A 56,168-nucleotide genomic window follows, 5' to 3' on the forward strand; every position below is an offset into this window, starting at 1 on the left:
CCTGGATGACGGCCCGGCGGTCGATCCTGTTCTGGACGCGGAGGCGACGGTCACGGTGGACGAGAGTCTCCCGTCGACGGCTCCGGCGATCAACACGGGTGCGATCGTCAAGGGTGACGATCCCGACCTCGCTGGCGGACTTGCGCTGGGCCAAGCCAATTCGGGCGTGGCGGTTGTCGATGCCAATGCGGTGTTCGGTGCTGACGGTCCGGCTGCGGGCGGTGACATCACCTATGCGCTGAGCATTCTGAACGTCAGCTCCGGCCTGACGCTGACCGATGGCACTCCCATCAATCTGCAGATCGTGGGCGGGGTCATCGTTGGTGTGGTCAACGGCGGCACGTTCAACGGCCAAGCCGCATTTGCGATCGCGATTAATTCCACGACCGGCGTAGTCACGGTCGAGCAATATCTTTCGCTCGACCATCCGGTAAACCCCGACCCGAATGATCCGCTCAGCTTCGACAGTAACATCATAGGCGTAACAGTCACCGCGACTGACGGCGATGGCGATCCCGTGACTTCGGGTGCAGTAGATATCGGCGGGCAGATCACCTTCCTCGATGATGGCCCCTTAGCTAATAATGACGTCGATTCGATCGTCGGCGGCAACGGCCCAGCAACGGGCAACGTTCTCACTGGCACTGAAGTGGCGGTGTCCGAAGACACCAATGGCACCGACGGCGTTGCAGATGCTCCGGGAGCCGATGGCGGTCGGATCACCTTCATCGATCACAGTGATGCCGATCCAGGCAAGGCAGTTCCAAATGCCGGGTTTGTTACCATCGACGGCGACTATGGTGTCCTGACGATTTATTCGAACGGCGACTATAGCTACTTGCGCAATGACGGTACCCCCGGGGGAGTCAGCGATGTCTTCACTTACGCGCTGACCGACGGCGACGGCGATAACACGACGGCAACGCTGACCATCAGCATTGAAGACAATTTCCCGACTCTTCCGGATCCGAACCTGATCCGACTGGACGACGACGTCATCCCGGGGGCCAACGGCAATCCGGACGGGCCAGGCGACGACGATCCCGACACGGTTCCAGGCAACGTCGTCAACGGTCAGTTGAATGGCTCCGGCGGGGACGCTCCGCTGACCTACAACTTCACCGGAATCAATACGCTGCCCACAGGGTTCAGTGTTGGCGCCGCAAGTGACGCGGATACCCTAATCATTGTCCAGGACCAGAATGGCAGTCCCGTCACGGTCATGACGATCCAGCTCGATCAGAGCGACGGCTCGTTCACCGTTACCCAGAATGCGCCGATGTGGCATCCTGCCGACAACGGCGGTCCAGACGACAACATTGAAAATAACTTTGTCTTTTCGATCGGTGTCGAGGTCGAAGATGACGACGGCGATACCGAGCCGGCGACGATAACTATCAACGTCGATGATGATACGCCAACGATCAACGTTTCCGAGGGTAGCGATGCCGCTATCATCCTTACGACGGACGATGCCCAAACAATAGGCGGCGCAAGCGATACCGCTCAGTCGACCGCCAATTTCGGCGGCGTATTCGGGCTGGTTCAGTCAGCGGGTGCTGATGGCACTGCTGCAGCGGCAACGCTCGCATTCACGCTCGACGTTACCGGCTACACCGGTGGCCCTGCCGGCGTGGACTCGGGCCTCAACCAGGGAAGCAACAACATCTATCTCTACGAGATCAGCGGCAAGGTAGTTGGCTCCACGTCTGCGACGCTCGCCGCAGTTGACGCGACGAACACGGTGTTTGACGTTGCCGTGGACGGCAGCGGTGTGGTGACGCTAACCCAGTACAGCCAGATCGACCATGTGGGCGGCGACCCCACTCCGACCGGAGGACCTCCGTTCGCTGACCATATCGTCAGTATGGCAGACGCCCTGATTACTCTTACCGCGTCAGCATCTCTGACTGATAGAGACGGCGACAATGTTACTGACAGCGAGTCGATCGATATCGGCGCCAACCTGCGGTTCACGGACGATGGTCCTGATGTAGCGGCTGTGCTCACCGGTACGCAGATCCGGATCGATGAGACGGACGGCGTCGTCGCGGTTGGCGGGGAAGTCGACCCTGTCGGCGGGAACCTCGGCACGGTTACGATGACCTTGGCGAGCCTGGTCAATGTGACCAATCCGCACGTCAGTGCCGATACGCCACAGACCAATGTCTACTCGCTGGCGCTCAGTTCGGAAGGCATCGCTTCGGGCCTCTTGGTGTCGAGCAACAATGCGCCGATCTTCCTTTACGAGAATGGCGGCGTGATCACCGGTTCGACCTCGGCCACCGAGGGCGGCATCGACGCCGGCAACACGGCGTTCACGGTCAGCATCAACCCCACCACTGGCGCAGTGACCCTGACTCAGTTCCTGGCAGTCGAGCACTCGAACACCGCGTCGAATGACGAGGATTCGACCGGGCTGAATGCCGGCGTGCTGAACCTTCGCGTCACGACCACCGATTTCGACGGCGATACCGACTTCGCCCAAGTCGATCTTGGCAGCGTCGTCCGCTTTGAGGATGATGGGCCGAGCGTAACTGCTGTCCAGTTGACTGGTACGGTCGACGAGGACGGCGTGGTTGAGGGCATCGCCGACGGCGGTCCGGGCGACGGTATCGCCGGCGGTCCGGCGGGCGCAGGCTCGTTCGCCGATTTCCCTGGCCAGCCGACGGTGGCATCGGGCAGCGTCGTGACGCTGTTCAACTCGGGTTCCGACACACCGATCAGCTACAGCATGGTCAACAGCACCGCAGGACTGCTTGCACAGAATCTGAGCTCGGGCGGCGTGCCGCTGAGCTACGGGATCGTGGGCAATACGCTGACCGCTTCGGCGCCAGGCGGCAATACGATCTTCACCTTCGTCATCAACCCGGATGGAAGCTACACGTTCACGCTGTTCGACCAGCTTGACCATCCGACGCTGAACGGCCTGCCGGGCGACAACCTGGAGAATGACCTGGGGATCGACCTCAGCTCGTTGATCCGGGCGACGGATGCGGACGGCGACAGCGTGACTGCCAGTCCCAACGCGCTGGTCATCACGGTCGATGACGACACGCCGGTTGCAGTCGACGACACGCCGACGCTGGTCGTCGATCTCGATCCGCTCGGTGTCGACGATATCGTTGGAGAATGGACCGACACGCAAATGCAAGGCGGCGCCTCGCCGACTACATTCGACAAGGACGGCGACGGCGCGACTGACGAGATCCGCTGGGGCACGCCGGCGAATCCGGGTGGCCAGCAGTCGGGCTATGGTTATGTCGACAACCCGGCCTTGGAAAGCCAGACGGTCCTCACCAACCAGCCGTTCACGATTGGGACTTTCACCCACTACAACAACCCGATCAACGGCGCCGAGCTGTTGCAGACGACGCTGACCGTCGACTTTGTCGTGAACATCGACGGCGTGGATTATCCGGTCGGTCCGATCGAGATCCAGTTCGACCATGATGAGACGCCCAACAACGGCACTCCGGAGCAGAACCGCGACATCATCGACATCACGCCGCAGACCGTCATAGTCGACATCAACGGCGTCGACTATGAGTTAAAGGTGCTCGGCCTGATCGATGAACTCGGCAATTTGGTCACCCAGGTCCGTACATTCGAGGGCCAGGCCAACAGCTATGCGCTGGTGGTGCAGTTCGTGAACACCGAGGCGTTCGACATTTCCGGCAATGTGCTGACCAACGATGACTCGGGCGCTGATGAACCGATCGAGGTGAGGGCCGCGACCGGATTCGGCGGATCGTCCGATAATACTCCGGACGGCGGCGGCAATCTGCAGGTCAACGGCCAATATGGCACTTTGGTAATCAACGAGAACGGCAGCTACACCTACACGCTGACGGCCGACCCGAGCGATGTGCCAAACGGTTATGTGGAGCATTTCACCTACACGATCGAAGATGCCGACGGCGACGGGACGACCGCCGACCTCGACATCACACTCGACATCGATCAGGCACCACTGGTTACCGATGCCGTAGCGCTTTCGGATGACGACGGATTGCCGAACGCCAATACCGCCGTCGGAGTTGGCGATCTCAATGCCAACGCCGGCGAAGATGCCCCTGCTAATCCGAGCGAGGCGATCTTCCATGGTCAGTTCGTCGCCAGCGGCGGCGACGGCGCTCTCAGCTACTCGCTGGCCAACATGCATGGCCTATCGGGAACGGTTGGCACCGAAATCGTCAACTACAGCTGGAACGCCGGCACCAACACGCTGACGGGAACCGGCCCACGGGGCGCGCTGTTCAGCATTCAGGTCGATCCGGTGACGGGTGACTTCACTCTTACGCAGATTGACAACGTCCTGCACGCGGTGGTCGCCAACGAGAATGACGCGACCACGACCATCGCATTCCAGGTCGCCGACAGCGATGGCGATGCAGTCTTTGGCGACCTCGTCATCACCTTCGACGACGATGTGCCGGTTGCGATCCAGCCGGATTCGGCCAGCATCACCAACGAAGCCTTGGCGACGGTTACAGAGGATCTGGACGACGACGGCGAGGTTATCACCGACTTCGGCGCCGACGGCCCCGGACTGGTACAGTTTGCCAACATCGTTAATGGCGAAAATTCCGGCCTGACGTCCGGCGACGACGTCGTCACCTATTGGCTGTCGAACAACGGCCAGACCCTCCAAGGCCGGACAAACAGCACCAACGGCATCGACGGTCAGCTGATCTTCACGGTCCAGATCAACCAGGCCACGGGTGACTATACGGTCACTATGACCGGAACGCTCGACAATGGGCAGGGCGTCTCGTTCGACGACCTCACCAGCTCGGCCGCCGGCAACGTCAACTTCCGCGGCGTTGGTGAAGATGATCCGAGTACGCCGGTCGACCTGCTGCTGTCTGCCTCAGCTTCAGGTGGCGCTGCGACATCGGTCAACACCGACTCCGACTCGATCGGGGCGGCCAACCAGTCGATGGATAATGGCGAGACCATTCGTATTGATTTAATCAGCAATCTGACGACTGGCGCGGCGACGCCGACCGGGTTCGGCTACTCCGGGCATGTCGATACGAACAGCTATCTCCAGACCATTCCGCAGGTACAGGGAAGTCAGGGGCAGACGGTTGCCTTCAGGGTATGGGCGCTGGATACCGCCGACACCCAGGCGAACGAGCCGGATCGCAATCCAGCGGGTGGCTTTGCCAATTCCAGCTCTGTCACGATCCTGGAAGTGACGGTTGACGGCTTCGACACCGGCCAGACTCCCGTGACCATCGACATATCGGGGGTAGCAGTCGGGGTTTGGACAGCAGTCGCATACGGCGTGTTCGTACAGAAGCAGGCGGACGGGTCGGTTGTTTTCACCGGCATCCAGCAAGGCGATCAATATGGCATCGCAACGGGGCCGAACGACTTCAACGCGGTCGCCGTCAATGCATTGCCGGAAGGCACAGGTCCGAACGCTGCGAATGACTCGTCTGAAGACAGCTTCGACCTGGGCATATTTGCGATCGGGTCGGTTGATACGGGCGAACCGATAAACGTAACCTACGACCTGACGATCACGGACGCCGACGGCGACACCGTCTCCATGCCCGCTGCAATCGACATCACGTTCGAACCAGCCGTCGCGCCACTGACTCTGATGTCGATGGAACGTAGCGCTCCTGGAGACGGCGACCAGTCGAACCTGTCGTTCACCGCGAACGACAATTCGAAGTGGAACGGCGGCAACGGCAACAGCTTCGGCAACATCGGCAATACCGGCATCACCTCGGCCATGGTCGCGGCATCGGGCCTGTCGCTGATGTCGACGGCTTCGCTCAACAGCTTCTTCGATCCGTCGCTCAGCACTCTGGCGCAAGACAGCTTCCAGCAATCCAGCATCCAGATGGTGGGCCGGGAAAGTGCGATGGATGGGGACTTGTTTGCATCCACCTCGATCGTCGGACTGTCGGGATCAACCGTCCAGTCGACCCAGTTGGCGGGAAGCATGCATGGCTCCAACCAGCTGGCCGACGTCAGCCAGGTTCTCGACAATCACATGCTCGGGGACTTCGCCGCTGCAATCCGGCCGGCGAGCTTCGGTGACCAGGGCGGCGACTTCGCTCATGTGCCAATAGCGGCGGCTCCTGCACCGGTGGTCGCCATGGCTTCGGCGGAGATGCTCCAGCTCGCGAACCTCGTTGGCAACGCCCAGCAGGGCGGTTCGGTCGAGAAGGTGCTCGCCGACGCACTCGGACATGGCTCTGCTCCGACAGTCGACCATCTGCTTGAGGCGATCGGCGGCCACGGAAACGGCTCGGTTCCGGACATAGTCCAACTGGCAAGTCTCGACACGGGCGGCGTTCCGGGTTGGGACATGGGCGGGCACGGGGCTTTCGCCTCGGCAACCGACATGATGTTCAAGATGGATGCCTTGGTGCTCCATCATGATGCGGTGCAGCCTGTCGTTAACGGCTGAACTCAGTGACGCGACCCTCCCTGGTGGACGGGGAGGGTTTCCGCGCGATGACCAGAAGGGGGAAGACATGAATAGGAAGCACTGGACGATGATCGTTCCCGGGGCGGTGCTGCTTTGCGCCTCGCCGGCTTTCGCGATCGATTTAAGGGAAGCGGTTCAATCCGCACTGAATACCAACCCGGAAATTCGGCAGGCGGTTCATAATAAGATCGCTACTCGCGAAGAGCGCAAGCAGGCGCAGGGCAAGTGGCTGCCGACCATTTCGGTCGAAGGCTCCGCTGGCCTCCGCAAGCTTCGCAATCCGACCCGTCGCGCCCTCGGCATCGCCGACGAGCGGCTAGAACCGATCGAAGGCCAGGTCATCGTCGACCAGCTGCTGTTCGACTTCGGCGAGCGGACCGCGGAAATTCGCCGTCAGGCCTCGCGTACCGACGCCGCTGCTGCCCGCATCGAGGAACGCAGCGAATTCGTCGCGCTAAACGTCAGTCGTGCTTACATCGATTATCTACTGCAGCAGCGGCTTGTGGCGATTGCGTCCGACAATGCGACATTCCACGAGCGTCTCGCCGGTGACCTTCGCGAAGGCGTCGCGCGCGGCTCCATCTCGGTTGCGGATCAACAGCAGGCCGAAGAGCGCCTGCAGTCGGCCCGTGCCCGCGTCACGGAAGCGCAGGAAGACCTCGATACTGCCGCCATCCAGTTTCAAACACTGACTGGCGTGCCGATCGATTCCGTCAATATGCCGCCGGACCTGTCGGGCGCTATGCCGGGCTCGCTCACGGACGCCGAAATTATGGCGCGTGAAAATAATCCGCGTGTTCAGGAAGCCATTCATGACCTCGCTACTCAGCGCGAAGTCATCAAGACTGCCCAGTCGCAGCTCGGCCCGCGGTTCAATGCCGAAGCCAGCGCCCGCTACGGCGACGACATCGACGGCTTCCAGGGTCGCACTAGCGACCTGTCCGCCCGCGTCGTCATGCGTTGGAAGATCTTCGACGGCCTGGCGAACACCGCCAATGTCCGCGAACAGAAGGCCCGGGCCGATGAGGCCCATGCCCGCCTGTTCGAAATGCAGCGCCGTGCCGAAGAGGATACGCGCGCCGCATGGAGCCGCCTGACCAACCAGACGCGCCTGGCGAACGAACTCGAGACGCAAAGCCGTGTCGCGGACGATCTGCTAATCTCCTATCGCGAGCAGTTCAATGTCGGTCGGCGTTCGCTGCTCGACGTGCTTGATGCGCAGAACACGCGCCAGAATGTGCAGGCCCAAGCAGAGACCGCGCGTCTCGCTAAGATCTACGCACAATATCGCGTACTGGCAGCCAGCAATCGCCTGATCGAGGCGCTTGGCGTTTCGATGCCGAGCGAGGGCTGGAGCAACGACAGCGGTCGCTTCAACGTCAACCAGGTTCCGGCGACCGATCGTCAGGAAAACAGCATGCCGTACCCGGTCATGGGGCCGCCCAACTCGGCGCCCGCGCCGATGGCAGCTCCTGCTCCGGAACCCGCGCCCGAGCCGGCACCTGCGCCGGTCGAAGGCCAGTAAGACCGAATGAAGGGGACAGGCGTTGAGTATCATGCAAGGGCTGGATTCCGCGCCATCGCGTGAAATTGACCCTGTCCTCGATTGCCTGACGTTCCTCGCGCGCCGCTCGGACAGACCGTCTTCCCCGGTCTTGCTGCGCGCGGGGCTCGCACTATCGGCCACGGGCACGCTCCCCTTCCACCAGATCGAGCCGGCGCTCGAACAGGTTGGAATGCGGTGCGAGCCCGTGGCACGCCGCCGCATTCGCGGCTGGCGCCTTCAGCAACTGCCAGCCATCCTCGAACTTTCCGACGATCGCGCTGTCGTGCTGTTGGAAATGAGGGGCGGCGACGCGCTGATCTACACGCCCGGCACCGCCGAGCCGATGTGGGTTCCGGTCGAAGACGTTGAACCTTCTTACATTGGTCGGGCGATCGCCGTCGAAGCCGACCCTACCCGCGAACGCGCCAACGAGCGCCCGTGGGACAAGGCCCGCCGCACCCACTGGTTTTGGTCGGAAGTGTGGAAGGTCCGGAAGGAATTCTGGCCGGTTCTGCTGGCCGCGCTCATCGTCAACCTGCTGGCACTCGCGGTGCCGCTATTCACGATGAACGTCTATGACCGGGTCATTCCCAACAAGGCCGTTCCGACCTTGTGGGTGCTTGCGATTGGCGTAGCCTTAGCGCTCGCATTTGATTTCATCCTGCGCCTTGCCCGTTCGCAGCTGGTAGACGAGATCGGCCGCCGGCTGGATGCAAAATATTCCCAGAAGTTGTTCGAGAAGGTGATGAACCTGCCGATGGCCGAGCGCCAAGGCAGCACCGGCGCGTTTGCCAAGCGGGTCAGTGAATACGAAGGTGTTCGGGACTTCTTCGCCTCTACCTCCGTCGTCCTGCTTGTCGACATCGGCTTCATGGTCGTCTTCCTGGTTCTGATCGCGGTCCTGGCGGGGCCATTGGTGTTCGTGCCGATCGTCGGCATCGCTGCCATGCTCGTTGTAGGCCTCAGCCTTCAGCGGCGGATGGCAAGTACCGCAATCGATGCTCAGGCCGACAGCTCGCTGCAGCATTCGGTGCTGGTGGAATCAATCTCGGGCATCGAGACGTTGAAAGCGGCCCGCGCGGAAGGACAGATGCTCGGGCGCTGGCGTCGTTATGCCTCGATGTCGGCGGGAACGCAGGAAAAGATGCGCCGCCTGACATCGGTAGCGGTCAACCTCGCTTCGATCAGCCAACAGGCGATCAGCGTCGGCTTGGTCGTTGGCGGCTTCTACCTGTTCAACAACGGCGACATCACAATGGGCGCGATCATCGCCATCGTCATGCTTGCCGGCCGTGCCATGTCGCCAATCGGTCAATTCGCGTTCCTCATCACTCGCGCGCGCCAGTCGATGACAACACTGGATTCGCTGCAGCGAATGATGGAGGCGCCCGACGAGCGGCAAGTCGCTGCGAAAAGTATCGTCCCCGAAATCCGTGCGGGCCACATCGAGTTGCGCAGCGCCGACTTCCGCTATCCTGGAGCGAGCGTCGACAGCCTTTCAGGCATTAATCTGTCTATCAAGCCGGGCGAGCGTATCGCGATCATCGGTCGTGTCGCTTCGGGCAAGTCGACGCTTGGCCGACTGCTGTGCGGGCTTTATGCCCCGACCGGCGGCGAGATGCTGGTCGATGGCCTCGACAGCCGTCAGTACCACCCGCACCAACTGCGCGACAGTTTCCGCTTCGTCGGACAAGATGCGGAGCTTTTCTCGGGAAGCGTTCGCGACAACCTAGTCCTCGGGGCCGCCAAGGCTGACGACCAGCAATTGATCGACGCAGTGGCCCGGTCGGGTGCCGATATCTTCCTGTCGCGCGATGCCGCCGGGTTCGATCGGCCGGTAGGCGAGCGCGGTTCGCTGCTGTCCGGCGGCCAGCGCTCTCTGCTCGTCCTTGCCCGTGCGCTGGTATCGCCGTCCAAGCTGCTGTTCCTCGACGAGCCGACCGGCGCGATGGACACGCAGACAGAACTTTATTTCATCGAGAAGCTGAAGACAGCGCTTGCCAAAGACCAGTCGCTCGTCGTGTCGACGCATCGTCATAACATGCTGTCGGTCTGCGATCGGCTGATCGTAATCGATGCCGGAAAGATTCTTGCCGACGGGCCGCGCGACGAAGTTATGAGCCGGCTGGCCGGCATCGCGAAGCAGGAGGCGAACCAATGATGGCCTCGGCAATCCGCTGGTTGCCCGGACGGCGTCACGCGGCCTTTGCGGTCGTCGCGATGCTGGGCGGCATTGTTGGCGGGACGACGCTGCGCGTCCATTCGACGCAGGCATCTGCGCCGAAGGTGCTGATCGCGCCGGCCGACGCCGCTGCGCTGATCGACGCAACCTCAGGTGAACATCTGGTCGAGGCGCGCGCTGTCGGAGACGAAGCCAAGCTGATTAACGCTTCGATGCCGTTCAGCGCGCTACCGGTAACCGCGGCGCGGCCATTCGACCTTTCAAACAGCGATCCCCTGGACCAGCGTCGTGCGCTGCTCTGCCTGACACAGGCCATTTATTACGAGGCCGGCTTCGAGCCTGCGGAAGGCCGCCGCGCTGTCGCTCAGGTCGTCTTGAACCGGATGCGCCATCCCGCATTCCCGAAGTCCGTCTGCGGAGTTGTGTATCAGGGCGCCCGCGCTCCGGTGTGCCAGTTCAGCTTCGTCTGTGACGGATCACTCTATCGCCCGCCGGCGCTCGGCGCGTGGAAGGCCGCGCAAAAGATCGCGGCAGCGGCGCTCGACGGCTCCGTCGAGCGGTCGGTAGGGGCCGCCACGCACTACCATGCTGATTATGTCGCGCCCTACTGGGCGCCTCGCCTCGCCAAGATCGCGCAGATCGGAGCACACATATTCTATCGCTGGCCGGGCGCATGGGGTTCGACCGCGGCCTTCACTGGCCGCTACATTGGTGAGCCCGCCGACCCCCTGGCGCTTCGTCCGCCGCTCCGCCAAGCTGTGCTGACGGACGGCACAATCGCTCCGGTCGAGGATTCCGCGGTTGCCGGTCCACCGATCGCACGGGCGCCAAACGACGTTGGCGGGCTTTTGGACACCAGCAAAGGCTGGACGCTCAATATTCCAATGCCGTCGGAGACCGCCTCCGCGACAAAGGCGATCGCCGATAAGCAAAAGGCCGCTCCGGTCAAAACGGCGGAAGCGCCGGCCCTTGTCGGCAGCCAACTGGCGGCACGTTGAGAAACGGATAGCAGACGATGGCGACTCTTCCCTTCATGCCCTCCACGCCTAAGCGGCAGCGCGAGCCACTCGCCGGCGCGCGCCTTATCATCGTATCGGTCGCGGTTGGCTTCGCGGTTTTCGTGCTGTGGGCCATGCTCGCCCAGGTGGACGAGGTAACGGCCGGGCAGGGCAAGGTCATCCCTTCCAGCAAGGTGCAGATCATCCAGTCGGCCGAACCCGCCACCATTGCCGAGTTGCTTGTCCGATCTGGTCAGCGTGTCCAGCGGGGCCAGCTGCTCGCGCGGCTCGACAATCCGGAAAGCCGGTCACTCCAGGCAGAGACCGACGCCCTCCAGGCGCGGTCGCAGCGCCTTGCTGCCGAGGGCACGGGCGCCAGCGGATCGCTTGCCGGCGATGAAGCGCAGTTGAGCGCCGTTCGTCGGGAGGCATTGGGTAGCCGGGTCGCCGCTCTGCGCGCCTCGGCCGAGCAGCGCCGCCGTGAGGTGGCGGAAGCCAATGCGACCATCTCTAGTCTCTCAAACAGCCTAGCGCTCGCTCAGAAACAGGTGTCGATGCTCGAGCCGCTCGCGGCCAAGAACATCGTTCCGCAGACCGAACTGATCACCGCGCGCCGTGAAGTGGTCGACATTCAGGGGCGCATCGCCGCGGCCCGTGAGCAGGCAGGAAGGGCAAGCGCCGCCGTCAGCGAAGCGCTCAGCCAGGCCAGCGAAGCCCAATTCACGTTCCGCCAGGATGCGCTCAACGAACGCAGCCAGATCAGCCAGAAGCTCGCCGCCAACGAACAGTCCCTTCGCGGCCGCAACAGCCTGGGGCGGATGGAAGTTCGCTCGCCCGTCAACGGTGTCGTTAATGATGTCCAGGTAACCACGATCGGCGGCTTCGTTCAGCCGGGTGAGAAGATCATGGAAGTCGTGCCAATGGGCGACAAGCTGCTCGTCGAAACGCGCGTCAAACCAAGCGACATCGCCTTCATCAAGGTTGGCGACAGGGCCTTGGTCAAAGTGACCGCCTATGACTTCTCAACCTATGGCGGACTCGACGGTCGCGTTGTCCAAGTGTCAGCGGACAGCATCTACGATGAAGTCGAGCGGCAGGCATATTTCAACGTGATCGTCGAAACCGACCGCGCATATCTCTTCGCGGCCGGCCGCCGCTTGCCGATCGCGCCCGGCATGATGACCGATACGCAGATCATCACTGGCCGGAAGAGCGTCCTGACCTATTTGCTAAAGCCGGTATTGAAAGCCCGCAGCGACGCGCTCCGGGAGCGCTGATCAAAGGCTGACCATCACGGGGATGAGGCTGGCGGTTTCGAGGACTACGTCGGGCAACTCATCTTCACCCGACGCAGGTTCGAACCGTGCGCTGGGTAGGACCACCGTCGCTTCCACTGCGTTGCTTGCGTAAGTGACTGGTGGCACGTCGCGTCGATAGCCGTGTGTGTAAGTCCGGCCGGCGGTAAAAGTGATAACCGGCCGGTAATCACTAAGATCACTGCTGTCGACGATCCGGTCAGTGCCATTGTCGAGCACAAGGAATCGGCCCTGAGCGCGAACGACCAAGACGGCGTGGTCGGCACGGCGGGTCAAGTCTTTCAGAACGACCAGGTAAAGGTCGCGGTCGGAGACGCCCGCCGCCCGAAGCATGGCGCGTTTGGCAATGGCGTAATCCTCGCAGTCGCCGCGGCCGCGGGTAAACGTTTCTGATGCTGCCTGCCACTTGTCGGGGGTCCCAAACTGTACGCGATCGTCGATGAACCGTACGCGGCGATTCACATAGCTATTCACCGCTTCCAGCTTGGCGAAAATAGCCTCGTCACGGAGCGACGCGGCGAAGGTGCCGGCATTGCCGCCGACACCGGCTCCCGACACTTGGTGCCAGCGCTGGTCCAGCGGGCTCCGTCCGATCGAAAGCGCCACGCTATTGAAGACATCGGGCTGGTCGCTCGACACCGGATTGATGGCCCGTGTGATCACGGCGGGCCGGTAAGGCGCGCTTTGGGTGGCGGGCGTAACGGGCTGATAGATTGTGGCCGACTGACTCGACTGCTGTGCGCGGATGGCGGCCAACGCACTTGGCGCCCCGCCCAGGATTGCATCGCTCTTCGACATGCCGCGATAGGATGCCGGAACGACCTGCGCTTGCGCCGGAATTGCCATTAGCCCCAGTGCAATCACCGGGATCAGGTGGCGGGCAAGAAGTGCAGCCTTGGTTCGCATTGCCCTGCTTGTCGCAGGACAAGGAAAAAACTGGCTTAAATCACAAGGTTAACACGCAGATAACTTTATACCCTCGTTTCAGTCTCCGAAAGGAAGCGATCAATTGCGCTATTGAATCGTTCAGGCTGTTCGAGGTTGGCCAAGTGACCGGATCCTTCCAACCATTCCAGCCGGGAGTTGTGGATGATTTCATGAAGTTCGGTCGACAGAGCGGGCGGGGTTATGCCGTCCTCAATCCCGCACAGAATCAGGGTCGGGACATCGATCGCTGCGGCCCGGCTGCACTGGTCGGCCAGCCAGACGGCTGCGGCACCGAGACGATAAGCGTCCGGGTCGATCGCGGCCATCGTTTCGATTACCTCGCGCCGCAACGCATTGCTGGCTTCGGAACCAAGCAGCATGCCCGTCCGGGCCTCCGCCAAAGCCCGCATCGTCATGGCCTTGCTCGCCGCGACCGAGCGATCGTGGATCACCTGTCCGTTGGGATGGACGGCGAAGCTGTCGGCGATGATGAGCGACGTGCAGCGCCCAGGCGCCGCGTGGTACATCGCAATGGCTACAACGCCTCCGAGAGAGAGGCCGCAGACATGCGCCTGCCCAACGCCCAATTCGTCCATCGCCGCGAGGATTGCTTCTGCAAACTCATCGCGGCCCGCTTCAGGCGCAAAGTCGCTTTCTCCATAGCCCGGATAATCGAAGGCGATCGCCCGCCGCTCTCGGCCGAAGTGGTCGAGCTGCGGTTGCCACACGCTTTTATCCGAACCGACACCGTGCAGGAAAATGATCGGCGCTGAGTCGCCTCTGCCCGCCTCGACATAGCCGATATTGCCGTAGCTTGTGAGAACCCGCCCCATCACTGCATCATGGCTGCACGGCGCTGCTTTGCAAGCGCTCGCGCGCCCTATAGCCTGTGCGACATGACCAGCATGACTGTTAACGGCGAGGCCGTTCGCTATCGCCTCGATCCCCAAACCCCGCTGCTGTTCGCGCTGCGCGATGCATCGAATCTGACCGGAACGAAGCACGGTTGCTACAGTGGGGATTGCGGAACGTGTACGGTGATCGTCGATGGCCGGGCAACGCTTTCGTGCCAAATCACAATCGCTGAAGCAGAAGGCGCCGACGTTACAACGATCGAAGGACTGTCCGCCGACCGGGCTCACCCGCTTCAGCAGGCGTGGGCCATGGAGCAGGTTAGCCAGTGCGGGCGCTGCGACCCAGGCTTCATCATGACGCTAGCCGCGCTGATGCGCGCCACCCCCAGTCCGACGACCGAGCAGCTTGCGACGCTTCCAAACATCTGCCGATGCGGCGCTACGCTGCGCATACTCAAGGCCGTTCGTCGGGCCGCGGAGGTTGCCGCGCCGCTGTCCTCGCAGGCGCCCGCTCGCTCGCAACACGGTCCGTCACGGTTCAGCAACGGCTCATCCTCAGAGTCGCAGATTCAGCCCAACGACTCATGAAGTCGATCTGGAATGCTGGAGTGAGTGATGCGTAAGTTTTTGATCCCCCTGTTGATGGCAAGCACCATGCTTCCCGTTGCGGCGCAGGCGCGCGACGGGAGCATGCTTGACGCAATGCGCGAGCGAGCTGCTCGTGCAAGCGAAGAGCGGACTTCATCTGACGATCGGCCGCAGCGGACTGAACGGTCACAACGTTCGGAAAGGGCAGACCGTCCGGCGCGCGCTGAGCGGCCGGATCGCTTGATTGAGCGTGCCGAACGCTCACAGCGCCAACTGCGCCTGAATCAACAGGCCCAGCCTGTCCAGACCGTGGAGCAGGTCCGCCGCGAGCGCCGGACCGACGGCGGCATGGTTGACGGCTTCCGCCGCATCGCGCGCGACGCCGAAACCCGGCAAGTCGAAGCGCAGCGCGAGCGCAGCCGCGACGGCTTCGATGGTCTTCGTGACCGCATCGTCCGCGACGGCAATCGCGTGAACCGTGACCGCTGGTCGGGCGACTGGCGGCGCGATCATCGCTACGACTGGCGCAGCTATCGCGACCGCAATCGCTCGCTGTTTCGCATCGGTCGGTACTACGATCCCTACGGCTGGAACTATCGGCGCTTTTCAATCGGCTTCAGCCTTTACCCGAGCTATTACGGCTCAAGTTACTGGCTGGACGATCCGTGGATGTACCGGTTGCCGCCGGCCTACGGTCCGTATCGCTGGGTGCGCTATTATGACGATGCCCTGCTGGTGAACATCTACACCGGGCAAGTCGTGGACGTGCTCTATAGTTTCTTCTGGTAGACAAGTCCTAACCGTTGGTCGAAGGGGCGTTGCGGGAGGACCGCAGCGCCCCTTTTGCCGTGTGCACGGGGACGTGCAGTCCGCACGTCGTTCAAGGGGTTTGCAATGAAAATGAAGCTCGTCCTGGCCCTGTCGGCCGCCGCCGTCGCACTCTCCGCCTGCGCAACGACGCCGGCTCCAGTCGTGCCGCCGGTGCCCGTCGCCGCGGTCGCGCCCTCTGCTCCCGCAGAAAGCCCCCATGACCGCCTGTTCCGCCTGTTCAAGGAAAGTGATGAGGCGCAACTGAAGCGCAATCCCCTGTTCGCGATTTTCCGCGGGGACATGCGCTACGCTGACCAGTTCGGCGATTACATCAGCGAGGAGTATTTCGCGAAGGAGAAGGCGGCCGGTGAAGCCGACTTGGCGGCGCTGCACGCTATCGATCGCGCCTCACTCGATCCGACGGATCAGTTGGCATATGACGTCTTCGAATTTTCGACGCGCGATACGCTGAAGGGTTACGATTCCTCGATCCTTTCGCTGACTAAAGTTCGACCGATCAATCACTTCTCGGGCTTTCACACCTTCTATCCAACGTTCTCGAGCGGAGCTGGCGGTGCGCCGTTCAAGACAGTAGCCGACTATGAGCATGCGCTGAAGCGTCACGAAGGCTATGCGAAGCTAATCGACGCGGCCATCGTCCGATTCAAGGAAGGCGAAGCGGCGGGGGTCTTCGAGACCAAGCTGACTATTCGCAACGTCATCGAGCAGCTCGACACACAGCTGAAGCAGCCGGTTGAGGAGTCGCCATTCTACGGACCAGTCAAGAAATTCCCGGACGATATGAGCGCCGCCGACAAGACGCGGTTGGAGGCAGCCTACCGCGCCGAGATTACTAACCGGCTGTATCCCGCGATGAAGCAACTGCGCGACTATCTGTCGTCGAGCTATCTGCCCAAGGCGCGCGAGGGCGTCGGCTTGATGTATATGAAGGGCGGTGATCGGCTCTATCGCTACATGGTCCAATCGACCACTACGCTGCCGCTGACGCCCGAGGAAATCCACCAAACAGGCCTCAATGAAGTGGAGCGGATTACCCGCGAAATGGAAAAGGTTCGGCAGGAAGTCCAGTTCAAGGGAACGCTCCCGAAGTTCTTCGACTATCTGCGTACCGATCCCAAGTTCAAAAAGCCGACGCGCGAGGCCTTAACGCAGGGCTATTACGACATCGGCAAGGCGGTCGATGCCAAACTTCCGGAATATTTCTCAACTATTCCGAAGGCGCCGCTTGAAATTCGCCCGTACGAGCCGTTCCGCGAAAAATTCGAAGCCGGCGGTAGCTATCAGCAAGGTACGCCTGACGGTTCGCGGCCGGGTATCTTCTATTTCAATGCCTACGACCTGCCGTCACGCACGATTGTCGGTATGACCACGCTCTACCTTCACGAAGGGGCGCCGGGTCACCATTTCCAGATCAGCCTTGCACAGGAAAACGAGGCGCTTCCGGCCTTCATGCGGTTTGGCGGTAACACGGCTTATGTTGAAGGCTGGGCACTCTACGCCGAGACACTTGGCTACGACATGGGTTTTTACAAAGATCCGATCCAGCGCTTCGGCACGCTGTCGGACGAGATGCTGCGCGCAATGCGGCTGGTCGTGGATACGGGCATCCACAGCAAAGGCTGGACCCGAGACCAGTCGATTCAGTACATGATGTCCCACAGCGACATCAGCAAAACTGACGCAACCTCCGAGGTCGAGCGCTACATTGCGATCCCCAGCCAAGCGCTGGCGTACAAGACTGGAGCGATGACCATCCAACGCCTGCGCCGGAAGGCCGAAATCGAACTTGGCACTAAGTTCGACATCAAGGATTTCCATGCCCAAGTGCTGATGACCGGATCTCTGCCGCTTGCGATCTTGGAACAGAAGATCGATCGCTGGATCGCGTCGAAGAAATAAGCAACAACGCGGCGCGGGCGGTCAGCCGTTCGCGTCGCGCTCGTCCAGCCGGATCATCGGCCGGTTTTTCAGTTCTTTTTTGACGAAGCTCGTCTCGTAGCGGCGAACGACTGGGCAGGCCGCCAGCTCTTCATCCGCGAAGACATTATATTCTGCCATGTCGCGGCAGGCGGCGAGAATGAGCATGTCATCGGCTCCGCTCACTTCGAGGCAAAGCTGAACCTCATCGAGCGACTGGAGTCGCGCGCGGAAGCGATTGAACGCATCCGCCTGCGCATGTTCGTGAAGCTGCACGCGGATGATGGCGCGAAGCCGCCGGTCGGCGAATTTTGATGCAGCAAGCGCGATCGTCTGCGAAATGGCGCCTGTTTCGCGCAGCCGCCGCAAGCGCCGTGCAATTGCCGACGGCGACAGGGGAATCACCTCCGCAAGTTGCTCGGCCGTGCGGTCGGCGTCCTCCTGCATGGCATTCAGGAGTTTGATGTCGAAATTGTCGAACATTGGCCGAACCTTGCCAAAATTTGGCGCTGACGCCAGCAACTTTGCACCCGCCCGCCTTGATGCCGGATGTATAACTTCACCCCATCAAGGACGATCGACATGTTTACGAACGCACCGCAACTGATCTCGGCGCTCGTGCTCCTCATGGCCGCGCAACTGTCCGATGTCGCCTGGCCGCGTTTGACGGAATTCGCCAACGCGGAAGCCAAGTGCACGTCGAGCGCTCATCGCCATATGGTTGTTCGCAAGGTCAATGCGGCCGAACGCAAGGATGTCGCGCGCCCCGCACGGGGTGGCGATGTCCAGATCCTATCGTTCGGCCCCTGACCGGTCCCATCCTTCCGTCACTGCACTGGATCCCTGACTTGCTTCGAAACCTCCTTCTGGCTGCCGCGGCCGCGCCCGTTCTCGCCATTGCAACCTTGGCGGTTGCGCAAACTGCTCCTCAAGCGCCGCCCGCGCGCCAACTCCCAGCCGGGGCCAGCCTGAAGCTGGAGCAAGGCGAAGGGCGCGACGTCGCCGAGAAGCTGGCGACCGAACTGACTGCCAATTTCGTCTATGCCGATCAGGGCAGGGCTTACGCGACCATGCTTCGCGCCAATGCGGCATCAGGTCGGTACGACCAGGGAACGCGCCAAGAGCTCGCCGACCGGATGACCGAGGATCTCCAGGCAATCCAGAAGGACGGGCACCTGCATGTCGCGGTCGCCGAGGAGGAGGTGCGCGGGCAAGGCGGCGGTGGCCCCGGCATCCCCAAGCATTGGCCGCCACTGATCCAGTCGGCGAAGGAGATCGCACCCGGGATCGCCTACATTCGCTTCACGGCCTTCATGTCTACGGACGAGGAAATCGCCGCCGTGCGCAAATTCATGAGCGAGCACCAAGACGCGAAGACCTTCATTTTCGACCTACGCAATCATCACGGCGGCCGGCTGGGCGAGATGGACGTCATCTTCCCTTATCTGTTTGCCACTAAGACACCGCTGGTGACGATGGAGATGCGCCGGTCAATTTTCGATGCGAACGGGTCGCCTTTCGGTGACGCCCCGACGCTGGAGATCGTCAAAGATGCCTCTTACATGCGCGCTACCCACTACGCCCTGCCGGGCGAAGCGACCCCGGCGCGCGATGCAAAGGTTTATCTGCTGACCTCGAACCGCACGGGGTCAGCCGGAGAGCATTTTTCGCTGGCGTTCAAGTCGACAGGCCGCGCGATGCTGATTGGTGAAGCGACGGCGGGCGCCAATCATTTTGGCGGCATGACAGAGGTAGGCAAGAATTTCGCTGCCTTTATCCCCGTCGGCCGGACATTCGACATCAAGACCGGCAAGGATTGGGAAGGTGACGGCGTTGCCCCCGACATCGCGGTCGATCCGACGCAAGCGCTGGTCGTCGCCCTGGAAAAGGCGGGCCTCTCGCACGAGGAAGCCGTGCGGCTGAACGCAACGGAAATCCCCGCCGAGCCGGTCCACCGCGACAAGCTGAGGGCTCGCTAGGCGAGCGCCTCGGCGATCAGCTTTCGCGTGTTCTCGATACCGTAGAGCGCGATGAAGCTCCCCATGCGCGGTCCTTGGCTCGACCCGAGCAAGGTTTCGTACAGCGCCTGAAACCATTGTCGCAGGCTATCGAACTCGTACCGCTTGCCGACCTCGAACACGACATTTTGGATCTCGTCGCTCGATACGTCACGCGCGACCTTCGCCAGCTCTGAATCGAGGTCGGCCAGTGCTGCGCGCTCGACCTCGGTCGGCGGTCGCCGCTTCAGCGTGGGAACGACGAAGTCGCGGGCATAGTTGACCGCCAAGCCGATGAGCGCGTCGAGCTCCTCGTCCTGCTCTGGCGATGTTCCAGGCGCATATTTTTGGACGAACTTCCAGGCAATGTCCTTGTCCTGCACCCCCGGCAATGAAACCAGGTTGAGCAGCAGGCCGTACGTCAGGGGCAGTTCTCCTGCCGGCACATGGCCGCCGTGGATGTGGTGCACCGGATTGCCGAGCTTCTTGTCTGGCTCCTGTCCGGGATAATTACCACGGAACTGAAGATATTCGTCTACCGCGCGAGGGACGAGGCCGAGGTGAAGATTCTTGGCCTTCTTCGGTTCCCGATAAAGGTAGAAGGCCAGGCTGTTATCCGACCCGTATGTCAGCCATTCCTCGAGGCTGAGGCCGTTGCCTTTGGACTTGGAGATCTTCTCGCCCTTTTCGTCGAGAAACATCTCGTAGATTAGGCCTTCCGGCTTGCGCCCGCCCAAGACCGCCGCGATTTTTCCTGACTGAATGCCGCTATCAGTCAGGTCCTTGCCGTACATTTCATAATCAACGCCCAGCGCGACCCAGCGCATCGCCCAGTCCACCTTCCACTGAAGCTTGGACAGGCCGCCGAGCGCGCTCTGCTCGACCCGGCTTCCGTCCTCGTCGGTAAAGGCGATGATCCCCGCTTCGGCGTCCACCACGTCGACCGACACCTGCAAAACCCGCCCCGATGACGGCGAAATCGGCAGAACCGGCGAATAGGTTTGACGCCGCTCCTCGCGAAGGGTCGGCAGCATGATGTCCATGATATCGCCGAAGTGGCGAAGCACATTCTTTAGCGCGTCGTCGAAGCCGCCGTGGTTGTACTTTTCTGACGCCGAAACGAACTCATAGTTGAAGCCATATTGGTCCAGGAAACGGCGCAACATCGCATTATTGTGGTGCGCGAAGCTTTCGTCGTCGGTCGGGAAGGGATTGGGAATGCGCGACAGCGGCTTGCCGAGATTGGCCGCTAGAATGTCCGGATTGGGGACGTTGTCCGGGACCTTCCGCAGCCCGTCCATGTCGTCGCTGAACGCGATCAGTCGCGTCGGTGCGCCACCGGTCAGTTCCTCATAGGCACGGCGGACCATGGTGGTGCGCAGTACCTCGGTGAACGTACCGATGTGTGGCAGGCCCGACGGCCCATAACCCGTTTCGAACACCATTGGCCCGCCGTCTGGCTTGCCGTCGGGCCACCGCCTCACCAATTTCCGCGCCTCCTCATAAGGCCACGCCTTGCTGGTCATGGCGGCATTGCGGATTGCGTCGATGGTCACTGTTGCCCTTTCGTTCCGGCTTGGCCAATGGTTAAGGACACGCCGTGGCCGTTCCTTTGCCTCTTCCCGCGCTTCACGCAACCCATGCCGGCATTTGGATCGCGGCAAGCGGGGACGTGCGCGAGGCGTCGCGCGGCGAAGCGATCGCGCGGCTGGCCGAAACGCCGCACATCCTGCTCAACGCGCCGATGGTCGGACAACGACTCGGCTATCCCGATGTGTCGGGCCTCGACGTGCTGGAGCTCTTTGCTTTCATCCATCCGGCCCGCTTCGTGGTGCCGACGGTCGCCGGTTTGGCAAGGGCGGTCGGGATCGAGCCTCCGTCCGGCGATGCCCAGGCTGCGGCGGCCCTGGCATCCATCGCCGAGGCGCTCCTGTCGCGCATGACTAAAGAGGAATGGGCAGAGCGCGAAGGCGCTTGGACGGTGAATGCAACGCTTCAGCGGCTTGGATGGGGCTGGGCACCCTTCGTCGGGCAACGGTTGGCCAAGCCGGAGCGAGGCGAACGCATGTTGTTCTCCCGTCTTCCGCAATGGGAGGACCAGGCGGAACGTCCGCAGCCACGAACGGTCTCGATTCCTGTTGCCGATGCGCAGGCGAGATTGGCTGAGCTGACCGGAAGGGACGCGGAGCCACGCGCTGGACAACGGGCGATGTCCGGCGAGTCTGTCGCCATCTTCGCTCCGCGCCGGGCGCCTGGCGAACCGAATATGCTGCTAGCCGAAGCCGGAACCGGGATCGGCAAGACGTTGGCCTATCTCGCGCCGGCCTCGCTCTGGGCCGAGCGCGCGGGCGGAACGGTCTGGGTTTCGACCTTCACCAAGGCCCTCCAGCGGCAACTCGACGCCGAAGGCGGCCGCCTGTTCGCGGACGAGCATGAGCGCAACCGGCGCATAGTGATCCGTAAAGGTCGTGAAAATTATCTATGCCTCCTTAACCTGGAAGACGCGATGCAGGGCGCGTTTTCCGGCCGCGCGGCTGTTCTGGCGCAACTCGTCGGGCGGTGGGCCGCCTACACCAAGGATGGCGACATGGTCGGCGGCGACCTTCCGGGCTGGCTGCCCAGCTTGTTCCGCCGGGCGGGGGCAACCGCTTTGACTGACCGGCGCGGCGAATGTGTCTACGCGGGTTGTCCGCATTATCGGAAATGCTTCATCGAGCGAGCCGAGCGGGCGGGCCGGGAGGCTGATCTCGTAATCGCCAACCATGCGCTGGTCATGATCAATGCCGCGCGCGGGCGTCCCGATGCGCCGACGCGAATTGTGTTCGACGAGGGCCACCATTTGTTCGATGCGGCGGACGCGACTTTTTCCGCCGCGCTGACTGGGCAGGAGGCGATTGAGCTCCGCCGCTGGATCGTCGGACCCGAAGGGAAATCGCGTGGGCGCCGGCGCGGCCTGTCGGCACGCCTGCTCGATGTCTGCAGCTACGACGACCAAGGCGCGACCGCACTGGAAGCTGCGGTCGAGGCGGCGCGGGCGCTGCCTTCGGACGGCTGGCTCGCGCGGCTGGCGGAAGACGATCCGTTCGGCCCGGTGGAGGCACTACTCGCAGAGGTTCGGGGCACGGTATATGCGCGCTCGAAGGCGCAGGAAGCGGGCTACGGACTCGAAACTGAACTTGCCGAGCCCGACGGCAGCCTCGTCTCCGCTGCCGCAGCGGCGATGGAAGCGCTCGAGGTATTGGCGAAGCCGCTTGCCGCACTCGCCCGAAGGCTCGAAGCGATTATCGAGGACGCTCCCGACTGGCTCGACTCCCAGGCGCGGGCACGTGTCGAAGGCGCGATCAGCGGCCTATCGTGGCGTCGCGAAACGCTGGGCGCCTGGATTGCGCTGCTCGGCCGGATCGGCGGCATTGCTGATCCCGATTATGTCGACTGGCTGGCGATTGATCGCGTCGAGGGGCGGGAATATGACATGGGCATCCATCGCCACTGGCTCGACCCGACGCGGCCCCTGGCACGGGCAGTGCTGGAGCCGGCGCATGGCGTGCTGGTCACTTCCGCGACGCTTCGCGGGAGCGAGGGCTGGCCCAGCGCCGACGCTCGCACCGGGGCCCTGCACCTTCCCGGCCCGGTCGCCCATTTCGAAGCAGCGAGCCCGTTCGATTATCGCACTCAGTCCGAGGTACTGATCGTCAACGATATTGGGCGAAACGATGTCGCGGGCTTGGCCGGCGCATACGCCCGCCTGATCGAGGCAGCAGGAGGTGGGACGCTCGGCCTTTTCACCGCCATTCAGCGTTTGCGAGCCGTTCACGCCCGTATTGCCGACCGGCTGGCGCGGGCCGGGCTGCCACTGTTGGCCCAACACGTTGATCCGATCGATACGGGCACGCTCGTCGACATTTTTCGTGATGATCCGCGTGCTTCGCTGCTCGGTACCGATGCGCTCCGGGACGGCGTGGACGTACCGGGCGACTCGCTACGGCTTGTCGTTATGGAGCGCGTGCCTTGGCCGCGGCCGACAGTATTGCATGCAGCTCGGAAACTCGCTGGCGGTGGAAGTGCTTACGACGATCGCGTCGTCCGCGCACGGCTGGCTCAGGCGTTCGGTCGGCTGATCCGCCGCCAAGGAGATCGTGGGCTGTTCGTCATCTTAGCGAGTGCCCTCCCTTCGCGGTTGCTGACCGCTTTCCCGCCGGAGGTCAGCATTTCGCGGCTTCCACTCGATGAAGCGCTGGTACGCGTGCGCGAACGACTATTCGGCGAGGGCTGCAGCGAGCTGGTCGCGAATGGCCCCAAGGCGCGCGAGGTCGATACCGCTGGTATGAGCGACCGGTTCTGAAACTAGCGGAGCGGGCGTCACAGCCGCCACCGTCGGCGCTGGCGGCGCATCGCTGGCTGGGGCCTTGTCCTTCAGGAGCTTCTGGACGCCGCGGACCGTATAACCTTCTTCATTCAAAAGGCGGTTGATCCGCCGCGCAAGCGCTACGTCGGCCGGCCGGTAATAGCGACGGTTCCCTGCCCGCTGAAGCGGGCGGAGTTGGGGAAATTTTGATTCCCAGTAACGCAGGATATGTTGGGCGACGCCGAGCTCGTCGCTAAGCTCGCCGATCGTGCGGAATGCGTCCGGGGCCTTTTCGCCGGTCGCCATCCTGCGATCCTTACTTCGCGATCCGGTCGCGCATGATTTGGCTTGCGCGGAAAGTCATCACGCGCCGCGGTGCGATGGGCACCTCGACGCCCGTCTTGGGATTGCGGCCGACCCGCTCACCCTTGTCGCGCAGGATAAAGGTGCCAAAGCCCGAAATCTTGACATTCTGGCCTTCGCTAAGTGCGTGGCACATGTGGTACAGTACACGCTCCACCATGCTCGCGCTTTCGGCGCGCGAAACGCCGAGCCGGTTGTGGACGATGTCGGACAGGTCAGCACGGGTTAGCGTACCCGCGTGAATACCGTTCGAACGGGCAACACCCGCATCCGCCATATTGATTCTCCGCCCCCATGTTACGCCCGATCGGCGCCACTCGTTACGCTATCGCAAAGTGTGACCGTCGGCAAATCGACTTTTGCCAGTTTTTCCAAGTAGTTCAATAGCGAAGCGCGGCTGCTCCCCACGTGAAGCCACCGCCCATCGCTTCCAGCACGAGCAGATCGCCACGCTTGATTCGCCCGTCGCGAACGGCAGTATCGAGCGCGAGCGGGACCGAGGCAGCCGACGTATTGGCATGGCGATCCACGGTGACGATGACCTTTTCGGGCGAAAGCCCCAACTTCTTCGCTGTCGCGTCAAGAATTCGCGCGTTGGCCTGGTGCGGCACCACCCAGTCGACATCAGCCGGCGTGAGGCCTTCCGTGTCGAGTACTTCGCGAAGCACGTCGGCCAGGTTGACCACCGCGTGCCGGAAAACCTCCCGGCCCTTCATGCGCAGCTTGCCGACCGTACCGGTGGTAGATGGTCCACCGTCGACATAGAGAAGTTCGTTATGCCGCCCGTCAGCGTGCAGCTTTGTCGAAAGGATGCCGGAGTCGCCTTCTTCCGCTTCCAGCACCAGCGCCCCCGCGCCGTCGCCGAACAACACGCAGGTTGTGCGGTCTTCCCAGTCCAGAATTCGGCTGAATGTTTCGGCGCCGATGACCAGTGCCCGCTTGGCGTTTCCGCCGCGAAGCATTGAGTCGGCAACGCTGAGCGCATAGAGAAAACCGGTGCAGACCGCGTGGACGTCGAACGCCACGCAATCCGAGATTCCAAGCATTGCCTGCACTTTTGTGGCCGACGACGGGAAGGTCTGGTCAGGCGTCGCGGTGGCAAGCACGATCAGGCCAATGTCGTTCGGCTGCAGGCCCGCGGCATCCAGCGCCTTGCGGGCCGCTTCTGCCGCAAGGGTCGCGGTCGTTTCGCCTTCGCCGGCGACATAGCGGCTGCGAATGCCCGTGCGCTCGACGATCCAATCGTCGGACGTATCGACCATGCGGGCCAATTCTTCATTGTCGATGCGTCGAGCAGGAAGCGCCGAACCCGTACCCTTAACAACGGAACGAAGGGTCATTCGGCGGCCTCGTCTGAAAATGTGTGGGCGCGGAAATTGTCGAGATCCTCGCCGATCTTTCGCGTGATGTCGTTGCGAACCATCGATGACGCCACGTTGATGGCGTTGGCCACGCCCTTGTAATTGGCGCCGCCGTGGCTCTTCACGACCAAGCCGTTGAGGCCCAGGAATACCGCGCCGTTATGATTGTTGGGGTCGAGGTGGACCTTGAGCAGGTTGAGCGCCGGCTTCGACAGCGCAAACCCGGCCTTGGACCGGAGCGATGAGGTAAAAGCGCGGCGCAAGAGGTCAGTTACGAAGCGCGCAGTGCCTTCAGCAGTCTTCAGGGCGATGTTGCCCGAAAATCCATCGGTGACGACGACATCGACATCGCCACGCGAAAGCCGGTCGCCCTCGGTAAACCCTTCGAATCGGAAGGGCAGGTAATCGGCCTCGCGCAGAAGCGCGGCGGCTTTCTTTAATTCGCCCGTACCCTTGAGCTCTTCGGTGCCAATGTTGAGGAGTTTTACGCGCGGCTTCGAAAGGCTGAGCACGGTCCGTGCGTAGGCCGATCCCATTACGGCAAACTGGACGAGGTTCTGGGCGTCGCACTCGGTATTCGCGCCGAGATCGAGCATCACGCAGTCGGTGTTGCCCAGAGTTGGAAGTAATGCGGCGAGCGCGGGGCGGTCGATGCCGGGCATGGTTCGCAGCGCGAGCTTCGACATCGCCATCAGCGCGCCGGTGTTGCCGCCCGACAGGGCGGCATCGGCCGCGCCCGTCTTCACCGCGTTGATCGCCAGCCCCATCGACGTGGTCTTAGCGCGGCGGATGGCCTGACTCGGCTTTTCCGATGATTCGATGGCGTCGGTGGTGTGGTGGATCGTCACCGCTTCGACTAGCGGGCGATGCTTTTCCAGCTCCGGCGCGATTTTCGATTCGTCGCCGAACAGCTCGAACCGAAGCGACTTGTCCCTGCGGCGCGCACGGGCCATCCCGGCGATCATCACCGCCGGGCCGATATCTCCACCCATGGCGTCAATCGCGATGCGCGGGCCATTAGCCATGCTTGGCTGCCCCTCGTCCGCGATGCCGCTCAGGCCTCGGTCGAAACGATCTCGCGGCCGTTATAGTGGCCGCAGGCCGAGCAGAGGTTGTGCGGGAGCTTCAGCTCGCCACAGTTCGGGCATTCCTGGAAGCTGGCCGGGCTCAGCGCATGATGGCTGCGGCGCATATTGCGCTTCGAGGGCGAGGTCTTTCTCTTAGGGACGGCCATCTCGGCTCTTCCTTAAAATCGCGGTCAAAAAAATTGGCGACTCTCCTCGCCCAGCTCATCGGGTAACCCCGCGGCGGCGGCCGGATCGTCGCGAACGAAGGCGCCCTATAGCGAAATCATGGGCAGACGCAAGCGCTTCACGCCTTCGCGAGAACGCGATCCGCCACGAAGGGGTTGCTCGCCCGTTCATGGCCAAAGGTGGACATGGGGCCGTGACCGGGAACGAAATGAGTGTCGTCGCCCATCGGCCACAGACGCTGGGTGATCGAATCGAGGAGTTGCTGGTGATTGCCCCGTGGGAAATCGGTCCGTCCGATCGATCCCTGGAACAGCACGTCGCCGACCAGCGCCAGCTTCGATTCGGCGTGGTGGAAAACGATATGGCCCGGCGTGTGGCCGGGGCAGTGGCGGACGTTGAGCGTAAGGTTGCCGACGGTCAGGGTATCGCCATCGACCAGGTAGCGGTCTGACTGGAACGGTTTCCCGACGACTCCGTAGCGATGGCCGTCATCTTCAAGCCGGGAAATCCAGAACAGGTCGTCCTCGTGCGGACCCTCGATGGGAACGCCCAGTTCCTCCGCCAAAATACCGGCCGACCCGCAATGATCGATGTGGCCGTGGGTCAAGATGATCTTCTCGACCGTCACGCCATGTTCCGCCGCCGCCGACTTCAGCCGGTCGAGATCGCCGCCCGGGTCGCAGAATGCGCCTTTCATCGTCTCAGTGCACCAAAGCAGCGTGCAATTCTGCTGCAACGGAGTGACCGGCACGATCACGGCGCGGAGCGGCGGACTGGACATGTCGCTGGGCCTAGGAGGCAGGCGCCAGCTTGTCCATCGCGGGCGGGACGTCCTTCATCGACGCCGCGACCGCTTCAGCCTGCCGCATGACGCGCAGGATATTGCCGCCGGCAAGCTTAGCGAGGTTCGCATCCGACCAGCCGCGCCGGATCAGCTCAGCGAACAGGTTGGGATAATCCTCAACTCCGCCCAGGCCGTCCACCGTGACGTCGATCCCGTCCAGGTCGCCTCCGATCCCCACCTGATCGTAGCCGGAGAGCTTCACGATATGCTCGATATGATCGGCCACGGCGCCAACCTTCACTGCAGGCCGCGGATTGGCGCCGACCCATGCCGTGAGCTCGGCCTCGACCTTCTTGGGGTCATTCGGATTGAGCGCCTTCAGTCGCGCTTCCTCGGCTGACTTTCGACTGCTCCACTCCAAGGCATCCCGCTGCAGGAACGGCGGCACGAAGGTAACCATCACCACCCCGCCGTTGATCTTGAGCAATTGCAAGACATCGTCCGGAACGTTTCGGGGGTGGGGGTTGAGCGCCAGCGCATCCGAGTGTGAGAATATCACCGGCGACCGGGTGACCCGGAGCGAGTCTCGCATCGTCTCCGGCGACACATGGCTGAGGTCAACCAGCATGCCCAAGCGGTTCATTTCTTTAATCACGGCCTCGCCGAACGGGCTCAGGCCGCCATGTTTGGGCGCATCGGTCCCGCTGTCGGCCCATTCAGTAGTCTGGCTGTGGGTCAGGGTCATGTAGCGGGCGCCAAGTTCATAAAACTGGCGAAGCGCCGCCAGCGATCCGCCGATCTGCCGGCCGCCCTCGATACCCAGGAGTGAGCCGATCCGCCCCTGCCGATGAACGCGGACCATGTCGTCGGCGGTGGAGGCCAGCTGGAGATGCGCTGGGTAGGCGTTTATGATTCGGCGGGCCGCATCGATCTGCTCGATCGTCGTCCGGATGGCCTCGTCGCCGGTGATGGTGCCGCTGATATAAACCGACCAGAATTGCCCGCCGACCCGGCCGGTCCGCATGCGCTGCATGTCGGTCATCAGCGGCGGCGTGCGGCTGTTTGTGCCTGATTCCAACCCTTCGACGGACAGGTTGAAGTCCTGCCGGAGCGCCCAGGGCAGGTCGTTGTGCCCGTCGATCAGAGGCGTCGCCTTTAGCACCTTGTCAATCCGTGCTTGGGTCCTCGAATCAATCGGCTGCGCGCTGGCCGAAAAGGCCGCCGCCGACAGAACGGCAGCGGCAAGCAACAATGACGGACGCATAGATTTTCCCCGGCGGTCTTGATTTCGAAGCAGGGTTTACGGGCGGCAATGGGTCGGGGCAATGGCGATACCCATGTGGATCCTTTTCGACGATGCCCGGGAAGGCGGCGCCGCGCCGCGCGTTTATCGCGATCCCGTCGATCGCTTGGTGGTCCATTCCTTTTCGGAAGTCAGTCCCGCGCTGAATCTCATCCAGCAGTGGCTGCGGTCCGGCGGCCATGCGGCAGGTTATCTCGCCTATGAAGCGGGCTATGCCTTCGATCCCAAGCTTGCGGACATCGCGCGCAGCGGTGATGGCCCTTTGCTTAGTTTCGGCCTGTTCCGCGGCTATGACGAATCCGATCTGGCACGGGTCCTACCCGAACCCGATGGCGGCTATGTTGGCACGCCCCGGCCACGGATTTCCCGGATAGACTATGAGGCAGCCGTTGGGCAGGTGCGGGAGCATTTGTTCTCGGGCGATTTCTATCAGGTCAACCTGACGTTCGGCTGCGATCTGCCGATTGCCGGCAGTCCGCTGGCAATTTACGCGCGGCTCCGCCGATCCTCTCGTGCCGGATGGGGCGGGGTAATGCTCGACGGCGACCGATCGCTCATATCGCTTTCGCCCGAACAATTCTTCACGCTGCGGCATGGGGTTCTCGAAGCCAAGCCCATGAAGGGCACCGCGGCACGCCACGCCGAGCCGCAACAGGATTCAGTCGAACGGCTGGCGCTTGCCGCTGATGAAAAGCAGCGCGCCGAAAATCTGATGATCGTCGACCTGATGCGCAACGACCTGGCCCGGGTTTCGGAGACAGGCAGCGTCGAGGTACCCGCCCTGTTCGCCGTCGAAACCTACCCCACGGTCCATCAGATGGTCAGCGTGATCCGGTCGCGGCTTCGGCCCGGACTGGACGCGGTCGATGTGCTTCGAACCATTTTCCCGTGCGGATCGGTAACGGGCGCACCGAAGGTTGCGGCAATGCAGGCACTTGCCGGGCTCGAGTCGGAACCGCGCGGCGCCTACACCGGATCGATGGGCTGGATCGAACCTGGCGGCAATGCGTCGTTCAACGTCCTCATTCGGACGCTTGAGTGGGTCCGCGACGCAACAACTGCGCGATTGGGGCTTGGGTCGGGGCTTGTGGTTGATAGCGCGGCAAGCAATGAATGGGCGGAGTGTTTGCTCAAGGGGGACTTCGTGCGTCGGGAAAGTCAGGACTTCGACCTTATCGAAACAATGCGTTTCGACCCCGACGAAGGAATTGTCGAACTGGAGCGCCACCTCGACCGGCTCCGCACGTCCGCATCGGACCTGGGCTTCCAGTTCGACCGCCACGCGGCGCGCAACGAGCTTCAGGCCGCGACCTTCGGGCGAAAGTCGCGGGCCATGGTCCGGCTATTGCTATCGAGGACCGGGTCGATGGCCATCCAGGTCAAGCCGTTCGAGGAGCCGCGTAACAAGCCGGTAGCCGTCGCGTTGCGCCCGCTTCCCGTCGAGCCATCCGATTTCCGTCTGCGCTACAAGACCACCGACCGGCGCTTCTATGACAAAGCACGTCAAGAAGACGGGGCCTATGAAACCATTTTCGTTGGGCCGGACGGCAAGCTGACCGAAGGCAGCCGGACCAGCATTTTCGTGGAGCGTGACGGACGGCTGGTGACTCCGCCCGCCGCCCGGGGGCTCATTCCCGGCATCCTGCGGGCGAAGCTGCTCGACGAGGGCAGGGCAGAGGAGGCGGACTTAACTCCCGAGGACCTCGAACACGGATTCTACGTCGGCAATATCGTGCGTGGCTTGATCCCGGCAAAGCTTGGCTAGGCGGCGATCGGGAAACGCAACAGTCGGTCGGTAACCGGCACTAGCGCCGACGCGCCGGGTCCCACCTTTCGCAGAATCTCCGGATGGCTCGCATCAAGACCCCCGGTCAGCGTGCCATAGGCTGGAAGGATCAGCTTGGTGGCGCTGGCGACAAAACAGCGCCGCGACAAGTTCCGGCCCTTCCGGCTCAGTCGCAGTTTCGGGTGGAAGTGGCCCGACATCTCCGGCATCGAATCACCTTCGATTGCCTCGTGCCGGAGCACGATTCCATCGAGCACGACTTCCTCGGCAATGGTCCCGCCGCAATGGTCGATGAACCCGGCGTCGTGATTGCCGGTGATCCACACCCAGTCGAGCCTCTCCGTCATTTCCGTCAGCAGGTGGCGCGCCGTGGCTGGCAAGCGGTCGCAGCCGAAACGGTCGTGAAAGCTGTCGCCGAGACAATAGAGTTGCGTGGCACCGCTCCGTTCGATGTCGCGTTCCAGCGCAGTCAGCGTGGCAATCGAATCATAGGGTGGCAGCATCTGGCCCAACCGCGCAAACCAGCTTGCCTTTTCCAGATGCAGGTCGGCGACGAGCAAGGCAGACTGCGACGGCCAGTGGACCGCGCCGTCGGCGCTTGCAAAGAAATCATGGCCTGCGAACGAAAAGGGAACCATCGCCCCCGCCTTAAACCGGAAAGCCGCGCTATTCCAAGTGGTTCATGATGTGATCGCGCAGCGCCCGTGCGTCGTGCAGCGCATTGTGGGGAACCGCGCTGTTCGCGGCGGTCGAAAAATTGTGGAGCGGCTGAAACCGGAGCGTCAGCCCATGCAGGGGGACCATCCGTCCGGGGCCTGTCACCAGCATCATCGACAATTGCGCCAGGTCCTCGGGCCAGTCAGCGACGATTTCTGGATCGGGGTCGTGCGACAGCCAGTGCGCCAGCGCCTCGGCTGCCGCCGGCCTGGACAGGTGCGGCGACTTCAATCCTTCCGGGACCATATCGAAATAAGGGACGACGTTTCGTTCGACCCAAGGGTCGGTAACGACATCGTGCGCGATGACCGCGTAAAATTCTTCGCCCCCATCTTCGGGCACCAGCGCGATGCTCAGCAGGGCGCCGCCAAAACCGTCGTATTCGGTATCGAGGAAGTAACGCATCGGTCCACTCTGGACGAGCGCGGGATAAGGTTCCAGTCTCGGCCGCAAACCGGAGGCGAAAAGGGGGTCTCATGCGATCAACGAAAGTCATACTGGCCGCGACGGCGATCGCCGCTGCCCTGGCCACTGGCGCGACAGCGAAGCCCGGAGATCCCGGCCGGGAAAAGGTCGTGGCGGCGATTAAGGCGGACCACGAAGCGGCGGTCGAGCGCTTGCGCGATTGGATCAAGTTGCCGACCATCGCCAACATGGGGATTAATCATCGCGAGGGCGCCGAATATATGCGCAGCCTAGTGCTCGATGCGGGTTTCCAGCATGCGAAGGTCGTTCCGACCGACGGCGTTCCGGGCGTTTTTGCGACTCTCGACGCCGGGGCGAAGGACACTCTGGCAGTCTATTTCATGTACGACGTCAAACATTATGAGCCGAGCGAATGGTCCTCGCCGCCGCTCGAAGGCCGGATCGTTGACCGGCCAGGCGAAGGAAAGGTTATGATTGGGCGCGGCGCCGTAAACCAGAAGGGGCCGGAAACCGCGTTCCTCAGCGCCATCCGCGCGTTCAAGGCGGCTGGCGTCAAGCTGCCCGTCAACCTGGTGTTCGTCGCAGAAGGGGAAGAGGAGATCGCCTCTCCGCATTTCCCCCAAGTTATCGCTAATCCGGAGGTGCGCGCGGCGCTGGAAAAAGCGTCGGGTATCATCATCCCGTCGGCCGGCCAGTCAGTCGATGGCCAGATGACGCTATTGCTCGGCGCCAAGGGCGCGGTCGAACTTCAGCTGATTTCCAGCGGCGAAAAATGGGGTCGCGGGCCCAACAAGGACATTCACTCCAGCCTGATGGCTAATGTCGACAGTCCGGCCTGGCACTTGGTCAAGGCGCTCAACACGTTGGTAGCTGAAGATGGCCACACGCCAGCGATCGACGGCTGGTTCGAAAATGTGAAGCCGCTGACTGCTCGACAAAAGGAATTGATTGCCGCCGATGTCGCCGCTGGCAACGAAGCTGACGACATGAAGGTGCTGGGCATCAAGCGCTGGTACAAGGAGGAGGATTACCTCACCGCAAACTTTCGCCTGGCCGAGCAGCCAACGGTGAACATCCAAGGGCTGGTCAGCGGCTACACTGGCCCCGGCGGCAAGACTGTCCTCCCAGGCCGGGCCGAAGCGAAGATCGACCTTCGACTGGTCCCGGACATGACCAAGGACGAGGCGGTTGCCAAGCTCAAGGCCCACCTCGCCAAGCGGGGCTTCGGCGATATCGAGGTGAATGTCAGCGGGGGCTATGGCCCCACTCAGACCGACGAGAACAGCCTGCTCATCAAGGCCGAGCAGGCGACCCTCGCCGATGCCAAGATCCCTATGACGATGTCAGCCCGCTCTGCGGGAAGCTGGCCCGGCGTGGTCTTCACCGGCCCGCCGCTGAAGATGGCGGCTGGACAATTCGGCGGTGGCCGTGGCGGCGGGGCCCATGCTCCCAACGAATGGCTTCTAATCGAAAGCAGCAACCCCAAGGTGCTGGGCTTCGACGGGCAGGCCATTCTCTACGCGGACTTCCTCTACGAAGTCGCGCGGACGGCAGCGAAGGCCAAACGTTAGCGCCGACTATCCGGTGAGACGAATGCGGGGCGAGGCGGGCATGGCTCGCCGCGCCTTGTGCGGCGCGAACAGTCCCTCTCCCACTCGCGCAGCGCCTTGCCGTGCGCCTCCTCGGCCTTGCGCATTGCCCGTCCCCGATCTTCATCCGCTTCCGATTGGGTTGTGGTTACCGCGTCAACCCCCGCGCTGACCGCCTTCACCGGCAGGGTGACCACATCGACGGCGGTTTTGGCGACGGTGTAACAACCGGTCAGGGCCGCAAGCAGGGCCAGCAAAGCAAGTATACGCATCGGCGTCTCATGCCCGATCAGCACTTGCGCGTCGACGCCAGATTAGTCGAGCCGCATTGCTTCCTCGGCGAGCGCCTCAGCCTCGATTAGCAGCGCTTCATCGGCGGTGCCCGCGGGCGCCGCTTCCCGCCCGATCACCACCATCAGCGGAACCGCCATCGGCGTGACGCGGCTGGCCGTCACATGCACTATCGTCGCCGCCGCCCGATCCACCAGTCGCGCCAGCCGCCCCAGTTCCGTCATTCGCGCCCGCGCATCGTCCCAGGCGGCGCGGAGTAGCAAGTGCTCCGGCTCATATTTGCGCAGCACGTCGTAAATCAGGTCGGTCGAGAAGGTGACCTGTTTGCCGGTCTTGCGCTTGCCCGGATGTTGCCGCTCAACCAGCCCACCGATCACGGCCACCTCGCGGAACGCCCGCTTCAGCAGATGTGACTGCTCGACCCACTCGACGAATTCATGTTCGAGGATGTCGGGAGAGAACAGGGGCCGCGGGTCGGCTACCGGCTCAAGGCTATAGCAGGCGAGCGCATAATCATTGGCCACAAAGCCCAGAGGCTTGAGCCCAGCCGTCTCCATCCGCTTGGTGATCAGCATGCCAAGTGACTGGTGCGCGTTCCAGCCCTCGAAACTGTAGACGCACATGAAATGCCGGCCTTCGTGGGGAAAGGTCTCGACCAGCAGCTCATCGGGCTGGGGCAGGAGTGACCGGCGCTTTTGTACCTCCAGCCATTCGCGGACATCGTCGGGGAAGCGGTGCCACTGGCTTTCGTCCGCCAGGAATGCACGTACGCGCTCGGCCAAATGCGTGCTCATCGACATGCGCTGGCCGCCGTACGTCACGAGCCGAGCCTGTTTTGACGAGGCGCGCACGATGATGTCCGTCTCTTTCATCGACACGACCTCAAGTCCAAGCCCTGCGAAGAAGATGTGGTCGCCGATAGTTAGCGTCGATGCGTAGCTCTCTTCGACCCGGCCCAACATCCGGCCATTGCCGAATCGCACGTCCATCATCGGGTTGTCGACAATCACTCCGGCGTTCAGTCGATGCTGCGCGACGATCGCTGGGCGGGTGATCCGCCATCGGCCCGGTTGCTCCTCAACGAGCCGGCGGAACTTGTCGTAAGCGCGGAGAGAATAGCCTCCCGTTGCGATGAACTCGAGCACTCGGCGCCAAGTCTCGTCAGTTAGCCCGGCATAGGGCGCGGCGGACCGCACCTCGGCCAGCAGCTCGTTTTCTTCGAATGGCCCGGCGCAGGCGACGCCCATGATATGCTGGGCAAGGACATCGAGTGTGCCCGGTCGGAAGTTCTCAGGGTCCAGTTCGCGGGCGTCTACCGCGTCGAGTGCGGCCCGTGCTTCTAGATACTCAAAGCGATTTCCGGGGACGATCATTCCCTTGGATGGCTCGTCGAGCCGGTGGTTGGCGCGGCCAATGCGTTGCAGCAGGCGCGATGAGCCCTTGGGCGCCCCCATCTGCACGACCAAGTCGACATTTCCCCAGTCGAGGCCAAGGTCGAGGCTGGCCGTGGCCACCAGCGCGCGCAGTCGCCCTTCGCTCATGGCCGCCTCCACCTTGCGCCGTGCCTCTAGAGCGAGACTGCCGTGGTGGATTCCAATTGGCAGAGCTTGGTCGTTGGTCGACCAAAGTTCCTGAAAGATTAGTTCGGCAAGGCTGCGGGTGTTGCAGAAGACTAGCGTCGTCCGGTGCTGTTCGATCAGCTTCATCACTTCGCCGGCGGCATGGCGGCCGGAATGGCCGGACCAGGGAATCCGGCCATCAGGGATCAGAATTGAAAGGTCGGGATCCGCGCCGGGGTCGCCCTTCACAAGTCGGACCAGGTCGATGTCGCCGTCGGGCGCGAGCCAGCTCCGGTAGGCATCGGGATCAGAGATCGTCGCGCTGAGGCCCACACGCCTCAGGCCCGGTGCAAGGCGGTGCAGGCGGGAAAGGGCAAGCGCCAACAGGTCGCCGCGCTTTTCCTTGGCGAAGGCATGGATCTCGTCGACGACGACGGTCCGCAGCCCGGCGAACAGCGTTTCGCTATCCGGATAACTCAATAGCAAGCTCAGCGATTCGGGCGTCGTAAGCAGGATCTGCGGTGGCCGGATGCGCTGTCGCGCCTTGCGGTTCGATGGTGTGTCCCCGCTGCGCGTTTCCACCCGGAGGTCGAGGTGCATCTCGGTGATGGGATTGAGTAAGTTGCGCTGGACGTCGACCGCCAGAGCCTTGAGCGGGGAGACGTATAGCGTGTGTAAGCCGTCGGTTGGCTGTTCGATCAGGTCGGCGAGGGTGGGCAGGAAGCCGGCCAGCGTCTTGCCCGCCCCCGTTGCCGCCACCAGCAGCGCATGTCTCCCGTTTCGCGCGGCATCCAGCATGGCAAGCTGGTGCCGGCGTGGTGCCCATCCGCGCGCCGCGAACCAGTCGTTAATGATCGATGGTAGGGACTCGTTCAGGCCTGGTCATTCTTCGCAGCGCGGTCTTCAGCCTCATAATTAGCTTCGGTAGCGCGCTCCGTCACGTCCTTCGGGACGCGGCTTTGCTTGTTACGGACAACCGCCCAGATGAGCAGTCCTAGGAGGACGATCGGGCCTAAGATGGTCATGATGCCAATCAGGTTGCTTTCACCCATGTTAATCCTTTCGTTTCGCCGGGAACCGCTTGGCGTTTCAGGGACTATAACGGTTCGATGCCCCGCCTGGGTTCCTGGATAGAGCCTTTTCCCGAAGGCATTTATGTGAAGCCTGCCGATGCGTGGGTCGATCCGTCACGCCCCAAGCCGAAGGCACTGGTGACGCATGGACATGCCGACCACGCGCGTGGCGGGCACGGCCAAGTATGGGCAACGCCGGAAACGCTGGCGATCATGGGCGTTCGCTATGGCGAGCAGTCGGGCAATCCTGTCCAATATGGCGAGAGCGTCCGGCTTGGCGATGTCACCATCAGCTTCGTGCCTGCCGGCCATGTGTTGGGATCCGCGCAGATCATCCTCGACTATCGCGGCGAGCGGGTCGTGGTGTCGGGGGACTACAAGCGCAGGCCCGATCCGACTTGCGCCTCGTTCGTCGTCGTCCCGTGCGACATCTTCATTACCGAGGCGACCTTCGGCCTGCCGGTGTTCCGGCACCCGGACACGGGCAGCGAGATCTACCGCCTCCTTCATCGGCTTCACGCCGAGCCCGAGCGCTGTGTACTGGTGGGAGCCTATGCGCTGGGGAAGGCGCAGCGCGTCATCGCGGAGCTCCGCGATCGGGGGCACAGCCAGCCGATCTATTACCACGGCGCGATGGAGCGGCTGTGCCGCTTGTACGAGGAACTGGGCGTGCCTTTGGGTGAGCTTCGACCCGCCACGGGCGCGTCCAAGGAAGAACTTGCCGGAAGGATCGTCATCTGTCCGCCCAGCGCGCTCAACGATCGCTGGTCGCGGCGTTTGCCCGATCCGGTTACCGCAATGGCATCGGGCTGGATGCGCATCCGGCAACGAGCGCGCCAGCGAAATGTCGAGCTGCCGCTCGTGATTTCGGATCACAGCGACTGGGACGAATTGACCCAGACAATCCGCGACGTCGCGCCGCAGGAAGTGTGGATCACGCACGGGCGCGAAGACGCGCTGATGCACTGGTGCATGACCAGGCAGATTAAGGCGCGGGAGCTGGAGCTGGTGGGCTACGAAGACGAGGACGATTGATGAAAAGGACAGCATTGATCGTCGCGGTTGCCGCGGCTGGTTGCGGCACCGAACGATCCAGCAAACCCCTGAACGGGTCGCAGTATGACCTGCCGGTTGCGAACAGCGTGCAGAATTTTGAGGGAGTTCCCGCCGAAACGACGCCAGCTCGGTCCAGCGTTTTCACGCCGCTCGACGAAGCAAGCTGCAAGTTGATCGAGCAAAATCGGGACGAAGGCTCCTACTGGCGACGCCAATGTCCCGGGCCCGCCGGCTATTCGGTGGAATGGACCGAGAGCGACCTTCGGCAGGGGCTGGAAATTCTGAAGGATGGCCGGCGCACCGACCTTCAACTATCCGGAATCGCAGCAAAGGGCGCGTTCAACCATCTGGGACCGCGCATCGAATGGCGCGGGAATAATGGTTCGCTGCTCGACCGGATGGCTGTGCGAGTTTTAGTGGCGGACGGCGCCGAACCCGCAAAGCCGGACAAGAGCCTGCTTGCCGTTGTTACCCTCGCACCGTCGCCGTGCGTCATCGCCGTCGTTCAACCGGGCCAGGGGCAGAGCGATGAAGCGCGGCATATATCGGACGGGCCGGCACAGCCTTGCCTTGGCCGCTAGTCGTTAGGCGCTGATTTTCGCAATGCTGCGAAGCTTGGCCTGAGTATTAGATCGGTCGATTACCAACCCGGCAGTCTGGGTGACAAGGTCGACCAATACCAGGTCGCGAACGGTCGGCTCCCGCGTCTCGCGATGATACATCGCAAATGTTCCCAATACCTTGCGGCCGGCAGTCATGATCGGGATCGACCAGCAGGCTCGAAGGCCGTTCGCGTCGGCAAGCTCCCGAAAGTCCGACCAGAGCGGGTCGTTGGCGATGTCGCCGACGAATACGGGAGCCGCGGTGTAGGCGGCGGTGCCGCAGGAACCTACTTTGGGCCCGATCTCCGACCCGTTGATCGCGGCGCTATAGGCCGCAGGCAGGCTGGGCGCGGCACCATGCCGCAAATGACGGCCGTCTTCGTCAAGCAAAAGGATGGACCCGAGCACTCCGGTCCGTGAAGTCGATTCGACGATCCCGATCAACTCGCCTAACGTGACCTCAAGGCGGCTGTCGTTCATTGCGAGTTCCAGCACCCGGCACAATCGCTCGGTGAGGATGCCGATTCCGGCATCGTCCTGCTCCACGTCCCGCATGCCCGACATGGTCAGACGCTATACGCTAGTCGCCAGTCCCCGTCACGCGAGACGCTGCCTAGTGCGCCGCTTCGACCGCCGCGACGTCGCTTTCCGCCAACTGGCGATTGATCGCCGCCATAAGGCGGTCGAGACCCGCCTGGTCCTTCGCTTCTGCCCGGGCGACCAGCACATCCTGCGTGTTGGATGCACGAAGCAGCCACCATCCGTCGGGCGTTTTCACGCGGACGCCGTCCGTGGCGTTAACCTCCGCGCCCTCCCGCGCAAGCCGGTTGGCTACTTCGCCGACGACCGTAAATTTGCGGCTCTCGTCGATCTGAAAGCGCATTTCGGGGGTCGCGACCGAAACTGGCATTTCGCTCCGCAAGTCGGTCAATGATTTGCCCGACGCTGACACCGCCCGGATCACTCGGACTGCGGCGTACAGGGCATCGTCGAAGCCATACCATTCATGCTGAAAAAAGATGTGGCCGCTCATCTCGCCTGCCAGCGGCGCGTGCGTTTCCTTCATCTTCGACTTGATGAGGCTGTGGCCGGTCTTCCACATTAGCGGCGTGCCGCCCATGTCGGCGATCCGGTCGAACAGCGTTTGGCTCGCCTTCACGTCGGCGATGATGGTGGCGCCCGGCTGCTCTTCGAGGACCGGACCAGCAAGGATTATCAGCAATTGATCTCCCCAGATCACGCGACCTTGGGAATCGACTGCGCCGATCCGGTCAGCATCGCCGTCGAAGGCGAAGCCGAAGTCGAGATGTTTCTCTGTGACCAACGCTTTGAGGTCGGCCAGATTGGCTTCGACCGTCGGATCGGGGTGGTGGTTAGGGAAGTTGCCGTCCACGTCGGTGTAAATGGCAAAATGCTCGCCAGGTAGGCGTTGCACCAGCCGCTCGACAATCGGGCCCCCTGCGCCGTTTCCGGCGTCCCAGCCGATACGATAGGCCTTGCCGTCGAAGCCCTTGAGGATGGCATCGACATAGTCGTCGACCACGTTCGCCTCGCTGACCTCGCCCCTGCCTTCGCTCCATTCGCCCGCGGCAGCGCGGCGGCCGAGATCCTGGATCTCTTCGCCATAGACCGACCGACCGTTCAAGAGCATCTTGAAGCCGTTATAGTCGGCTGGATTATGGCTTCCCGTCACTTGGATGCCGCCTTGAACATCCAACGTCGCGACGGCGAAATATAGCATCGGCGACGGTCCCATGCCGGTGCGAACCACGTTCAAACCGCCGGCGGTCAGGCCCTCGATTAGCGCCGCTTCGAGCTCCGGAGAATGAGTGCGGCCGTCTCGGCCAACGGCGATTTTCGTGGCGCCTTCGCCGACTGCCAGGGCGGCATAGCTTCGCCCGAGCGCGCGGGCGTCATCCACGGTGAGAGTTGATCCGACGATTCCCCGCACGTCATATTCGCGCAGGATTGTCCGGTGAAACGTGTGTGACATTGAAATTCCTGCTTCGCGAGCCTCAGCCCGCGGCTGCGGCCTTGGGTTGGTCTTCGATTTCGGCCTGGCCGGGAATGGGGAGACTGGAAATCATCTCGCGTAACTCTTGGCGGGCCGCAATATGTCCCAAGCCAACCTCGCCAAGCTCAGCGAGATCAAGCAGGGTGACACCCTTCGGGAAGAGTTCGCGATAGATGACGCGCTCGCCGAGGCCGGGGATGACCCGGAATCCCACACGCCGGGCAAGTTCGTCGAGCGCGGCGCCAACGCGTTGCAGATTGTGTGACTGGATGTGCTGCAGGCGGTTGCGCAGTACGACCCAGTCAACGCTGCGGCCCGTTGCCTTGGCGCGTTGGGTTCGGCTGTTCCAGATCAGCTCGGCATAGAAGCTCGGGCGGGTGATCTTGTAGCTTTCGGGATGCACCTGGCCGATAAGGTCCAGGTCGACGAAGCTGTCATTCATCGGCGTAACTAGCGTATCGGCCTTCAGGATCGCGGCGCGGGCAACCGGGTCGTCGCGGCCCGGCGTATCGATGACCAGCACGTCGCACTGCGTCGACAGCCGATCGATGGCAGCGACGAGCCCGGCTTCGTTCTGTTGCTCAAGCACTTCATAGGCGGCTTGCGGCAGGTCTTTTTCAAGCCGCCGCATCGTTGAGTCACGGTTTTCCAGGTAACGTGTCATGGTTCGCTGGCGCTGGTCCAGGTCGAGCGCGCCGACACGATGTCCGGACGCGGCAAGCGCGATCGCGGTATGAACGGCCGTCGTGGACTTGCCGGTGCCGCCTTTTTCATTGGCGAAGACGATGAAATGCGGCTGGCCCATGGCCCGCTGTTCCCCTTGTGAATCCCACAACCGCCCATGTAACAGGCGGCCCCGGCCACTGGTGTATCGGAGCGCTGAATCGCATGCAAATTGTTCGTGAAATGAGCGATTTGGGTCCGCTGTTGACGTCATGGAGAAAGTCCGGGCTGCGCATCGCGCTGGTTCCAACAATGGGGGCGCTGCATGATGGGCACCTTGCCTTGGTCCGCGCGGCCCAGCAGGAAGCGGATCGCGTCATCGCAACGATCTTCGTCAACCCACTGCAGTTCAACGACAAGGGCGACCTAGACCGTTACCCCCGAACAGAAGACGCTGACATTGCGAAGCTGGAGGCGGCGGGCTGCGATGTCGTGTGGCTCCCACGTCCCGCGCAACTTTACCCCGAGGGCTTTGCCACGACAGTCAGTGTCAGGGGCGTTTCAGACCGCTGGGAAGGGGCACATCGCCCCGGACATTTCGATGGCGTTGCCACGGTAGTGGCCAAGCTGTTCATTGCTTGTGGCCCCGACATCGCGATTTTCGGTGAGAAGGACTGGCAGCAACTAGCGGTAATCCGGCGCATGGCCGGGGACCTTGGGATCCCGGTTACCATCATTGGGCACCCCACAGTTCGGGAGAATGACGGGCTCGCCATGTCGTCGCGCAATGCGCTTCTGTCCGCGGAGGACAGGGAGAAGGCGATCGCGCTACCCAGAGCGCTCGAGGATGCCTGCCAGCGAATTGCTGCCGGAGAAGTAGTCGGGGAGGTGCTTAAGGACAGTCTTGAGGCGCTTGCCGCCGCCGGGTTCGGCGCAGCCGATTACCTGGCCTATGTCGACGGCGCGACGCTTGAGGCGCTCGAACATTATCGCGACGGAGGACGGCTGATTGCTGCGGCCTCTCTCGGAAAAGTTAGGCTAATCGACAATATTCGTGTCGTTTCGGTCACAGATCGGAAAACAAGGTCACCAACGCGTTAACCATTTGCTAGGGCTTTCAGCGCGAAATCTTGTTCTATTGAGGGAACAGGGGAAGTTACATGGCGATTAGTCAGAAGGGTGCAGAATTCCTCCTCCGCAGCCGGATCGCGGATGCCGAACGCGGCGATGTCGAGGCGCTTTACGATCTCGGCGTCTGCTACTCTACAGGCCGCGGTGGCGTGATGGTGGATTTGGTCGAAGCGCACAAATGGTTCAACCTCGCCGCGCTGTCGGGAGACACCCGCAGCCAGGCTTGTCGCGCCGAAATCTCGATCGAGATGACGGCCCGGGAAATCGCCGAAGCGCAACGCCAGGCGCGCGCATGGCTGGGACATCCGAGCCACCAGCGCTACGCCGCCTAATCGACAGGCGAAGCCCGACACGCGTGGAGCGTGCCGGGTCTCCGGCCCAGCTTATCGAATAATCACCGTCACCGCGCGACGGTTCTGGGCCCAGGCTTCCTCGTTGGAGCCGAGCGCCACTGGTCGTTCCTTGCCCCAGCTGGTGACCACCAAGCGGGCCGCCGGCACACCCTGCGACAGCAGGAAGTCACGCGCCGCATTGGCCCGGCGCTCACCAAGCGCCTGGTTATATTCGCGAGTGCCGCGTTCGTCGGCATGGCCTTCGATTGACGCCCGGACATTGGGATTGGCCAACATCCACTGCGCCTGAGCGGCGAGCGTGGCCTTCGACGCATCGTCGAGCGAATATTCGTCCGTCCCGAAATAGATGGTGTCCGAGCCGGCCTTTGCGACGAGGTCGGCCTGCAGCGCGGGAAGTTCGACAACTTCCAGTGAGTTGGGATCGGTCGAGTTGGGGTCGGTCGCTGGCGGCTGTTCGACCGGCGGCACTTCCGCGGGCGGCGTCTTGCGGCCGCAGGCGCCTAGGGTCAAGGCGACGGCTGTCATGCCGATCAGGATGGACTTTTTCATACGATCTACTCCTTGAAATCCCTGTTTAATTGTTGAGTGGCGACCAGCTTGGGTCCGAGCCGCCGACTGGGGTCGGCATCAGCCGCGCCGATCCGCCGCCGACCGGCACGGCATAAAGCCGTGCGGTGCCCGACCCCTGCTGCGTGCGGTGAAACATGACGAACTGGCCGTTTGGCGCCCAACTTGGACCCTCGTCCTGCCAGCCGTTGGTGAGGATGCGCTCGCCACCGCCGCCCGCGGACATGACACCGACCCGGAACGGCCCGGCGATCTTGGTGAAGGCGATCATGTTGCCGGTCGGACTCCACACCGGCGAAGCGTAGCGCCCTCCGCCGAAGCTGATCCGTCGCTGGCCGGAGCCGTCGCGGTTCATGACATAAAGCTGCTGGGTGCCGGACCGATCGCTTTCGAACACGATCTGGCGGCCATCAGGCGAGAAGCTCGGCGAGGTGTCCGCGCCTGGTGTCACCGTCAGCTGGCGTGGCGCGCCTCCGCTGGTCGACACGATGTAAATGTCGGTGTTGCCGCCATTGGCCATCGAGAAGACGATATCACGGCCGTCCGGCGAAAAGCGCGGCGCGAACGTGATGTGATTGCCCGGGATGAGCAGCCGTTCCTGCCCGCTGGCGACATCGAACAGCAGCACGCGCGGGCGTCGGCCGATGTAGGCGGTGTAGACCAGTTTATCGCCGCGCGGGCTGAATCGAGGCGTAACGACTGTATTGCGGCCGACCGTAAGGTACCGATGGTTGCTCCCGTCGCTGTCCATGATAGCAACTCGTTTCACCCGGTTATTCTTAGGGCCGGTTTCCGCGACGTAGACCACCTTGGTGTCCAGGTAGGGCTGCTGCCCTGACAGGCGCGAATAGACCATGTCGGCACATCTATGTGCCGCACGCCGCCAATCGCTGGGCGACACGGCAAAGCCCTGCTGAGCCAGCTGGCGGCCTGCGGTGACGTCATGCAGGTAGCACGCTACGGTCATTCGCCCGTCGGGGCGCGGCTCGACATAGCCCGATACGAGCGCGGAGACGCCGGCATTCCGCCATGAGGGGTAGTTGGGATTGCCGGCCTCCGCCTGCGAGTAGCCTGGTACGCCGGACGGTCCCAGCGGCGTGAACAGGCCGGTGCCGCGAAGATCGGACGCGATCACTTCCGCAATCTGGCGGCCGGTCGCATCGCCCGACGACATTTCCGGCACTGCGATGGTCTGCGCCGTCTTGACGCTGCCGCCGACCAGTTCGGGCACTTCGCCCTGCTCGTCCTGCGCCAGGGCGGCGCTGGCGATACCGATCAGCAAGGTCGCGAGGATGGTGCGCATGGTTCAATCTACCCTGTAGGTGAAGGTGAAGTCGTTCCAGCCGCCGTTCGGCGTGTCATACAGGTCGGCCGGGAGGCGGAAGGGAGAGCATTCGGCGAATATCCGGCGGACCTGGTCCTCAAGAAGGTCGCCATATTTGGCGACGTCGTCGGCATCGCCGCGGGTACCGAGAATCGCCGGCGGACGGGCAAGGCGGCCCGAACGGTTTAGCTTGAGGTTGACCGTCAGGCGGACCTTGTTTGCTCCCTCGCCCAGGAAGGGCTGGCGGTTCGCACAACGCTGGGCCTGTCGGATAATCGACTGGCCAATACTGGCGCGGGCCGTGGCATTGTAGGCCGGAGCAGCCGGCTTTGCTGGTCCAGATCGCGGCGAAAGGTCGTCGCTTTCAATGCCCTTGAGGAAATCGTCACCGATGCGCGAAACGCGCGGCGCCGGGCGCGACGGAGCGGGCTTGGCGGGCGCGGGCTTCGTTTGGCGCGGCGGAGCCGGCCTGACTGCAGGCGCTGGACGCTGAGGCGCGGGAGTAATGCGCGGTTGCGGGAGTGGTACGGGCGTCGGCGGCGGCGGCACAACGTTCGGCTCGGCCGGTCCGGTCTCCGGCGCTTGTGCGACGGGTGGCGGCGTCGCGATGCTGGTAGGCGCCGTGGACTCCAGGCCGACTTCGTCGACGAACTCAACCTCCATGGAGGGCGGTTCCGGCGTCGAGTGCACTTGGGCAAGACTGAGAGTTAGCGCGCCGATAAGCGCGACATGAAACGCAAGCGCCGCGCCCGTCCCGATCAGCTCTGCCCGGTCCATCTTCATTGGCCTTCGGGGCCCACCGACACGAGAGCGACACGGTTCAATCCGGCGCGGTTCAGCTCGCCCATCACGCGCATCACGCGTCCGTAATCAAGACTGCGATCGGCCCGTAGGTAGATGCGCCGTCCTTCTTCCGGCTGCGGTTCGGCGGCGATCTGAGCGAACCGCGATGGCAGCTCGGCCTCCGTAACGGGGGCGTCGTCGATGGTGATCGCGCCCTGGCGGTCGATCGCGACCTGGACCGGCTTAGCCTGCTGGTCGAGCGCGCCCGCCCGGCTTTCGGGCAGGTCAATCGGTACGCCGGCTACAAGCAGGGGTGCAGTCACCATGAAGATGATCAACAGCACCAGCATCACGTCGACTAGCGGAGTGACGTTGATTTCGGACATCGGCGCCCTGCGGCGGCCGTGACGGGAGGAGGAGGGGAGGTTGGCGCCCATCAGTGACCCGTCGCTATCTCGACCTCGAGCTCACGGCTCAGCGTCGCATGGAACCGGTCGGAGAAGCGGCCAAGCTTGGCCTCCAGCCGGTCGAGGCCATGGGTCAGCCGGTTATAGGCGATGACTGCCGGAATGGCCGCGAACAGGCCGATGGCCGTTGCGAACAGAGCTTCGGCGATGCCGGGCGCGACGACCGCCAGCGATGTGTTGTTGGCGCCGGCGATGGCGGTGAAGCTGCGCATGATGCCCCAAACAGTGCCGAACAGGCCGACGAACGGCGCGACCGACCCGACCGTGGCAAGAATGTTCAGACGATCGCCGAGCCGGTCGACCTCAGCGGCAACCGCGGCGTTCATTCGGCTTGCGAGGCGTTCGCGCGTACCGGCGCGATCAACTATCGCGGTATTGGTTGAGCGCCGCCATTCGTCCAGCGCGGCCGACATGACGACCGCGATGGGCAGCTTCTCCTCACTGCGCCGGGCATGGAAGGCGTCGATATCCTTTGCCGCCCAGAAATCCTTTTCGAAAGAATCGGTCTGCCGGTTGATGCGCTTCAGGCGGATGGCGTGCGTAAAGATAATCGCCCAAGTCCAGACACTGGCAGCCAGCAGCCCCAGCATGACGAGTTTGACGACGATGTCCGCCTGCAAGAACAGGTTCAGCGGCGACATCAGGTCGGCGGATGGTTCGACGATCGGCATTAATGTCCTTTTTGCTCAATGGAGCGAAAGCGCTCGATCCAGTCGGCCGGTTGGCGACGGGGCCGTCCCTCCGGGGTGAGGAGGGCCGCGGTCACCGTCGCCTCGGCCAAGATTTCGTCGCCGCGCATGACTCGTTGATGAATGGAACAGGAAGCATTCCGCACTTCGGTCACCCGGCTGATCACGACTAGGTCATCATCCAGCCGCGCGGGCCGGCGCCATTTGATGGCCATTTCGCTCACCGCGTAAGCACCCAAGCCAGCATCGATTGCCGCCCGCTGGTCGATGCCGGCGGCGCGAAGCATGTCCGACCGCGCCCGCTCGAAAAAGCGAAGGTAATTGGCGTGGTAGACGATCCCGGCAGTGTCGGTGTCTTCGAAAAAGACCGTCAGCGCGAAGCGGTGCTCCTTGCCGACGAAACCGCCGCGATAAGGGTGATCGTAAGGCGATGGATCCATCACCCCCGCCTTAACCATTGGGCGGCGCGCGGGGCAACCCTTGGCGGTTGAGCGGAGCGCCTAGCGCGGTTGGCCGCTGCCCGTGGGCGACCTGCCATTAAGATCGGCGACCTGTCGGACGAGGTCGCCCTGCGGGGCGCTGATGTCGGCCAGATGCATGCCCCAGCCGGGCATGAACATGCCCAGCGCGCCCACTTCGCCGCCAATGCGGTCGGTGCGCTTATCGCTGGGGTCGGCATTGGTTCGGATCGAGAGATAACCGCGCGGACCCTCGTTGAGGCAGCGCGCGGACACCAGGCCTTCGGTGCGCAGGAACTGCGAGGGCGGCGCACCTTCGGTTGACCAGCTAATCGGGCCGCCGGGCACGGGCAGGACCGAGCGGGCATTCCAGTAGCTGTCGAGCGGAACCCAACCCGTTGCACCCGGGCGGGCGGGGTTGGTGCAGGCGACGGTCATTCCCGGCTTGTCGGCGATCCCAAACAAGGCGCCCGCGGGCGGCGCATTCTTCTCGCGGAAGCTCACCCAGGTCATGACGCAGCCGGTCTGGCCCGGCTTGTTGCAGATCGGAGTGGACTTAAAGGTGCCGCCAACCAGCTTGCCGTGCGGAACGAACACGTTGAAGCCGGGGATGATGGCAAACTTCAATCGCCTCGCCTCGGGCTTGCCTTCGATTTCATTCGCAAGGAGTTGCTGGAGCATCAGCGAGCCTTGGCTGTGGCCAATCAGGACGTAGGGGCGGCCCTTGTTGTGCTTGGCCAGATATTCCTTCCACGCCGCGCGCACGTCGCCATAGGCCCTGATCGCCGGAGCTGTGACATCCGCACCAGCGGCGGCGGCCGCCACCGCACCGAGGGTCATCGAGCGATAAACTGGCGCGAACGTGCGGCAGGCCCCCGCGAAGCGCGCGAACTGGCTGGTGATTGACGCCTTTTCCTCGCCGTCACCAGGATTGAGATCGCTGTTCATTCCTGCGTCGCGGCTGACCGTCGGATAGACGATGAAGCAATCGACGGCCGGATTGGCGGCAACCACCGACCGGCCGGTCGAGCCATAGCCGTTGGGATTGAGTGCGGTCGTCGGCAGCGGCGTGCTGCAGACATCGGACCGGCCCGGTAGGCACAGCCAGGTCGCGGGCTTCGAATAGTCGGGAGCGGGCGAAGTGGCGGCAGCCTGAACGGCGAACAGCGAGGCAGCAGCAAGCAACAGCATCATTTACTCTCCGGATCGAACAGGCCCGATTGCGACCCCGCAGGCGGATTGAGGCCAAGGTGGATCCAGCCGCGCCCGTTGAGGCAACGCCCCCGTGCCGTCCGGGCGATTAGGCCGAGCTGAATGAGGTAAGGTTCGACGACATCCTCCAGCGTGTCGCGAGGCTCGCTGAGTCCGGCGGCAAGCGTTTCGATGCCGACTGGCCCGCCGCCATAAAGGTCGGCAATCATCATCAGATAGCGGCGGTCCATCGCGTCTAGTCCGAGATGGTCGATCTCGAGCCGGTCGAGCGCCCGGTCGGCGACGCCCTCGTCGATCGTGTCGGAGCCGGCGGCATGGGAGAAGTCGCGGACGCGGCGAAGCAGGCGGCCAGCGATACGCGGCGTCCCCCGGCTGCGGCGAGCGATCTCATGCTCCCCCTCCGCCGTGGTCGGGGCGCCCAGCAGGCGCGCGGCGCGGCGCACGACCCGTGCCAATTCGTCGACCGTGTAGAAGTTCAGGCGGACCGGGATACCGAAGCGGTCGCGAAGTGGCGTAGTAAGCAGCCCCTGCCGGGTGGTGGCGCCGACAAGTGTGAATTTGGGAAGGTCGATCCGCACCGAACGGGCGGATGGCCCCTCACCGATCATAATGTCGAGCGCTCGGTCCTCCATCGCGGGGTAAAGCACTTCCTCGACCGCCGGATTGAGACGATGGATTTCATCGATGAACAGGACGTCGCCGTCCTCCAGGTTGGTCAACAGCGCGGCAAGGTCGCCCGACTTGGCAATGACCGGGCCGCTGGTTGCACGGAAGCCGACGCCCATTTCCCGAGCGAGAATTCCGGCCAGCGTCGTCTTGCCCAGACCCGGCGGCCCAAAGAACAGTACATGGTCTAGCGCCTCGCCGCGCGCGCGCGCCGCGTTTACGAAGACGCGAAGGTTCTCCCGCGCCGCCTGCTGGCCGACAAACTCGTCCAGCGACTTGGGCCGGAGCGCCGCATCGGCATCCTCGGCGGTCCGTTCCGGTGTTGTGATTCGTTCCGGATCAGCGGCCATTTCGAGCTCGGAAAGTCGCGGCACGTCCCGACGCGGCGCGTTCAGCGAGCAACCGGGCCGGTGGGGTTATTCGGAGCGAACGCGCAATCATCGCGGCCATGTTGCACATTTGTTCGGGCGTAGGACAGTGGGTTTCATGCGGGTTGGTGGTGCGCGTGTACAAGGATGCCTGGCGCAGCTGATCAGTCGCGCTCGATTCCGTCGCCGACGATCTCGACCCAGTCATGCTTGCGCTCTTCCCAGACCGAGAAGGCGGGACTGAGGGAATAGGGGTCGTCGAAGGTGCCGAGCGGGATAGCGACCAAGCTGGCGAATTTTGCGTCTACCGTCGGGCCGTCATTCTTGTAGTAGACGTCGGAACCGCAATCGGGGCAAAAATGGAACATTCCCCAGTTTCCGCTGTCGGAAACCTGCTTGTGGCACTTTGACTGACCGTCGAGGCGGACCTGCGCCAAAGGCCAGCGGGCCTGCACGGCAAAGGCGCTCCCGCTGCGCTTCTTGCAGTTCAGGCAGTGGCAAACCGATACACGTATGGGATCTCCGGTCACGGTGGCTCGAAGCTGCCCGCACCGGCACGACGCATTGCGGGTGATCATTTCGCCGCCTTTCTCAAAGCGAGCCGGACCAGCGCATCCAGTGTCGCGCCTTCGCCCAGTTCCTCGTTCGCCGCGGCTACGGCCGCACTCGCCTCTGCGGGCTTGAAGCCTAGGTTGGCGAGGGCGCTCAGCGCGTCAGCGGCTGCGCCGCTTCGCGGTGTCGGACTGCCGGCCACTCCGGCGAGGGCGGGGCTGCCTATCTTTCCGGCAAGCTCATTGACGATGCGCTGCGCCAGCTTCGGGCCGACACCGTTGGCGCGGGCGACCATCGCCTTGTCACCGCGAGAGATGGCTGCGGCAAGTTCGAACGGATCAAGCACTGACAGGATCGCCAGCGCGACGCGGCCGCCGACGCCTTGGACGCTTGTGAGTTGGCGGAATGCCTCACGCTCGCCTGCCGAGCCGAAAGCGAACAACGTCATGCTGTCCTCGCGCACCTGCAGTTCCGTCAGGAGCATGACGTGCGTGCCGACCGCACCCAAAGCGTCAAGCGTGCGAGCGGACGCCAGGACGAAATAGCCGACGCCGTTGACGTCGATGACGGCATGGTCGCTGGCGGTTTCGGCGAGCTTACCCGTCAATCGTGCGATCATCGCGACTGGAACCGGTTCGACAGGATGGCGGGCGCCGGGCAGATATTCATAACGCTGGATTGCCGTGTGCTTTCTGACATGTCGAGGGGGACTCGCGCTGACGAAATCTTAATTGCGGCCGCCCATTGGTGTGTCCATGACTACCACCATGGGGGAAAAACCCGACACGCCGGGCAATGCGCGCCTGTGGTTCTGGGGACTGCTGGCGATGGCCGTCGTCCTGCGAATTGTCGCCTTCAACGCCTATTCGGCTCACCATCCCGACGAGACGATCCAGTATCTCGAGCAGGCTCACCGGATCGTCTTTGGCTATGGCGTTGTTCCGTGGGAGTTTCGCTACTTCATTCGGAGCTGGCTAATTCCGTTGATGCTCGTCCCGCCTATGGCGCTGGGCGAATGGCTCAATCCCGGCGGTACGCTTTACTTGGTCCTGCCCCGTGCGATGATCGCGCTTCTGAACTTCACGCCAGTCGTTGCCGCGTGGTATCTGGGGGCCCGCCTGTCGCGGCAGCATGCGATTGTCGCCATGGCGGTCGCCGCCATCTGGGTCGAATGCGTTTACTTCTCCGTCCAGACGCTGAGCGAAAGCTTGGCCGTCGCCTGCTTCCTGACCGCTGCTGCCCTGCTCCATGCGAACGCGCGAATGTCGGCAATCGCCGCCGCCGGTGTGTTGATGGCGCTTGCAGGCCTCATGCGCTTCCAGTTCGGTCCGGCGATAGCCGCTTACGGCATCATGATCGCCGGCAAGGACCTGCGCCTATGGAAAGGTCTCATCATCGGCGGCCTGCCTGTCGTGATTGGCGGAGCTGCTATCGACATCGCCATGGGCCTTTCTCCCTACCAATGGATCGTCACCAACTATCAGCAGAACATTGTCGAAGGGCGGATGAAGCGTATCGGGGGTGTCAGCCACTGGACCTATGCGCAGGCCGTCATCGCATACTGGAAATGGGCCCTGTTCATTATCGTTCCGCTGGCTGCTCTGGCTTGGCGCGAAAACCGTGCGCTTATGATCGCGGCACTGGTCAACATTCTGGTCCACCAACTCATCGGCCACAAGGAGTATCGCTACCTCTGGTTGTCGATGCACATCGTGCTGCTGGTGGCGGCCATGGGGTCGGTGAACCTGCTTCACCTCCTCGCAGAACGGCACGGCTGGCGCGTAGCGTCTGGAAAAGTATTTACGACAACTCTCGTGCTGGCATGGGGGGCGGCGTCCTTGGCGCTTGGCTTAACACCGACCTATCAACTGGACTGGCGAAAGAGCGGCGATCCTTCGCGGCTTGCAGCAGCGGCACTCAGCAATCCTAAAGTTTGTGGCATTGCCGTTCCGCGAAAGCAATATTCGCTGTTCGGCTATTCGCTGCTGCACGAGCCAAAACCAGTGTTCCTGCTCCGACCGACTGGCCAGCAGTCGCTAGCGACTCCAGGTATTGCGGCCAGCGGGTTCAACGCCGCGCTTGCATGGGAACAAGACCCCGGACCAGGCGGAATTTGGCAAAAGCTGGAATGCATGGGGGGAGCCCGCGATCGCATCTGCCTATATCGCCGCCCGGGCGGGTGTCGGATCGACCAAGGTAACCGCCACCTCCTTTACCAGGAAACGCTGCATCGCGTGGACATGTAGCCTAGGTCCGGCGTGCCGTCGCCAAATGGTGCGCGTGGGTGATGGCTACGGCCAATGCATCGGCAGCGTCGGGCCCGGCGATTTCCGCGCCGGGCAAAAGCCGTCTTACCATCGCATGGACCTGCGCCTTGTCGGCTGCGCCAGTGCCAACGACGGCTTTTTTTACCAAGGTCGGCGCATATTCTCCCACCTCAATTCCGGCCTTGGCGGCGGTCATCAGAACGACGCCGCGCGCCTGACCCAACTTCAGAGTCGATTGAGGATTCTTGTTGACGAACACCTCCTCGGCGGCCGCGGCCTGGGGCGCGCGGTCGGCGATCAGAGCCTCCAACTGGCTAGCGAGGTACGCGAGCCGCCGGGGCAGCGGTTCGGCCGCGTTCGTCCTGAGCTGTCCATTGGCGACATGGCTCAGACGGTTGCCTTCGGCTCTGATGAGACCCCAGCCGGTCGTGCCAAGGCCGGGATCGAGGCCGAGGACGAGGATCAGCCCAGCTTCTCCAACTCGGCATCCGAGATCTCGTAGTTGCCCCAGACAGTTTGAACGTCATCGTCTTCTTCGAGCGTGTCGATCAGCTTCATCAGCGTCGCGACATCGTCACCCGCGACGTCGACCGGGGTCTGCGGCTTCCAGGCGAGCTTTACCGCTTCCGCCTCGCCGAGTGACCCTTCAAGGGCCTTGGCTACTTCGTGGAGCGAATCCACCGAGGTCCAGATCTCATGTCCCTCCTCGTCGCTCTGTACATCGTCCGCGCCCGCGTCGATCGCGGCTTCTAGAACTTTGTCGGCATCGCCAACGCTACCCTGATATTCGATGAGGCCCATGCGGTCGAAGCCGTGGCTGACCGAGCCGGAGGCACCCAAATTGCCGCCGTTCTTGGAGAAAGCGGTTCGGACGTTGGTCGCAGTGCGGTTGCGGTTGTCCGATAATGCCTCGACGATCAGGGAGACGCCCCCCGGGCCAAAGCCTTCGTAGCGGATTTCCTCGTAATTCTCCGTGTCGCCTGTCGAGGCCTTGTCGATCGCGCGCTGAATGTTGTCCTTCGGCATCGACTGCGCCTTGGCGGCCAGGACGGCAGCGCGGAGGCGCGGGTTCATGTCCGGATCTGGCATGCCCATCTTCGCCGCGACCGTGATTTCGCGGCTGAGTTTGGAAAACATCGCCGAGCGCTTCTTGTCCTGAGCGCCCTTGCGGTGCATGATATTCTTGAATTTGGAATGGCCTGCCATCGGTATGTTTATCCCAGTTTTACGGCGGTGCCGCTGGCAGAGACCATGAGCATCGAGCCCGCCTTGCCAAGCACTTCATAATCGAGGTCAACCGCGACCACCGCGTCGGCGCCAAGGTCGGCGGCCTCGGCCTGCAACTCGGCCAGCGCTTGATTGCGCGCGTCGCGCAGCGCATTTTCATAGGCGCCGGACCGGCCGCCTACGATGTCGCGGACGGAGGCGAAAAGGTCGGAGAAGATGTTAGCACCGACGATCACTTCGCCCGTGACGATGCCCAGGTGTGTCCGGATCGGACGGCCTTCGACGGTTGGCGTGGTGGTCAGGATCATCGGCGACTCCCCTTGATGCTGAGTCAGGCGAGGCCCAGCGCGTTGCGATAGGTTTCGAGCAAGGCGTCGGCTTCCTGGCGAGCGTGAGCTTCCATCCGGCGGAGGGCGACGATCTTGCGCATGGTCTTCGTGTCGTAACCATTGGCTTTGGCCTCCGCATAGACGTCCTTCACGTCGTCGGCGATGCCCTTCTTTTCCTCCTCAAGACGCTCGATGCGCTCGATGAACAGCCGCAGTTGTTCCGCCGCGACATTGCCTTCGCTCATTTAGGTCGACCTTTCGAATCCGGTTTGATGTTTGAATAACGAGGCGGTTCCCTAGGCGAGCGCCCGGCTCGCCTCAACCCGGTTGAACCGTAACAGCCAGCCGCTATGGCGGGGCGGCAACATGAGGACGGGAGTCGGATAGGGTGACGATGCTGAGGCCAAGGGCGCGCAAGGTGAAGGTCCTGGCGACGCTGGGACCGGCTTCGTCTAGTCCCGAGATGATCCGCGCGCTGATGGAAGCCGGCGCAGACGCTTTTCGCATCAACATGAGCCATGGCGAGCAGTCGGAAAAGGCTCGGCTGGTCGAAATTATTCGCGAACTTGAGAAGTCGCTACATCGGCCGACCACCATTCTTTTCGATTTGCAGGGACCGAAGCTTCGGGTCGGCAAATTCAAGGGCGGATCGGCAATAGTGCAAACAGGCCAGCGCTTCGTCTTGGACGACGACCGCGCACTCGGTGACGAGACCCGCGTCCAGCTGCCACATCCGGAACTGTTCGCGACGCTGAAGGCTGGCGATCGATTGCTAATCGACGATGGCAAGGTGCGGCTGAAGGCCCTTTCGGTCGACGACGCGCGAATTGAGGCGGAAGTGGTCGTCGGCGGAAAAGTGTCGAACAACAAGGGCGTCAACGTTCCCGACGTGGTCGTGCCAATCCCCGCGTTGACCAAGAAAGACCGGAGCGATCTCGATTTCGCGCTGGAGCAGGGAGCGGATTATATCGCCCTATCCTTCGTCCAGCGGCCAGAGGATCTGGCCGAGGCGCGCGAGCTGGTCGGCGAGAAGGCCGCGCTCCTCGCGAAAATCGAAAAGCCGCAGGCGCTAGAGCGGCTGGAAGAGTTATTGGAACTAGCCGACGCGGTGATGGTCGCGCGCGGCGATCTCGGCGTCGAGCTTCCGCCCGAAGGCGTACCGCCGGCGCAGAACCGAATTGTCGCCGCGGCGCGACAAGCTGGCAAGCCGGTGGTTGTCGCGACGCAAATGCTGGAATCAATGATTGTTTCGCCGACGCCGACGCGAGCCGAAGTCAGCGACGTAGCCAATGCGATCTACGAAGGCGCAGACGCGGTCATGCTCTCGGCCGAGAGCGCCGCGGGCAATTATCCAGTCGAGGCGGTCCAGATGATGGACAAGATCGGCCGAAGCGTCGAAGCGGATCCGGTCTATGCCGCGCGGATGCACTTCACCGAAACACCGGCCGAAGCGACGACTGCCGACGCGCTCTCCGAAAGCGCGGCGCAGATCGTGCGCATCCTCTCGGCACGTGCAATGGCCTGCTACACCTCCTCGGGGTCAACCGCGCGGCGCATCGCACGGGAGCGGGCGGCGGTGCCCACGCTGGCCATGACCGCCAGCCTGACAGTCGCGCGACGGCTGGGCCTGCAGTGGGGCGTGCACGCGGTCCACACGCGCGATGTTTCCAGCTTCGAAGAAATGGTCGGCAAGGCCAAGCGCATGGCGCTGCGCCATCGCCTTGCTGTAACCGGCGACCGGATGGTTATCATGGCGGGCGTGCCATTCAAGACCAGTGGATCGACCAATGTAATCCACGTTGTGAAAATTGCCGGCGACGAACTGGACGGGCGGTCGGATGCCTAATGTGGAAGAAGGGCCGGCACTTCGCCCGGAATTTCCCGCGCCAGGAAGCCCAGCGGCCCGACCCGGTCCGACAAGGCGCGGCCTGCTTCACCGTGGAGCCAGACCGCCCAAAGGAGGGCGTTAAGAGGTTCTGCGCCCCGGGCAAGCAATCCGCCGGCAATTCCGGCCAAAGTATCGCCAGATCCGGAAACCCCGAGCCCTGGCCCGCCGCCGCGATATTTCCACGCCCGCCCATCGGGCGCGACAGCATGGCTTTCGACGCCTTTAACAAGGACGAACGCTCGGTAACGTTTGGCGCATCGGCGGCCAGCTGCGAGCGGTTCCGATTCGATGTCCTCTGGTCGACAGCCCAACAGGCTCGCCATCTCACCCGAATGCGGCAGCAGAATCGGGGGGACAGATGTCCGGCGCACCTCTGCCTCGCAGTCAGGCAGGACGTGCAGCATCGCCGCATCTAGCGCCATCGGCTTGTCCAGTGCGAGCAGTTCCCGGCCGAGCGGCGCGGCGGCGTTGTTCGCTTCGAGTCCGGGGCCGGCCACGACCGCGTCGGCCTGATTCGCAAGCTGCGCCAGCGGTCCGATCGACGATGTAGCGAACCCGCCATCGCGATGCGTTGCATGGCCGACGACCATCGCTTCCGGCATGGCAACGCCGAGGGGAACCGCAACCGCATCCGGGCAAGCGATCTGCAGCTTGCCAGCTCCAGCGCGCATCGCCCCGTGGGCCGCAAGCAGCGCGGCGCCGGGCACGTCGCGCGATCCGGCGATGATCAGGATGGTGCCGTGGCTATCTTTGTCGCCGCCTCGGATCGTCGGTAGCGGAAATGAGTTGAGCAAATTCCGGTCGAGCGGATCGGGCAGCGTCATCGCGACCCCGTCATCATGTCCGGTTCCGCGGTCTTGAGCGTGCCCTCCGCATCGAGGGGCGCGCCATGATTCCAAAGCGCCAGCGTCGGGACGCACAGCGATTGCTCGTTCGGTTCGAAATCGTATGCGCAGATGCCGCAGTTGAGGATTTCGGCCTGCCTGTCGATCGCCAGGATCTGCCCTTCGGTCAGTTCCTCCAGTATGTAGCGCATACACAGCACGACCACTTGGTGCGCGACCACCAAGACTCGCTTGTCGGCGTAATGAA

At 62.9% G+C, this 56,168-nt stretch carries 54 protein-coding genes (1 of these 54 running past the window's edge); 19 read left to right on the forward strand and 35 right to left on the reverse strand.

What is annotated here, in order from left to right; translation table 11 throughout:
* Positions 1-55 precede the first annotated feature (55 nt).
* From D3M59_RS06850 to D3M59_RS06875, 5 genes are all read left to right on the forward strand, one after another.
* Positions 56-6,433 (forward strand): DUF5801 repeats-in-toxin domain-containing protein, encoded by a 6,378-nt coding sequence (locus D3M59_RS06850; RefSeq protein ID WP_233543184.1) that lies wholly within the window; start codon positions 56-58, stop codon positions 6,431-6,433.
* Positions 6,434-6,500: 67 nt separating this feature from the next.
* The gene (locus D3M59_RS11935) at positions 6,501-7,979 is read left to right on the forward strand and encodes a TolC family protein (RefSeq protein WP_158581969.1); all 1,479 of its coding nucleotides are present in this window, start codon (positions 6,501-6,503) and stop codon (positions 7,977-7,979) included.
* 31 nt (positions 7,980-8,010) lie between these two features.
* Positions 8,011-10,161 (forward strand): type I secretion system permease/ATPase, encoded by a 2,151-nt coding sequence (locus D3M59_RS06865; RefSeq protein WP_119532929.1) that lies wholly within the window; start codon positions 8,011-8,013, stop codon positions 10,159-10,161.
* Positions 10,158-11,180 carry a cell wall hydrolase gene (locus tag D3M59_RS06870; RefSeq protein ID WP_119532930.1) on the forward strand — a complete coding sequence of 341 codons (1,023 nt, stop codon included), beginning with the start codon at positions 10,158-10,160 and terminating at the stop codon, positions 11,178-11,180. The genes D3M59_RS06865 and D3M59_RS06870 overlap by 4 nt, the downstream gene beginning before the upstream one ends.
* A gap of 17 nt (positions 11,181-11,197) precedes the next feature.
* Entirely contained in the window at positions 11,198-12,457 is a 1,260-nt protein-coding gene (locus D3M59_RS06875) for an HlyD family type I secretion periplasmic adaptor subunit (protein WP_233543185.1), read from the forward strand.
* Here the strand turns inward: D3M59_RS06875 and D3M59_RS06880 are convergent, their stop codons facing one another.
* Positions 12,458-13,402: a transglutaminase-like cysteine peptidase gene (locus D3M59_RS06880; RefSeq protein WP_119532931.1), complete on the reverse strand. Its 945-nt coding sequence runs from the start codon at positions 13,400-13,402 to the stop codon at positions 12,458-12,460. It lies immediately after the preceding gene.
* A gap of 65 nt (positions 13,403-13,467) precedes the next feature.
* Positions 13,468-14,256, reverse strand: a complete 789-nt coding sequence (locus tag D3M59_RS06885; protein WP_119532932.1) for an alpha/beta fold hydrolase — start codon at positions 14,254-14,256, stop codon at positions 13,468-13,470.
* A 63-nt stretch (positions 14,257-14,319) separates the two neighbouring features.
* Between D3M59_RS06885 and D3M59_RS06890 the strand changes: the two genes are divergently transcribed.
* From D3M59_RS06890 to D3M59_RS06900, 3 genes are all read left to right on the forward strand, one after another.
* The gene (locus tag D3M59_RS06890) at positions 14,320-14,865 is read left to right on the forward strand and encodes a (2Fe-2S)-binding protein (protein WP_119532933.1); all 546 of its coding nucleotides are present in this window, start codon (positions 14,320-14,322) and stop codon (positions 14,863-14,865) included.
* A 27-nt stretch (positions 14,866-14,892) separates the two neighbouring features.
* Positions 14,893-15,654 carry an RcnB family protein gene (locus D3M59_RS06895; protein WP_119532934.1) on the forward strand — a complete coding sequence of 254 codons (762 nt, stop codon included), beginning with the start codon at positions 14,893-14,895 and terminating at the stop codon, positions 15,652-15,654.
* A gap of 105 nt (positions 15,655-15,759) precedes the next feature.
* On the forward strand, positions 15,760-17,595 hold the full coding sequence (locus tag D3M59_RS06900) for a DUF885 domain-containing protein (RefSeq protein ID WP_119532935.1): 1,836 nt from the start codon (positions 15,760-15,762) through the stop codon (positions 17,593-17,595).
* Between the two features lie 21 nt (positions 17,596-17,616).
* Here D3M59_RS06900 and D3M59_RS06905 read toward each other — a convergent pair whose 3' ends face one another.
* On the reverse strand, positions 17,617-18,096 hold the full coding sequence (locus tag D3M59_RS06905; protein WP_119532936.1) for an Lrp/AsnC family transcriptional regulator: 480 nt from the start codon (positions 18,094-18,096) through the stop codon (positions 17,617-17,619).
* Positions 18,097-18,195: 99 nt separating this feature from the next.
* On the opposite strand from D3M59_RS06905, the gene D3M59_RS11940 reads away from it, so the two are divergent.
* Together D3M59_RS11940 and D3M59_RS06910 are read left to right on the forward strand one after the other, a co-directional pair.
* Positions 18,196-18,423, forward strand: coding sequence for a hypothetical protein (locus tag D3M59_RS11940; protein ID WP_147416720.1), 228 nt, complete (start codon positions 18,196-18,198; stop codon positions 18,421-18,423).
* A 38-nt stretch (positions 18,424-18,461) separates the two neighbouring features.
* The gene (locus tag D3M59_RS06910; protein WP_147416721.1) at positions 18,462-19,592 is read left to right on the forward strand and encodes a S41 family peptidase; all 1,131 of its coding nucleotides are present in this window, start codon (positions 18,462-18,464) and stop codon (positions 19,590-19,592) included.
* Here the strand turns inward: D3M59_RS06910 and D3M59_RS06915 are convergent.
* On the reverse strand, positions 19,589-21,136 hold the full coding sequence (locus D3M59_RS06915; protein WP_233543210.1) for a lysine--tRNA ligase: 1,548 nt from the start codon (positions 21,134-21,136) through the stop codon (positions 19,589-19,591). The genes D3M59_RS06910 and D3M59_RS06915 overlap by 4 nt on opposite strands.
* A gap of 74 nt (positions 21,137-21,210) precedes the next feature.
* Between D3M59_RS06915 and D3M59_RS06920 the strand changes: the two genes are divergently transcribed.
* On the forward strand, positions 21,211-23,952 hold the full coding sequence (locus tag D3M59_RS06920; protein ID WP_119532939.1) for an ATP-dependent DNA helicase: 2,742 nt from the start codon (positions 21,211-21,213) through the stop codon (positions 23,950-23,952).
* Here D3M59_RS06920 and D3M59_RS06925 read toward each other — a convergent pair.
* The 7 genes from D3M59_RS06925 to D3M59_RS06955 all read right to left on the reverse strand — a co-directional run bounded on the left by D3M59_RS06925 (position 23,866) and on the right by D3M59_RS06955 (position 28,980).
* The gene (locus D3M59_RS06925) at positions 23,866-24,261 is read right to left on the reverse strand and encodes a MerR family transcriptional regulator (protein ID WP_119532940.1); all 396 of its coding nucleotides are present in this window, start codon (positions 24,259-24,261) and stop codon (positions 23,866-23,868) included. The genes D3M59_RS06920 and D3M59_RS06925 overlap by 87 nt on opposite strands.
* A gap of 10 nt (positions 24,262-24,271) precedes the next feature.
* A complete protein-coding gene (locus tag D3M59_RS06930) occupies positions 24,272-24,595 on the reverse strand; it encodes an integration host factor subunit alpha (RefSeq protein ID WP_119532941.1) in 324 nt (107 codons plus the stop codon).
* Between the two features lie 103 nt (positions 24,596-24,698).
* The gene (locus tag D3M59_RS06935) at positions 24,699-25,658 is read right to left on the reverse strand and encodes a beta-ketoacyl-ACP synthase III (protein WP_119532942.1); all 960 of its coding nucleotides are present in this window, start codon (positions 25,656-25,658) and stop codon (positions 24,699-24,701) included.
* Positions 25,655-26,704 carry a phosphate acyltransferase PlsX gene (gene plsX / locus D3M59_RS06940; protein ID WP_119532943.1) on the reverse strand — a complete coding sequence of 350 codons (1,050 nt, stop codon included), beginning with the start codon at positions 26,702-26,704 and terminating at the stop codon, positions 25,655-25,657. Before plsX ends, D3M59_RS06935 begins: the two co-directional genes overlap by 4 nt.
* A gap of 29 nt (positions 26,705-26,733) precedes the next feature.
* On the reverse strand, positions 26,734-26,913 hold the full coding sequence (gene rpmF, locus D3M59_RS06945; protein ID WP_119532944.1) for a 50S ribosomal protein L32: 180 nt from the start codon (positions 26,911-26,913) through the stop codon (positions 26,734-26,736).
* 137 nt (positions 26,914-27,050) lie between these two features.
* Entirely contained in the window at positions 27,051-27,713 is a 663-nt protein-coding gene (locus D3M59_RS06950) for an MBL fold metallo-hydrolase (RefSeq protein ID WP_119532945.1), read from the reverse strand.
* Between the two features lie 10 nt (positions 27,714-27,723).
* A complete protein-coding gene (locus D3M59_RS06955; RefSeq protein ID WP_119532946.1) occupies positions 27,724-28,980 on the reverse strand; it encodes a dipeptidase in 1,257 nt (418 codons plus the stop codon).
* A gap of 73 nt (positions 28,981-29,053) precedes the next feature.
* Here D3M59_RS06955 and pabB point away from each other — a divergent pair, with 73 nt between their 5' ends.
* Positions 29,054-30,784, forward strand: coding sequence for an aminodeoxychorismate synthase component I (gene pabB / locus D3M59_RS06960; RefSeq protein WP_233543186.1), 1,731 nt, complete (start codon positions 29,054-29,056; stop codon positions 30,782-30,784).
* Here the strand turns inward: pabB and pdeM are convergent.
* Positions 30,781-31,443 (reverse strand): ligase-associated DNA damage response endonuclease PdeM, encoded by a 663-nt coding sequence (pdeM, locus tag D3M59_RS06965; RefSeq protein WP_119532948.1) that lies wholly within the window; start codon positions 31,441-31,443, stop codon positions 30,781-30,783. The two genes, pabB and pdeM, sit on opposite strands and share 4 nt — an antisense overlap.
* Positions 31,444-31,471: 28 nt before the next feature.
* Positions 31,472-31,927 carry a 3'-5' exoribonuclease gene (locus D3M59_RS06970; RefSeq protein ID WP_119533330.1) on the reverse strand — a complete coding sequence of 152 codons (456 nt, stop codon included), beginning with the start codon at positions 31,925-31,927 and terminating at the stop codon, positions 31,472-31,474.
* A 71-nt stretch (positions 31,928-31,998) separates the two neighbouring features.
* Between D3M59_RS06970 and D3M59_RS06975 the strand changes: the two genes are divergently transcribed.
* The gene (locus tag D3M59_RS06975) at positions 31,999-33,519 is read left to right on the forward strand and encodes a M20/M25/M40 family metallo-hydrolase (RefSeq protein WP_119532949.1); all 1,521 of its coding nucleotides are present in this window, start codon (positions 31,999-32,001) and stop codon (positions 33,517-33,519) included.
* Here the strand turns inward: D3M59_RS06975 and D3M59_RS06980 are convergent.
* The 3 genes from D3M59_RS06980 to D3M59_RS06990 are packed head-to-tail and all read right to left on the reverse strand — an operon-like array spanning position 33,516 to position 36,439.
* Positions 33,516-33,809, reverse strand: a complete 294-nt coding sequence (locus D3M59_RS06980) for a hypothetical protein (protein ID WP_119533331.1) — start codon at positions 33,807-33,809, stop codon at positions 33,516-33,518. The two genes, D3M59_RS06975 and D3M59_RS06980, sit on opposite strands and share 4 nt — an antisense overlap.
* Positions 33,810-33,851: 42 nt before the next feature.
* Positions 33,852-36,263 (reverse strand): ligase-associated DNA damage response DEXH box helicase, encoded by a 2,412-nt coding sequence (locus D3M59_RS06985; RefSeq protein ID WP_119532950.1) that lies wholly within the window; start codon positions 36,261-36,263, stop codon positions 33,852-33,854.
* Positions 36,260-36,439 carry a hypothetical protein gene (locus D3M59_RS06990; RefSeq protein WP_119532951.1) on the reverse strand — a complete coding sequence of 60 codons (180 nt, stop codon included), beginning with the start codon at positions 36,437-36,439 and terminating at the stop codon, positions 36,260-36,262. The genes D3M59_RS06985 and D3M59_RS06990 overlap by 4 nt, the downstream gene beginning before the upstream one ends.
* Positions 36,440-36,496: 57 nt before the next feature.
* Here D3M59_RS06990 and D3M59_RS06995 point away from each other — a divergent pair, with 57 nt between their 5' ends.
* On the forward strand, positions 36,497-37,495 hold the full coding sequence (locus tag D3M59_RS06995) for a ligase-associated DNA damage response exonuclease (protein WP_119532952.1): 999 nt from the start codon (positions 36,497-36,499) through the stop codon (positions 37,493-37,495).
* On the forward strand, positions 37,495-38,097 hold the full coding sequence (locus tag D3M59_RS07000) for a hypothetical protein (protein ID WP_119532953.1): 603 nt from the start codon (positions 37,495-37,497) through the stop codon (positions 38,095-38,097). Before D3M59_RS06995 ends, D3M59_RS07000 begins: the two co-directional genes overlap by 1 nt.
* Positions 38,098-38,100: 3 nt before the next feature.
* Here D3M59_RS07000 and D3M59_RS07005 read toward each other — a convergent pair whose 3' ends face one another.
* Genes D3M59_RS07005 through D3M59_RS07015 form a run of 3 tightly spaced genes read right to left on the reverse strand, consistent with a single transcriptional unit; the run spans position 38,101 to position 40,937 of the window.
* Positions 38,101-38,682 carry a GAF domain-containing protein gene (locus tag D3M59_RS07005; protein WP_119532954.1) on the reverse strand — a complete coding sequence of 194 codons (582 nt, stop codon included), beginning with the start codon at positions 38,680-38,682 and terminating at the stop codon, positions 38,101-38,103.
* A gap of 49 nt (positions 38,683-38,731) precedes the next feature.
* Positions 38,732-40,111, reverse strand: a complete 1,380-nt coding sequence (gene pgmG, locus D3M59_RS07010) for a phosphoglucomutase/phosphomannomutase PgmG (RefSeq protein ID WP_119532955.1) — start codon at positions 40,109-40,111, stop codon at positions 38,732-38,734.
* A 22-nt stretch (positions 40,112-40,133) separates the two neighbouring features.
* Entirely contained in the window at positions 40,134-40,937 is an 804-nt protein-coding gene (locus D3M59_RS07015) for a division plane positioning ATPase MipZ (RefSeq protein WP_119532956.1), read from the reverse strand.
* Between the two features lie 83 nt (positions 40,938-41,020).
* Between D3M59_RS07015 and panC the strand changes: the two genes are divergently transcribed.
* Both panC and D3M59_RS07025 read left to right on the forward strand, forming a co-directional pair.
* Positions 41,021-41,896, forward strand: a complete 876-nt coding sequence (panC, locus tag D3M59_RS07020) for a pantoate--beta-alanine ligase (protein WP_119532957.1) — start codon at positions 41,021-41,023, stop codon at positions 41,894-41,896.
* 59 nt (positions 41,897-41,955) lie between these two features.
* Entirely contained in the window at positions 41,956-42,258 is a 303-nt protein-coding gene (locus D3M59_RS07025) for an SEL1-like repeat protein (protein ID WP_119532958.1), read from the forward strand.
* A gap of 51 nt (positions 42,259-42,309) precedes the next feature.
* On the opposite strand, the gene pal is transcribed toward D3M59_RS07025, so the two are convergent.
* The 10 genes from pal to ruvA all read right to left on the reverse strand — a co-directional run bounded on the left by pal (position 42,310) and on the right by ruvA (position 49,984).
* Positions 42,310-42,828 carry a peptidoglycan-associated lipoprotein Pal gene (pal, locus tag D3M59_RS07030; RefSeq protein WP_199662446.1) on the reverse strand — a complete coding sequence of 173 codons (519 nt, stop codon included), beginning with the start codon at positions 42,826-42,828 and terminating at the stop codon, positions 42,310-42,312.
* A 25-nt stretch (positions 42,829-42,853) separates the two neighbouring features.
* Positions 42,854-44,149 (reverse strand): Tol-Pal system beta propeller repeat protein TolB, encoded by a 1,296-nt coding sequence (gene tolB / locus D3M59_RS07035; protein WP_119532959.1) that lies wholly within the window; start codon positions 44,147-44,149, stop codon positions 42,854-42,856.
* A 3-nt stretch (positions 44,150-44,152) separates the two neighbouring features.
* Positions 44,153-44,947, reverse strand: coding sequence for a hypothetical protein (locus tag D3M59_RS07040; RefSeq protein ID WP_147416722.1), 795 nt, complete (start codon positions 44,945-44,947; stop codon positions 44,153-44,155).
* A 2-nt stretch (positions 44,948-44,949) separates the two neighbouring features.
* Entirely contained in the window at positions 44,950-45,390 is a 441-nt protein-coding gene (tolR, locus tag D3M59_RS07045) for a protein TolR (protein ID WP_119532961.1), read from the reverse strand.
* Positions 45,390-46,091: a protein TolQ gene (tolQ, locus tag D3M59_RS07050; RefSeq protein ID WP_119532962.1), complete on the reverse strand. Its 702-nt coding sequence runs from the start codon at positions 46,089-46,091 to the stop codon at positions 45,390-45,392. Before tolQ ends, tolR begins: the two co-directional genes overlap by 1 nt.
* Positions 46,091-46,549 carry a YbgC/FadM family acyl-CoA thioesterase gene (locus D3M59_RS07055; protein WP_119532963.1) on the reverse strand — a complete coding sequence of 153 codons (459 nt, stop codon included), beginning with the start codon at positions 46,547-46,549 and terminating at the stop codon, positions 46,091-46,093. Before D3M59_RS07055 ends, tolQ begins: the two co-directional genes overlap by 1 nt.
* Positions 46,550-46,609: 60 nt before the next feature.
* Positions 46,610-47,761 carry a DUF3089 domain-containing protein gene (locus tag D3M59_RS07060; RefSeq protein ID WP_119532964.1) on the reverse strand — a complete coding sequence of 384 codons (1,152 nt, stop codon included), beginning with the start codon at positions 47,759-47,761 and terminating at the stop codon, positions 46,610-46,612.
* Positions 47,758-48,795 (reverse strand): Holliday junction branch migration DNA helicase RuvB, encoded by a 1,038-nt coding sequence (ruvB, locus tag D3M59_RS07065; RefSeq protein WP_119532965.1) that lies wholly within the window; start codon positions 48,793-48,795, stop codon positions 47,758-47,760. The genes D3M59_RS07060 and ruvB overlap by 4 nt, the downstream gene beginning before the upstream one ends.
* Before the next feature lie 182 nt (positions 48,796-48,977).
* Positions 48,978-49,391, reverse strand: a complete 414-nt coding sequence (locus D3M59_RS07070) for a GFA family protein (RefSeq protein WP_119532966.1) — start codon at positions 49,389-49,391, stop codon at positions 48,978-48,980.
* Positions 49,388-49,984: a Holliday junction branch migration protein RuvA gene (ruvA, locus tag D3M59_RS07075; RefSeq protein ID WP_119532967.1), complete on the reverse strand. Its 597-nt coding sequence runs from the start codon at positions 49,982-49,984 to the stop codon at positions 49,388-49,390. Before ruvA ends, D3M59_RS07070 begins: the two co-directional genes overlap by 4 nt.
* A gap of 136 nt (positions 49,985-50,120) precedes the next feature.
* On the opposite strand from ruvA, the gene D3M59_RS07080 reads away from it, so the two are divergent.
* Entirely contained in the window at positions 50,121-51,611 is a 1,491-nt protein-coding gene (locus tag D3M59_RS07080) for a glycosyltransferase family protein (RefSeq protein WP_119532968.1), read from the forward strand.
* A 1-nt stretch (position 51,612) separates the two neighbouring features.
* Here D3M59_RS07080 and ruvC read toward each other — a convergent pair whose 3' ends face one another.
* From ruvC to D3M59_RS07100, 4 genes are read right to left on the reverse strand one after another with little or no spacing between them, the layout of a single operon-like run.
* Entirely contained in the window at positions 51,613-52,095 is a 483-nt protein-coding gene (gene ruvC / locus D3M59_RS07085; RefSeq protein ID WP_119532969.1) for a crossover junction endodeoxyribonuclease RuvC, read from the reverse strand.
* Positions 52,095-52,838, reverse strand: coding sequence for a YebC/PmpR family DNA-binding transcriptional regulator (locus D3M59_RS07090; protein ID WP_119532970.1), 744 nt, complete (start codon positions 52,836-52,838; stop codon positions 52,095-52,097). Before D3M59_RS07090 ends, ruvC begins: the two co-directional genes overlap by 1 nt.
* Before the next feature lie 8 nt (positions 52,839-52,846).
* On the reverse strand, positions 52,847-53,167 hold the full coding sequence (locus D3M59_RS07095; protein ID WP_119532971.1) for a heavy metal-binding domain-containing protein: 321 nt from the start codon (positions 53,165-53,167) through the stop codon (positions 52,847-52,849).
* A 23-nt stretch (positions 53,168-53,190) separates the two neighbouring features.
* Entirely contained in the window at positions 53,191-53,433 is a 243-nt protein-coding gene (locus D3M59_RS07100) for a DUF2312 domain-containing protein (RefSeq protein ID WP_119532972.1), read from the reverse strand.
* Positions 53,434-53,582: 149 nt separating this feature from the next.
* Here D3M59_RS07100 and pyk point away from each other — a divergent pair, with 149 nt between their 5' ends.
* The gene (pyk, locus tag D3M59_RS07105; RefSeq protein ID WP_119532973.1) at positions 53,583-55,034 is read left to right on the forward strand and encodes a pyruvate kinase; all 1,452 of its coding nucleotides are present in this window, start codon (positions 53,583-53,585) and stop codon (positions 55,032-55,034) included.
* Here pyk and D3M59_RS07110 read toward each other — a convergent pair.
* Together D3M59_RS07110 and D3M59_RS07115 are read right to left on the reverse strand one after the other, a co-directional pair.
* A complete protein-coding gene (locus D3M59_RS07110) occupies positions 55,031-55,900 on the reverse strand; it encodes an NAD(P)H-hydrate dehydratase (protein ID WP_119532974.1) in 870 nt (289 codons plus the stop codon). The genes pyk and D3M59_RS07110 overlap by 4 nt on opposite strands.
* A protein-coding gene (locus D3M59_RS07115; protein ID WP_119532975.1) for a histidine phosphatase family protein crosses the window boundary here: on the reverse strand, positions 55,897-56,168 show its 3' end. It continues 499 nt past the right edge of the window; the window shows 272 of its 771 coding nt (coding positions 500-771); its start codon lies off the right edge, out of view; its stop codon occupies positions 55,897-55,899. The genes D3M59_RS07110 and D3M59_RS07115 overlap by 4 nt, the downstream gene beginning before the upstream one ends.

The sequence above is a fragment of the Sphingomonas edaphi genome, assembly GCF_003583725.1.
Taxonomy (GTDB): domain Bacteria; phylum Pseudomonadota; class Alphaproteobacteria; order Sphingomonadales; family Sphingomonadaceae; genus Sphingomicrobium; species Sphingomicrobium edaphi.

Excerpts from the sequence above, each read along its gene's own strand:
- D3M59_RS11935 (WP_158581969.1), top strand. The coding sequence starts at position 6,501 with ATGAATAGGAAGCACTGGACGATGATCGTTCCCGGGGCGGTGCTGCTT.
- D3M59_RS06865 (WP_119532929.1), top strand. The coding sequence starts at position 8,011 with ATGCAAGGGCTGGATTCCGCGCCATCGCGTGAAATTGACCCTGTCCTC.
- D3M59_RS06870 (WP_119532930.1), top strand. The coding sequence starts at position 10,158 with ATGATGGCCTCGGCAATCCGCTGGTTGCCCGGACGGCGTCACGCGGCC.
- D3M59_RS06875 (WP_233543185.1), top strand. The coding sequence starts at position 11,198 with ATGGCGACTCTTCCCTTCATGCCCTCCACGCCTAAGCGGCAGCGCGAG.
- D3M59_RS06880 (WP_119532931.1), bottom strand. The coding sequence starts at position 13,402 with ATGCGAACCAAGGCTGCACTTCTTGCCCGCCACCTGATCCCGGTGATT.
- D3M59_RS06885 (WP_119532932.1), bottom strand. The coding sequence starts at position 14,256 with ATGGGGCGGGTTCTCACAAGCTACGGCAATATCGGCTATGTCGAGGCG.
- D3M59_RS06890 (WP_119532933.1), top strand. The coding sequence starts at position 14,320 with ATGACCAGCATGACTGTTAACGGCGAGGCCGTTCGCTATCGCCTCGAT.
- D3M59_RS06895 (WP_119532934.1), top strand. The coding sequence starts at position 14,893 with ATGCGTAAGTTTTTGATCCCCCTGTTGATGGCAAGCACCATGCTTCCC.
- D3M59_RS06900 (WP_119532935.1), top strand. The coding sequence starts at position 15,760 with ATGAAAATGAAGCTCGTCCTGGCCCTGTCGGCCGCCGCCGTCGCACTC.
- D3M59_RS06905 (WP_119532936.1), bottom strand. The coding sequence starts at position 18,096 with ATGTTCGACAATTTCGACATCAAACTCCTGAATGCCATGCAGGAGGAC.
- D3M59_RS11940 (WP_147416720.1), top strand. The coding sequence starts at position 18,196 with ATGTTTACGAACGCACCGCAACTGATCTCGGCGCTCGTGCTCCTCATG.
- D3M59_RS06915 (WP_233543210.1), bottom strand. The coding sequence starts at position 21,136 with ATGACCAGCAAGGCGTGGCCTTATGAGGAGGCGCGGAAATTGGTGAGG.
- D3M59_RS06925 (WP_119532940.1), bottom strand. The coding sequence starts at position 24,261 with ATGGCGACCGGCGAAAAGGCCCCGGACGCATTCCGCACGATCGGCGAG.
- D3M59_RS06930 (WP_119532941.1), bottom strand. The coding sequence starts at position 24,595 with ATGGCGGATGCGGGTGTTGCCCGTTCGAACGGTATTCACGCGGGTACG.
- D3M59_RS06935 (WP_119532942.1), bottom strand. The coding sequence starts at position 25,658 with ATGACCCTTCGTTCCGTTGTTAAGGGTACGGGTTCGGCGCTTCCTGCT.
- plsX (WP_119532943.1), bottom strand. The coding sequence starts at position 26,704 with ATGGCTAATGGCCCGCGCATCGCGATTGACGCCATGGGTGGAGATATC.
- rpmF (WP_119532944.1), bottom strand. The coding sequence starts at position 26,913 with ATGGCCGTCCCTAAGAGAAAGACCTCGCCCTCGAAGCGCAATATGCGC.
- D3M59_RS06950 (WP_119532945.1), bottom strand. The coding sequence starts at position 27,713 with ATGTCCAGTCCGCCGCTCCGCGCCGTGATCGTGCCGGTCACTCCGTTG.
- D3M59_RS06955 (WP_119532946.1), bottom strand. The coding sequence starts at position 28,980 with ATGCGTCCGTCATTGTTGCTTGCCGCTGCCGTTCTGTCGGCGGCGGCC.
- pabB (WP_233543186.1), top strand. The coding sequence starts at position 29,054 with ATGTGGATCCTTTTCGACGATGCCCGGGAAGGCGGCGCCGCGCCGCGC.
- pdeM (WP_119532948.1), bottom strand. The coding sequence starts at position 31,443 with ATGGTTCCCTTTTCGTTCGCAGGCCATGATTTCTTTGCAAGCGCCGAC.
- D3M59_RS06970 (WP_119533330.1), bottom strand. The coding sequence starts at position 31,927 with ATGCGTTACTTCCTCGATACCGAATACGACGGTTTTGGCGGCGCCCTG.
- D3M59_RS06975 (WP_119532949.1), top strand. The coding sequence starts at position 31,999 with ATGCGATCAACGAAAGTCATACTGGCCGCGACGGCGATCGCCGCTGCC.
- D3M59_RS06980 (WP_119533331.1), bottom strand. The coding sequence starts at position 33,809 with ATGCGTATACTTGCTTTGCTGGCCCTGCTTGCGGCCCTGACCGGTTGT.
- D3M59_RS06990 (WP_119532951.1), bottom strand. The coding sequence starts at position 36,439 with ATGGGTGAAAGCAACCTGATTGGCATCATGACCATCTTAGGCCCGATC.
- D3M59_RS06995 (WP_119532952.1), top strand. The coding sequence starts at position 36,497 with ATGCCCCGCCTGGGTTCCTGGATAGAGCCTTTTCCCGAAGGCATTTAT.
- D3M59_RS07000 (WP_119532953.1), top strand. The coding sequence starts at position 37,495 with ATGAAAAGGACAGCATTGATCGTCGCGGTTGCCGCGGCTGGTTGCGGC.
- D3M59_RS07005 (WP_119532954.1), bottom strand. The coding sequence starts at position 38,682 with ATGTCGGGCATGCGGGACGTGGAGCAGGACGATGCCGGAATCGGCATC.
- pgmG (WP_119532955.1), bottom strand. The coding sequence starts at position 40,111 with ATGTCACACACGTTTCACCGGACAATCCTGCGCGAATATGACGTGCGG.
- D3M59_RS07015 (WP_119532956.1), bottom strand. The coding sequence starts at position 40,937 with ATGGGCCAGCCGCATTTCATCGTCTTCGCCAATGAAAAAGGCGGCACC.
- panC (WP_119532957.1), top strand. The coding sequence starts at position 41,021 with ATGCAAATTGTTCGTGAAATGAGCGATTTGGGTCCGCTGTTGACGTCA.
- D3M59_RS07025 (WP_119532958.1), top strand. The coding sequence starts at position 41,956 with ATGGCGATTAGTCAGAAGGGTGCAGAATTCCTCCTCCGCAGCCGGATC.
- pal (WP_199662446.1), bottom strand. The coding sequence starts at position 42,828 with ATGAAAAAGTCCATCCTGATCGGCATGACAGCCGTCGCCTTGACCCTA.
- tolB (WP_119532959.1), bottom strand. The coding sequence starts at position 44,149 with ATGCGCACCATCCTCGCGACCTTGCTGATCGGTATCGCCAGCGCCGCC.
- D3M59_RS07040 (WP_147416722.1), bottom strand. The coding sequence starts at position 44,947 with ATGGACCGGGCAGAGCTGATCGGGACGGGCGCGGCGCTTGCGTTTCAT.
- tolR (WP_119532961.1), bottom strand. The coding sequence starts at position 45,390 with ATGGGCGCCAACCTCCCCTCCTCCTCCCGTCACGGCCGCCGCAGGGCG.
- tolQ (WP_119532962.1), bottom strand. The coding sequence starts at position 46,091 with ATGCCGATCGTCGAACCATCCGCCGACCTGATGTCGCCGCTGAACCTG.
- D3M59_RS07055 (WP_119532963.1), bottom strand. The coding sequence starts at position 46,549 with ATGGATCCATCGCCTTACGATCACCCTTATCGCGGCGGTTTCGTCGGC.
- D3M59_RS07060 (WP_119532964.1), bottom strand. The coding sequence starts at position 47,761 with ATGATGCTGTTGCTTGCTGCTGCCTCGCTGTTCGCCGTTCAGGCTGCC.
- ruvB (WP_119532965.1), bottom strand. The coding sequence starts at position 48,795 with ATGGCCGCTGATCCGGAACGAATCACAACACCGGAACGGACCGCCGAG.
- D3M59_RS07070 (WP_119532966.1), bottom strand. The coding sequence starts at position 49,391 with ATGATCACCCGCAATGCGTCGTGCCGGTGCGGGCAGCTTCGAGCCACC.
- ruvA (WP_119532967.1), bottom strand. The coding sequence starts at position 49,984 with ATGATCGCACGATTGACGGGTAAGCTCGCCGAAACCGCCAGCGACCAT.
- D3M59_RS07080 (WP_119532968.1), top strand. The coding sequence starts at position 50,121 with ATGACTACCACCATGGGGGAAAAACCCGACACGCCGGGCAATGCGCGC.
- D3M59_RS07090 (WP_119532970.1), bottom strand. The coding sequence starts at position 52,838 with ATGGCAGGCCATTCCAAATTCAAGAATATCATGCACCGCAAGGGCGCT.
- D3M59_RS07095 (WP_119532971.1), bottom strand. The coding sequence starts at position 53,167 with ATGATCCTGACCACCACGCCAACCGTCGAAGGCCGTCCGATCCGGACA.
- D3M59_RS07100 (WP_119532972.1), bottom strand. The coding sequence starts at position 53,433 with ATGAGCGAAGGCAATGTCGCGGCGGAACAACTGCGGCTGTTCATCGAG.
- pyk (WP_119532973.1), top strand. The coding sequence starts at position 53,583 with ATGCTGAGGCCAAGGGCGCGCAAGGTGAAGGTCCTGGCGACGCTGGGA.
- D3M59_RS07110 (WP_119532974.1), bottom strand. The coding sequence starts at position 55,900 with ATGACGCTGCCCGATCCGCTCGACCGGAATTTGCTCAACTCATTTCCG.